Raw genomic sequence first — 54,329 nt, forward strand, 5'->3', positions numbered from 1 at the left:
CTTCGAACAGCTGTTTGCGTTCTTCAAGGAAAGCGGGCTGAAGACTGCAAAGCTGCTGGCCTTCTTCTCCATGGTGCAGGGGCGCAAGACCCTGCATGGCGAGACGATGGCGCGGCTGCGTGACAGCTATGGCAAACTGTTCCTGACCACGGAGCTGCCGTTTTCCACCGATGTGGAGAAGATGGGCGTGCATCGTGAGCCGGCGCTGTGCTTTGCAAAGACGCGCCCGGCGGGCAGGGCCTATCTGGCGCTGTTCGACGAGGTGAACGCCCATGTGTCGGTGGGGAAGACAGCTGTGAGAGCAAAGGGATCGCCATGAAAGAGATCGAACGGAAGTACCTGGTTGCGGAGCGCCCCGATCTGACCGCAGCCACGGCGACACCGGTCAAGCAAGGCTATCTGACAGCGTTGGAGGACAGCACCGAACTGCGCCTGCGCCAGAAGGGGGAACGGTTCTTCCTCACCCAGAAGGGCGGCGCGGGCCGGGTGCGCGAAGAGCGCGAGGCGGAGATCACCCGGACGGTCTATGAGACCTTCTGGCCCGGTACCGAGGGGCGGCGGCTGGAAAAGACCCGCTGGACCGGCGTGCTGGCGGATGGCTGGGGGTATGAGTTCGACATTTTCGAGGGCACACTGGCACCATTGCAGATGGTTGAGGTGGAGTTCGCCGATGAGGCTGCGGCGGAGGCCTTCGTGCCGCCCGAATGGTTCGGGCGCGAGGTGACTGAGGACAAGCGGTTCGGCAACAAGTCCCTCGCGGTGCATGGCCTGCCGGAGGGCGCTGTCTGAGCCGCGCCTGAGCCCGGGGGGGCGCGCCGAAATCAGACCGTTGGAGGTCGGGCAGGGGAAGCTCCCGCCCCCGCGCAGTCCCTTGCTGACGCAAGACCCCGCTTGGGGTTGGGCCGGGCAGCCTGTCCTGCGGACAGGCTGCGGCGCCGGACCGTCAGGTCCGGCGCCATGCCCAACGGGAGCGGTTGTGCCTCTGGCACGGCCAGCGACGGGCGGGAGGCCCCCGCTGATGAGGACACGCGTCGCGGCCAGGCCGAGCGAGCGGTCAGGTCAGGTGATTAGGTCAGACGCTTTAACAGGTAGATATCCATGATCCAGCCGTGATCGGCGCGGGCGCTGGCGCGTGTGGCGAGGATCTCCGCCTGCACCTCGGACAGGCGCCCGGCAATGTTGATCTCATTCTCCATGCCCGCATAGGCAGACCAATGGATCATCACCTCTTCGGGCACTTCAAGGCTTTGGAATGAGCAATCCCCGTCGAGCATGATCACCAGCGTGTCGCAGCCCTCGGGCCAGCCGTGATCGCGCAGGCGTCGCCCGGTGGTGATCTGCACCGGCGCGCCAATGCCGTTCAGCGGCACGCCGTGGGCGGCCGTCAGTGCCTGGATCGAGGTGATGCCCGGTATCACCTGCATTTGCATCCCCACCCGCGCGCGCAGACGCTCGGCAATTCGCATGGTGCTGTCATAGAGCGACGGATCCCCCCAGACCAGAAACCCCACGCGTCCCCCCTTCGGCAGATGCGCCGCCATGGTCGCCTGCCAGACCTCGGCAATCGCGTCATGCCAGTCATCCACTCGCTGGCGATAATCGGCGGTGGCTGGATCTCGCACCGGCAGGTCGAATTCGACGATCTTCGGCGGCTGCGCGACCCCCGCCAGCACCTCGGCGCAGATCGCCTGACGCAGCCCGGCAAGGTCATCCTTACCTGCACCCTTGTTGGGGATCAGGATCAGATCCTGCGCGCCGAGCGCTTCCACCGCCTGCAACGTCAGATGCTTGGGGTTGCCGGTGCCGATACCGATCAGGCTGAGGTGGAGCATGGGGCGCAATCTCTCAAGAATAAATGGGCGGACAGATCTGCCCCGGTCTTGGTGCCGTGTCCGGTGCAGGTCAAGGGCATGGTCTCAGGAGCGCATCATCAGCGCGTGTCCACGGTCACCGCAGCCTCGACCGGGCTGCCGTCAACCGCGATAACCCCGTGGCTGTTGGAGTTCAACGAGACCTTCACTTCCACCTCACCCTCGGGCAGCGTGCCGATATGCATCCAGCGGCCATAGAGCCGCCCGATCTTTTCGCCGTTGACATAGACATGGGCGTGGCCTTCGCCCTCCAAATCAGCGCCGGAGGCGTTTTCGGGCGCAAAGCGGAAGTTCTGCGGCATCGCGTGCAGGTTCCAGCCCGACATCGGATCGGGGGTCAGTGCGATTTCCAGCGCCGGGGCCTCCGGGCCAGCGGCGATATCGACCATGGCGGAGTGATCATGTGCGGCCATCTCGGCCTGACCGCCGCCGCCGTGATGGGCGGGGTCGCCGTGGTCGTGGCCATCAAAGGTCACGCCATTTCCGGCGGCGGTGACAAAGCCGATGCCGCCGCCAAAGACAAGACCGATGGCAAACAGGGCGAGCGAACGGGACATGGGGTCTTCCTTCAATATGGAAATCCCCGCCGGGCGCGATGTGCGCGGCGGGGATCATCAGGCGTTCTGGGTCACGCTGCAGCTGCGTCGCGGGCGGACTCGGTCTGCCAGAAATAGGCGGCAAAGGCGCCCAGCAGCACCCAGGCGGCCATGCCGATGCCAAAGGCCCGCGCGGCAAACAGCGCCCCGATCTCGGTCGGCACCGGGCCGGTGAACGTATCGGGCTCCGGCGCGCCGATCACATGCGGGGCGATCAACAGCAGCGCCGGCACCACGTAGGAGACCAGATTGCCGCCAAAGGCGATCAGCCACATGGCAATGCCGGCGGTCGCAACGGTGGCTACCCACCAGATCTGACGCGCGCCCACATCGGCGGCGGCGACGCCGGGCACTTCGGGGGCCAGGGTGAAGCCGGGCGCGAAGTGAAAGGCGACAAAGCCTGCAATCCCCCAGATGATGCCGTGGCGTGCGGTGACCACATGGCCCTGACGCTCCGCCTGCGACATCAGCGCCACCAGAACCAGCGCGTAGCCGGTGTAGGTCAGCATGGTGAAGAGGATGCTCAGCAGGTTGCGCATTGGCTCGTCGAACAGGCCCGGCAGTTCGGGATGGGCACTGACGGGATCACCGCCGAAATGCACCAGCGCGCCGGTCTCATAAAGTTCGGCATGCAACAGCACCGGCTGCACGAAGAAAAGCTGCAGCAGGGCGACGATCAGCCCCGCTGCAGCGCCAGCGAACAACGCGCTGGTCAGAATACGTGTGAGCATGGTCTTAGTGGCAGGGAAAGCCGGTGGCATGGCGCACGTCATGTGCCGCATCATGCAGGGTCGAGGCCTGCACATGGCCGGTCACGGTGATGATGCCGAGACCCAGAACCACGGCAAAAAGCGCCGGGATGATGCTGGAGACGGATGTGGTCGAGGTAAGCGTCTTGGTCGTCATGTGTGTGTCCTCCGTGCCGTCACACCCGACGGCAGACATAAAGTTCTCGTTCCATACGGCCGGTCTCCTGACTCGCGGGTCACGGCGATCATCCTCCTTCCCGGCACGCAGGCCAGTGGGTTCAGAATGTCGCTCGCCGCTCACAGTCGCGGGGGCGGTTGGGGCTTCGGCGCCGCGATTGGGTCCGCCGTTCCTCATTCCCGTTTCAGTCCCGATGCTTTGCATCATCAGACACCGTATGTATCTGTTGTGCCTTGCGCGCTTTGCTCCGGTCAAGCGTGAATACGCCACCGGAGGCGCTGTTCGCGGCAGTTCTGTGATCTTCAGGGGGCTTGCGGAGGGCGGATAGCCTCTGGTGATGCGGTCAGGGCAGCTCTGCGGGGATGCGGGCAATGGCCTTGAACCGCAGCTCACCCAGCGGCCTTGCATCCTCTAGCGTGCCATCGGCGCTGCTGGCATAGAGGCGCAGGAACGTCAGAATATCGGGCAGATCCGCTGATGTGATCTCGCCAAACAGATAGGCGGTCTTGCCGCTCTGGCGGATCGCCAGGGTCTGCGGGCGGTCGCAGCCCGACATGCAGTCGACCTGCTGTAGCGTCGCGCTCAGCCCCGCCGCCGTCAGCGCCGCCGAGATCTGCCTTGGCAGCTCCGGGTCGGCAGTGCTGCAGCTGCGGCAAAGCGTGAGCGTCGGCTGCGTCATGCGGGCGCGTCTTCATCCGCCAGCGGACCGTAAAGGATCAGCACCGGCGCGGCGCTGTCGATGCGCTCCAGCAGCTCAGGCAGCGCCTGCACCGTGGTGCGGTGCAGGCGCTGCGCCGGGGTGGAGACCCCGAGGGCCACCAGCGCCGGCGTGTCCTGCGGCAGGCCTTCGTCCAACAGCAGCGCCAGCATCGACGCAAAGGTGCGTTTGCCCATATAGACCACCGTGGTGGCCTCCGGATCGGCAAGGGCGGCGAGGTTCATGTGATCCGGCAGCCCGCCGGTCACGTCATGGCCGGTGATGAACTGCAACCGCCGTGCGGTCAGCCGCCGCGTCAGCGGAATGCCCGCCGCCGCTGCTGCGGCCGAGGCGGCGGTGACGCCAGGGATGATCTCGTATTTGATGCCAGCGGCGCGCAGGGCGGTCAGCTCTTCCTCCAAGCGGCCAAAGACGCCGCTGTCGCCGGATTTCAGCCGCACGACCTGGGCGCCGGATTGCGCATATTCCACCAGCAGTTTGCTGACGTGGTCCTGTTTCGGCGAGGGGCGTCCAGCGCGTTTCCCGACCCCCACCAGATCCGCATCCGCATGGGCGTGGTTCAGGATCGGCCCCGAGGACAGATCGTCAAACAGCACCGCATCCGCCGCCTCCAGCCGTTTTACGGCCTTCACCGTCAACAGCTCCGGATCACCGGGACCGGAGGAAACAAAGCTGACAAAGCCACTCATGCGCGCTCTCCCTCATGCTCTGCGGTGATCAGATGGAAGAAGGTGCCGGTGACGTTGCCATTGATCGAACCGGTCTCCGGCACCGGGTTGCCATCCGCATCCATCACCCGGGCCAGCGGTGCATCGGGTTCATCCAGAATGGTGGAGTAATGGAACTCATGCCCGCGCAGGAAATCCCCTGCGTCAAAGCCCGGCATGCCTGCCTGCAGCTCCGCCCGCCGATAGCCGAGGTGGAACTTGCGCTTCTCATAGGACGTCACCAACCCCAAGAGCCCGGCCATCTGGTGCCGGGTGCCCGCCTTGTCGATCAGCGCCGCGCCAAGCGCCATGTAGCCGCCGCATTCGCCATGCACCGGCTTGGTCTGCGCATGTTTCTGCAGGCCTGCGCGCCATGTCTCCGCTGCTGCCAGCGCCGCGCCGTGCAATTCTGGATAGCCGCCGGGCAGCCAGACCAGATCGGCGTCCGGGGCGGGGGGCTCGTTGTTCAGGGGCGAAAATGGCAGGATTTCGGCCCCGGCGGCGCGCCAGCCTTCCAGCAGATGCGGATAGGTAAAGGAAAACGCTGCATCCCGCGCCAGTGCGATCCGCTGTGCCGGCGGTTTTGGCAAGGCCCGCGGGGCAGGGGCCGCAGCTGTGCTGGCCACCGCGCGGATCGCGTCAAGGTCGACGTTGTCGCGCAGGAAGGCCGCATAGCCCGCAATCGCCGCCTCAAGATCGGGATGCTCCACCGCCTGAATGAGGCCAAGGTGTCGTTCGGGCAGCGTAAGATCGCCGCGCCGGGGCAGCGCGCCCAGCACCTTGACGCCCGCGCGCTCCATCCCCAGCCGGGTCAGCCGTTCGTGGCGCGGACTGGCCACCCGGTTCAGGATTACCCCGGCAAAGGGCAGGTCCGGGTTGTACATCTTGAACCCAAGCGCGGTGGCGGCAGCAGATTGCGCCTGCCCGCCCACGTCGATCACCAGCACCACCGGCCAGCCCATCCTGAGCGCGGTCTCGGCCGAGGAGCCAAAGCCCGATTGCCCGCGGGTGGCAACGCCGTCGAACAGCCCCATGGACCCTTCGCCGATGCAGATATCCGCGCCGGTGGCCTGGGTGGTGACGGCATCGAGCAGCCCGCTGTCCATCGCCCAGGTATCAAGGTTGAAGGACGCGCGCCCGGCGGCGGCGAGGTGAAAGGCCGGGTCGATATAGTCCGGTCCGCTCTTGAACGGCTGCACCGTGAGACCGTCCTCGGCCAATGCGCGCAACAGGCCCAGCATCACCGTGGTCTTGCCGGTGCCGGACGAGGGGGCAGAGATCATCAGGCCTTTGGGGAAATTGGTCATCGGGCTACCTCGTTTGCAGAGAACTCTTGTCCGGTCCGCGGACCGGACAGCGCCCGACCCTCCCCCCGGGAGGGCGCTTTCGCACCCACCCAGGCTCGGGCGCTGTCCTCGGTGTGATAGATCAAGCGATCACTCATCCGCTTCGCTCCACTCGGACCACGGGCTGTCGGCACTCTGCGGGCGGTAGCGGCGGTCATAGTCCGCACCATAAAGGCAGCTTTCGGCAAAATCCTCGGCGCGCAGGGCAGGGCCGACCAGGATCAGAGCGGTGCGCCCACGCGCACCTTCGGTGACCTCAATGACTGAACCCAGCGTCGCCTTGATGATCTTCTGATCCGGCCAGGTCGCCCGCCAGACGATCGCCACCGGACAGTCGGATCCATAGGCAGGCGATAGCCGCGCCACCACGTCATCCAGCACGTGGACGGAAAGGTGAATCGCCAATGTGGCGCCGGTAGCGGCAAAATTTTCCAGTGTCTCGCCCTCGGGCATAGCAGAGGCACGCCCGGAGGTGCGCGTCAGCACCAGCGATTGCGCCACGCCGGGCAGGGTCAGCTCGGTGCCTAGGGCGGCGGCTGCCGCGGCAAAGGCGGGCACGCCGGGGGTGATGTCATGCGGGATGCCCAGATCGCGCAGGCGGCGCAGCTGCTCGCCCATCGCCGACCAGACCGACAGATCCCCGGAATGCAGCCGCGCCACGTCTTGACCGGCTGCATGAGCGGTAGCGATTTCCGCCATGATCTCGTCCAGCGACAGCGGCGCGGTGTTGATGATCTTTGCGCCGTCTGGGCAATGTTGCAGCAGCGCCTCGGGCACGAGGGAGCCCGCATAGAGGCACACCGGGCAGGCGGCGATCAGGTCGCGTCCGCGCAGGGTGATCAGGTCCGCCGCGCCGGGGCCGGCGCCAATGAAGTGTACGGTCATCGCTCAATCGTCTCCGCAAGGGCCACGGTGGCAAGCCGGTCCGTGGTCACATATCTCGTCTGGATCAGCCGTGCGCCTGGGCCTGCCGCAACAAGTGCTGCGGCCTCTGCTACCGATCCGGTGTGGAACCGCGCAGCGATGCGCGGTGAATGGGTCGGGGTCTCAATACCCGAAATCTGAGCCTCGTCGAGGGGGATCACCGGCAGCCCATTTGCCGTTGCAAAGCCCCGGAACAGCGCTGTATCCGCCTTGGCGCGCAGGGTGGCGAGCCGGTCGGGGCGCGGGGACAGGGCGGCGAGCGCCTCAACAAGGCTCGCCGTGGTGGCCCGATCTGCAAAGCCAAAACCGGCGACGATCATCGGCTGACGCTCCATTGGATCACCGGACGCGCCCGCTCCCAGCCGCGCATGCTCCCAAGCGGCGCCGCTTCGGCAATCTCGGCCTTCAGCAGATGCCCGCCCCACTGCGCCTGCGCCTGCATCAGCAGGCTCTCGGTTTCCAGCGTCACGCCATTGGCGACGAGGCGGGTGCCCTGCGGCAGGATCTGCCAGAGTTGGTCCAGCAGCGCCTGCGTGCCGCCGCCGCCGATGAACACGCAGTCGGGCAGCGGCTGGCCCTGCAGCACCTCCGGTGCGCGGCCCTCGATGGCGGTAAGGCGATGCGCGAGGCCGAAATCGTCGGCGTTGCGGCGGATATTGACCAATCGGTCGGCGCGCGCCTCGAAAGTGGTGGCCGTGGCGCCGCGCGCGGCAAGGCACCATTCGACCGAGACCGACCCCGACCCGCCGCCAATGTCCCACAGATGCTCATCCGCGCGCGGTGCGAGGGCAGAAAGAGTGAGCGCGCGAATGGGCCGCTTGGTGATCTGACCGTCGCTGGCAAAGAGATCGTCCGGCAGCCCTGCGGCTTGCGGCAGGCCCTGGCCCACAGCCTCGATGGCGGCCACAACCGGCGCGTCCACATCCCCGAGATCAAAGGCCCCGGCGGTGGTCTCGCGGCGGCACTCCTTGGGCCCGCCAAGGCGTTCCAGCACAGTCAGGCGACTGTCGGCAAAGCCGATGTCGCAGAGGTACCCCGCCAGCTCTGCCGCCGCCGCGCCGTCGCGCAGGGTGCAGAGGATGCGGGTGCCACGCGCAAGGATTGCTCGCAGACGCGCAAGGGGCGCAGCATGCAGGCCGAGGCAGAGCGTGTCTTCCAACCGCCAGCCCAGCGCGTTTGCGGCCAGCGCGAAACAGGAGGGCGCGGGATGGGAGATCCATTCCTCGCGGCTCAGATCCCGCAGGAGGCTGCCACCGGCGCCATGCCAGAACGGATCACCGGAGGCCAGCACCACCGTGGCGCGCCCACGCGATGCCAGAACCGGCGCGGTGGAGAAGGGCACCGGCCAGCTATGACCACGCGCGCCTGCGTCGACCAGGTCCAGATGGCGGGGACCACCGATGATGATTTCTGCCGCCGCAAGTGCGGAGCGGCTTGCATCCGTCAGCCCATCAAGGCCATTTTCACCCAGCCCGATCAGGGTCAGCCACGGGCGCGCCGCGTCTTTTGTCAAAGGATCAGACATGACCAAACTCCTGCTTCTGGGCGGCACCACCGAGGCCTCGCAACTGGCGGCACATCTGGCGGAAGCGTGGACGGGAGCCGGGCGTCAGGCGGTGTTCTCCTACGCGGGCCGCACCGCGCGCCCGGCGCCGCAGCCGTTGCCCTGCCGGGTGGGCGGGTTTGGTGGCGTGGCCGGGCTGGCGGAGTATCTGCGCGCCGAAGCCATCACCCATGTGGTGGATGCAACACATCCCTTCGCCGCGCAGATGAGCACCAACGCGGTGCAAGCCTGCGCCGAGGTTGGGGTGGATCTGGTGGCGTTGGAGCGCCCGGCCTGGGTGGCACAGGCCGGCGACAGCTGGTGCCATGTGCCCGATATGGAGGGCGCGGTGGCGGCGCTGCCGCAGGCGGGCGCGCGGGTGTTCCTTGCCATCGGCAAGCAGCATGTGGCGGAGTTTGTGGCCAAACCGCAGAACCACTACCTGCTGCGGCTGGTCGACCGGCCTGATGCGCCGCTGGCCCTGCCCGAAGCCACCGTGGTTGTGGCCCGTGGGCCGTTTGAGGTCGCTGGCGACAAAACGCTGATGCAAACCCACGCCATCACCCATGTGGTCGCCAAGAACGCCGGTGGTGCCGGGGCGGAGGCGAAGCTGATCGCCGCCCGCGCGCTTGGCCTGCCGGTGGTCATGATCGACCGGCCCAAGATCCTGGCACGGCGGGTGCTGGGATCGGTGGCAGAGGTGAGGCGCTGGCTGGACCACGGGGCTTAGGTGTCCTTGCTGTCGGGATGCTGCCCCGTTTGATGGCCTGGCTGGTGACCGGCTGCAAACCGTGGCGTGTAGACATACGGCCCGACCCGCCGGGTCTCGCGGGTGCCGACGATCACCACGGTGCGCATGTCGGCCATTTCAGGCGTGGCCTCGCGCAGCGGCACCGTCAGCAGCTCCTGACCGGGTTTGGTCACGTCGCGGGCAAAGGTGATGAGGGTCTCCTCGCCGCAGGCCTCGCGCAGCACCTCCAGTGCGCGCGCGAACTGATGCGGGCGCGATTTGGAGCGCGGGTTGTAGAAGGCCATCGCCAGACCGGCCTCGCCCACCAGCTGCAGGCGGCGTTCGATCAGCGCCCAGGGCTTGAGATTGTCGCTGAGGTTGATGGCGGCAAAGTCATGCCCCAGCGGCGCACCGATGGCGGCAGCTGCGGCGAGCATGGCGGTGATGCCGGGCAGCACGCGGATTTCCAGCGCGCGCCAGGCCTCGGGAGCGGCCTCCAGCGCCTCGAACACCGCCGAGGCCATGGCGAAGACGCCCGGATCGCCGGAGGAGACCACCACCACGCGGCGACCCGCAGCGGCCATCTCCAAGGCATGACTGGCGCGATCCACTTCGACGCGATTGTCGCTGGCATGCAGTGTCAGACCGTCGCGCGGCGCGATCCGCTGCACATAAGGGATATAGCCCACAACATCGCTGGCCTCGGCCAGCGCATCATGCACCTCGGGGATCACCATGCTCTCGGACCCGGGACCGAGACCCGCGATCACCACCCAGCCTTTTTCTGCATCTGTCATGGCCGCCGTCCTTGCCCGTGCAGCAGCACGATGGAGAAATAGGGCACCTCGCCGGTCACATCCGTCAGCTTTTGCACGGTCTGGGTCGGCATGGTGCCGCGCTCGACCAGCCAGGCGTCCTCAAGCCGCCCGGCGGCCTCCAGCGCGCGGCGCAGCTTGGGCAGGTTGCGGCCGATCTTCATCACCACCAGCGCATCCGTTTCGGTGATGCGGCGGGTCAGCTCGTCCTCCGACAGGGTTGCCATCGCCACGGTCAGCACGTCATCGCCCCAGGTGATCGGTTGGCCCGTCGCGGTCCAGCAGCCCGACATGCCGGTGATGCCGGGGATGATCTCCACCTGCGCCCGGCCCTCAAGTCGCGTGTGCAGATGCATGAAGGAGCCATAGAGGAAGGGATCGCCCTCGCAGAGCACCACCACGGTGTCTGTCGCCGCGATCTCGGCCAGCATATCGGCCCAATGGTCATAGAAGGCGGCGAGCTGGCGGTTGTACTCGGGGTCGGAAAAATGGATTTCCGTGGTGACGGGATATTCCATCGGATATTCGGTGACGCCCTCGGGCAGGATGCCCTCGACGATGGCGCGGGCCTGTCCGGCGCGCCCGGCCTTGCGGAAATAGGCCACGTGGGAGGCGGCTTGCAGCGCGCGCCAGCTCTTGACGCTCATCAGTTCGGGGTCGCCGGGGCCGAGGCCTGCGCAGATGACTTTGCCTGTTGCGGGGGTGTCCATGGTCATTCCTTGCCCGTCATTCTTTCCAGGACGCCAGCGCGTTCACCGCGGCGACAGTGATCGCAGAGCCACCCAGACGCCCCTGCACGATCATCGACGGCACCGGCAGATCCTGCATCAGGGCCTCTTTTGATTCCCGCGCGCCGACAAAGCCCACCGGGCAGCCGATGATGGCGGCAGGGCGCGGGCAGTCCGGGTCCTTCAGCATGTTGAGCAGGTGAAACAGTGCGGTCGGGGCGTTGCCGATGGCGACCACGGCGCCGTCGAGCATGGGACGCCAGAGTTCGAGGGCGGCAGCGGAGCGGGTGTTGGCCATCTCGCGGGCCATCTCCGGCACCTTCGGGTCGCGCAGGGTGCAGATCACCTCGTTGTTCGCAGGCAGTCGCGGGCGGGTGATACCTTCGGAGACCATATAGGCATCACAGAGGATCGGTGCGCCCTTGGCAAGTGCCGCGCGGGCGGCCTCGGCCATGCCTTTGGAAAAGCTGATATGCTCTTCCAGCCCCACCATGCCGGCGGCGTGGATCATGCGCACGGCGACCACTTCCTCGTCCTTGGTGAACCGGTCGAGGCTGGCCTCGGCGCGGATGGTGGCAAAGCTCTCGGCATAGATCTTGGCGCCATCGGTTTCATAGGTGTGCAGCATGTCAGGGGTCTTTCGTCAGAACGTCTGGCGCGGCGCGCAGGGCGCGGGCGGTCAGGCAGGTCAGGGCGGGACGGGCCTCGGCGCGCCCGTTGCGAATGAGGTCGAATGTGTCGGGGCCGGTGGCCGTCAGGGTCACATCGGCGGGTCTGGGATGGGCGCAGCCCTTGGCGCAGCCGGAGACATGCAGGCGGATGCCCCCCGGCAGATGTGGCGCCAGATTGCGGGCCAGATCGCGGGTGGCCGCACGCGCCTGCAGGCAGCCGGGCGCGCCGGTGCAGGCGGTCACTTGCAGGCGCGGATCGGTTGCGTCCAGGATCAGCCCGGGCAGGGAGGCGATGTCGTGTGCATCTTCGATCAGCAGCATGCGCCATGGAGTCAGGCGCAGTGGCCCAGACTCGGCGAGGGCGGCAAATGTCGCAGCCGGGATCTGGCCGAATTCCAGCGCGACCAGCTGGCCGCAGGCGGTGAGCCCGGGCGTTGCGGTATAGGCGCCCCTTGCACCATTCGCGCCATGCGATGCCGGTGGGCCGCGGCGCGCAATCAGCCGGTGCATCCGGCCCCTCCCCTCGGGCGCGCCGCCTTGCTCCAGGAACCAGCGGGCGAGCGCAAGGGCCGCGTCGGCCGCGCTGTCCTCGGTCACCGGCAGGGCCACATCCGCGCCGTCTGCGCGCAGGCTCAGGTCGGCGTCCGTGCCTTCGATGCGAATGTCGGCGGCGATATCCTGTAAGACCGGGGTGTCACCAGCGTCCACCGCAAAGCCGAATTTACCGGGCAGGCGGAGGTCCGAGGCTGCCGCAAGCGCGTCACACAACGCCTGCGCGATGCTATGACTGCGGTCGCTGTCGCGCCAGAACGGCGTCAGCAGAATGTTGCGGCGCGCCTCAAGCGCGGGATCGCGGTCTACCAGACCGAGTTGTTGCAGCGCGGCGATCAGCTCTGCGTGGGCTTCGGGGCGGACACCGCGCATCTGCAGGTTGGCGCGGGCAGAGACATCCAGCACCCCATTGCCGAAACGCTCGGACAGTGCTGCCACTGCTCTGGCCTGCGCCGGTGACAGCCGACCGAGCGGCGCGCGGATGCGCACCACCAGACCGTCGCCGGACATCATCGGACGCAGGGCGCCGGGGCACCAGCCGTAGACCTTTGGCGTGGCGGCTGCGCTCATGCAGCACCCTCCAGCGTGGCGAGGATGAAGTTCCGCCGTGTCACCCAAAGACCGGCCTCGCGCAAAGCCCGGAACCTGTCCCACATGGCCTGCAACGCCGCCGGGTTCTCGCGTTCCAGAAACCCCACCAGATCCTCGCGGCCCAGCGTGGCCTCGAAATAGAGGTCGAACAGATGCGCCGGCACCACTTGGGCCAGATGCGCAAAGGCGGCCATGTGATCCAGCGTCGCCGCGATCTCGGCGCCGCCGCGAAAGCCGTGGTTCATCATCGAGGTGGCCCAATGCGGATCAGAGGCGCGGGCGCGGGTGACGCGGGCGATTTCCTCTTGCAGGCTGCGGGCCTGCGGCGTGTCGAGGCGCGTGGCGTCCATGTGGTAGAGCGACGGCGCCTCATGGCCCAGCCGGCTCATCGCGGCGGCAAATCCGGCCTCATGGGCGGCATAATCCGAGGCCACCAGCACGTCTGTCTCCGCCAGATCCTGCAGGTGCACGAAGCTGTCGGCGCTTTGCAGCCGGTCCTCCAGCGCGGCGCGGGCCTCATGGATTTCGCCTTTGGCGTCGATGGCATGCGAGGAGGCCTTGAGCCAGGCCTCACCCGCCGCCGCGCGGGCCTCGTCTGAGTAGTCATCCAGATGCGCGGTCATGTTGAGGCCGTATTGGCCGGGCTTGGGGCCAAAGACGCGCGGGATGGCGGTCAGATAGGGGTTGTCGCCGGGGTCTTCCTCGCGCGCGGCCAGCGCGGCGGCGGCGGCCTCGAACATCTGGGCCAGACCGGGAAAGACGTCGCGAAACAGGCCGGAGACCCGAAGGGTGACATCAATGCGGGGACGACCCAGCAGCGCCAGCGGAATGACCTCGAAGCCGGAGACCCGCTCGGAGCCCTCGTCCCAAAGCGGCGCCAGCCCGGCAAGATGCAGCGCCATGGCGAACTCCTCGCCCGCCGTGCGCATGGTGGCCGAGCCCCAGAGATCCACCACCAGCCCGCGTGGCCAGTCGCCATGGTCCTGCAGGTGGCGGCGCAGCAGCTCTTCCGCCAGTTTGACCCCTTGCGCCTGCGCCGCCCGCGACGGCACCGCGCGGGGGTCCGTGGTAAAGAGGTTGCGCCCCGTGGGCATCACGTCCGACCGGCCCCGATAGGGCGAGCCGGACGGGCCGGGGGCGATCATCCGGCCCGCCAGAGCCTCCAGCAGCCCGCGCATCTCAGCTGCGCCATGATCGCCGCTGCCAAAGATATGCAGCCCCTCGCCATATTGGCTTTCCTTGATGTCGCAGACAAAGCGGTCGATGCGGGTGATCGCCTCCGCCGCCGAGGCCTCGGCGGGGATGTTCAGGTCCGCTTCGACGCCGCTGCCCTGAGCCTCTGCCCGGATGTCGGCGATCAGCCGGTCGCGGCGGGACGGATCCAGACCATCGGCGGTGGAGTATTCATCCAGCAGGCTCTCGAGCCGCCCCATGCCCTCTGGCAAGGTGGTCTGGGCCAGCGGTGGTGGCATGTGACCAACTGTAATCGCAGCAATGCGGCGCTTGGCCTGGGCGGCCTCGCCGGGGTCGTTGACGATGAAGGGGTAGATCACCGGCATCGATGCGCAAAGCGCCTCGGGCCAGCAGGCCGCGGACAGCGCCACCGCCTTGCCCGGCAGCCATTCCAGCGTGCCATGGGCGCCCACATGCACCAGCGCGTCGGTCTGGGTTTGCAGCCAGAGGTAGAAGGCGACATAGCCATGCCGGGGCGTGCGGTCGAGGTCGTGGTAGTCGTCCTCGCGCAGGTGGACATCGCCGCGCTCGGGCTGCAGGGCGATGAGCGCCTTGCCCGCGCGCAGGGCGCGGAACTGCACCATGCCGTCGTGGATGGCCGGATCATCCTCCGGTGCCCCCCATGCCGCATGTAGGTCATTGCGGAGGCTTTCGGGGAGGGTCTCAAGTGCGGCGCGATAGTCGGCAATAGGCCAACTCAGCACCTCCTGCGAGAGGCGCGCACCGAGATCATCTTCCGGCGTGACATCATAGCCCTCTGCCGCGAGGGCAGAGAGGATCGCACTGGTCGAGGCCAGCGCATCCAGCCCCACCGCATGGGCGAGGTTGTAATCGCGGCCCGGATAGGTCGAGAGCACCAGCGCCAGATGTGTTTCCGCAGGTTTGGCCCGGCTGAGGCGCAGATGTGCCTCGACCCTGTCCAGCGCCGCCGCGATACGATCCGCATCGGCGCGATGGATGAAACGAGAGTATTGCAGATCCGGGTCGCGTTTGGTGGGGGATTTGAAGCTAACGACACCGGCAAACAGTCGCCCGTCCACCTCGGGCAGCACCACATGCATGGCGAGGTCGGCAGGCGATAGGCCGCGGTCGGCCAGATCCCAGTCCTTGCGCCGGGCGGTCGACAGCGCCACCTGAAACACCGGACAGCCGGTGAGGCTGAGTGGCGAGGCGCTGCCATCACGGCCCTGCGCGGAAAAGGCGGTGGCGTTGATGATCGCTGCCGGATCAAGCCGAGGCAGCTCGGCACGCAGCCAGTCTACCGCCTCGGGCGCTTTGAGGCTGGGGGCAAAGATGCCGAAGGCCGCATAACCCCGGTGGCGCAGCTGCGCGATCATCGCATCGATCGGTGCGGTGTCGGCAGAGGTCAGGTAGGAGCGATAGAAACTCAGCAGGACCAAAGGTCTGTCCTGTTGCGGCAGGTCGCTCAGCACGCCATGGTCGGGATCGTAGTAGCCAAAATCGGGCACGGTCTTCTTGCCGATCACCGGCCCGGCATAAAGCCCCGCCGCCAGCGCCAACTGCGCCAAAGCGGCCTGGGCTGCCACCGCACCGCCCGCATCACACAGGCTTTGCAACCGGCGCAGGGTGGAGACGGGCAGGGTGGAGAGTTCGTCCAGTCGCGGATCTTCCTGCCCGTCGGCGGGCAGGATCGCCAGCGCGATGCCCTTGCGCCGGGCCAAATCCTGCAGCGTGGCAAGCCCGTAGGACCAGTAGCTCTCGCCGCCGATCAGACGCACCAGAACGCCCTTTGCGCCCTCCAGCGTTTGTTCCGCATAGACATCGACCGAGAGCGGGTGTTTGAGCGCAACCAGATTGGCAAGCCGAGTGGAGGGGAGTTTGCCGTCCGCGCGGTGCCAGCCCGCCGCAAAGGCGCCGAGATCGCTGTCGGAAAAGGACAGCACCACCAGATCGCCGGGGGTCTGTCCGACGTCATAGGGGGTGTCTGTTTCTCCGAGCCCGTGGCTTTCGCGGAAGACGACGTGCATGAGGTTGGTCCGCTTCGTTCAAATCGGAAAGGGCAGCATCCGACCCTGGGTGGGTGCGAAGCGCCCTCCCGGGGGGAGGGTTGGGCGCTGCCCGGCGTGTCCGCCGGGCGGGACCTCATGGCGAGAGGTCAGCGCCCTTGGTGTTGAAACTCAGGCCCCGAGATCGGCGTGGATGCCTGCTGTGTCGATGTTATCATGCTCGGCGATTACCACCAGCTGGGTCTTACGCGGCTGCGTGCCCCAGGGTTGGTCATATTGCGCCCGCAGGCGTTCGCCCACGGCCTGTACCAGCATGCGCATCGGCTTTCCTTCCACGGCCACATAGCCCTTGACCCGCAGGATGTTGCGGGCGCGGGCCATCTCGATGATGCGAGTTTGCAGCGCTTCGGGATCGGATACTTCGCCCATTTCGACCACGATGGACTCAAAATCGTCATGTTCGTGGTCGTGGTGGCCGTCATGGTGGCTTGGGCGCGCGTCGAGATCGTCTTCGGCGGCAGCGCCAAGACCCAGGATCACGCGGGGATCGATCACCCCTTCGGTCATTGGCAGGATCGGCAGCTTGCGCGGGGCCTCGGCTTCGATCACCGCGCGGGCCTTCTCGACGCCCGCCTCGCCGGCCAGATCCGCCTTGGACAAGAGCACGATATCGGCGCAGGAGATCTGGTCCTCGAACACCTCGGACAGCGGTGTTTCGTGATCCAGGCTCTCGTCCGCCTCGCGCTGGGCCTGTACGGCATCCAGATCGGGAGCGAACTGGCCCTTGGCGACGGCCTCGGCATCGGCCAGGGCAATCACCCCGTCCACGGTGATGCGCGAACGGATCGCGGGCCAGTCAAAGGCTTTGAGCAACGGCTTCGGCAGCGCCAGACCGGAGGTTTCGATGACGATATGCTCGGGCGGTTCCGGCAGCGTCATGAGGCTCTCGATGGTGGGGATGAAATCATCCGCCACGGTGCAGCAGATGCAGCCATTGGCCAGTTCCATGATGTTTTCCGACGGGCAGCTCTCGTCAGCGCAGGATTTCAGGATGTCGCCATCGACACCGGCGGTGCCAAATTCATTCACCACCACGGCGAGGCGCTTGCCTTGCGGGTTCTGCATCAGGTGACGGATCAGCGTGGTCTTGCCGGCGCCGAGAAAGCCGGTGATGACGGTAACGGGGATCTTGTTCAATGTGCTCATGGTCGGCCTTTCAAGGTCAGTCCTGCGCCAGTTCGGCAGGGGGCATTTCTGTGGGGGCGTCGGAGCCCTCGGATGAGGCGTTTGATGCCGCCGCCGGGGTCAGCTCGACCCCGGGCATGGAGACCGGCGGGATGCGGGCGATCGACTGCTTGCGGAACACCACGGGGCGTTCGCGCCAGGGCACAAATCCGGTGTCGGTGGCGGCATAAGCGGCAGCGCCTGCGAGGATGTCGTCCAGATGGGTGTCGGGGTCGAGATCGCCGTAGATATAGCTCCAACGCTCCGGCCCGCCGGAGAGATGCAGCGTGCAGCTGCGGCTACAAGCGGAGAGGCATTCGACGCCGCGCACGGTAACGCCCTCGGGCAGGGGCGCGCCTGCAAGGCGATCCGCAAGGATGCGTCCCGGGCGGATGGCCTCCGGGTCGGCGCCTTCGGGACGGCAGGTGGTGCAAACGGTCAGGACAACCGGCTCCGGGCTCTGGCTGGGGGTGTCTCCCATGCGGCCTTGTCTCCTCCTTCTGGGCGGAAGCGGGGCCGGGCCAGCAAGGGGCACCGACGCCATGGAGTGACGGCAAGCCCTCGACCGGTCGCGGAACACCCCGTCCGCCGGTTCAAAACGCGTGTTGGCAGGTCTCCCGGCTTGCGGATGCCAGGGCGGATCTGCCCTGACGGTCATCCCGCCTTCCCGGTGCGACCCCATCGGGGTATGCGCCAGTGGCGTCGGGAGACCTCTCCGGTCACGGTCGCGGGGGCGGCTGTGCTTGAGGGCGCGCGGGACGCCCGTGTCACATTCCCTCTTCGCCCGAAGGGTGTCATCTTCGGGAACCAACGAAATTCCCTTGCGCCATGGCGGCACTCTTTGTCAAGACATGGGGTCAGACAGCAGGAGTGACCCCCGTGAGCGACGAGACCACCGCAAAGACCGAAAACGACATCTCTGAGGAGGAAGCGGCGCGCCACGCCTCCAAAATGGCGAAGAAGAAGGCCGCCCGCGACCGGATGATGAAAACCAAGGATGGCGAAAAAGGCCTGATTATCGTCCACACCGGCCCCGGCAAGGGCAAATCCTCCTCGGGATTCGGCATGGTGATGCGCTGCATCGCCCATGGCATGCCCTCGGCGGTAGTGCAGTTCATCAAGGGCGCGTGGCAGACCGGCGAGCGCACGCTGATCGAGGAGAATTTCGCCGACCTGTGCCAATTCTACGCCATGGGCGAGGGCTTCACTTGGGAAACACAGGACAAGGCCCGCGATATCGCTGCCGCTCGCGCCGGTTGGGAGAAGGCAAAGGAGATGATCCTGGACGAGCGCAACACCATGGTGCTGCTCGACGAGATCAACATCGCGCTGCGCTACGAGTATCTGGATTTGCAGGAGGTTCTGGAGTTCCTGGTGGAGCGCAAGCCGCCGATGACCCATGTGGTGCTGACTGGGCGCAACGCCAAGGAAGAGCTGATTGAGATCGCCGATCTGGTGACCGAGATGACGCAGGTGAAGCATCCGTTCCGCGCTGGGATCAAGGCGCAGAAGGGTGTGGAATTCTGAAGCTTCGGGCCTTGTGGCTGGTTTTGGGATGCGAGGCTCTGCCTCGCGCTCCGAGGTATTTGGAAAAAGATGAAGGGGTTGTTGCGCCCTTTGGTTCTGCTGTGCAGGTCAGGAGGGCTGACCTATTGTTTCGTGCGCGAAACAACGGGGCAGTCTTGCTGATACTTTTTATGCGCTTTGCAAGAGTTGCGCGCGCATCAATCTGGGGCGCGCGCAACAGGGGGCATCAGGGGTAGACCTGTCAGGCCGCCAGTCGTGCGGCTCTGTCGCGGATATAGGTGTCGACGGCGGCGCGCTCTGCCTCGTTCAAGCGCAGGCCCAGTTTCGTGCGCCGCCAGAGATAATCCTCGCCCGAGCGCACCCATTCACGGGTGATCGCCCAATCGAGTTCCCGGGCGGTGATCGTCGCGCCAAAGCTTTGGCCCAGATCAGCCTCTTCCTTGGCGTCAGCCAGTAGGTCCCAGGCCTCGGTGCCATAAGCGCGCAGCAGGCGGCGCACGGCATAGGGCGTCAGGAACGGGTAGTCGCGGGCGAGCCTGTCGCGCAGCTTTGCCACATCCTCCACCGGGAAGTCGCCGCCGGGCAGCGACACGCCGGCGGTCCAATTGTCGGAGAGGTCGGGAAAGGCCTCGCCGATCTTGGCCAGTGCGGCCTCGGCCAGTTTGCGGTAGGTGGTGATCTTGCCGCCGAACACGTTCAAGAGCGGCGCCTGGGTCTGATCCAGGGTCAGCACATATTCGCGCGTTGCGGCGGAGGCGGAGCTGGCGCCGTCGTCATAGAGCGGTCGCACGCCGGAATAGGTCCAGACGATCTGATCGCGGGAAACGGGTTTTTCGAAGTAGTTCGACGCAAAATCAACCAGATAGTCCTGTTCCTCCTCGGTGCAGACCGGCTTGGTCTCTGGGTCGGGATGGTCCGCATCAGTGGTGCCGATGAGGGTGAAATCCTCCTCGTAGGGGATGGCGAAAATGATGCGCCCGTCCTGACCCTGGAAGAAATAGCAGCGCCCGTGATCGTAGAGTTTCGGCACGACGATATGGCTGCCGCGCACCAGTCGCACGCTCTCTCGGCTGTTTTGGCCCAGCTTTTGACGCAGCACATCCGCCACCCAGGGACCGCCCGCGTTCACGAGCATCTTGGCGCGGCGCGTGGTCTCTTCGCCGGTGGCGAGATCCTTCAGACGGATCTCCCAGTGGTCGGCGTGGCGGGTGGCGTTGACCACTTCGGTGCGGGTCAGGATTTCCGCCCCTCGGGTCTCGGCATCACGGGCGTTGAGCACCACGAGCCGGGCGTCCTCGACCCAGCAGTCGGAATACTCAAACGCCTTTTTGAACTTTGAGTTCAGGGGCTTGCCTGCCTCATCCGTGGTCAGATCAACGGTTGAGGTGCCGGGCAGGATGCCGCGTTTGCCAAGCGTGTCATACATGAACAGACCCAAGCGGATCAGCCAGGCCGGGCGGCGGCCCCTCATCCACGGCATGAAAGTGGTCAGCAGCTTGGATGTCGGCGTGGTGTTATCGAACCGCATGTCCTTGTGGAAGGGCAGCACAAAGCGCATCGGCCAGGAGATATGCGGCATGGCGCGCAGCAGCACCTCGCGTTCGATCAGCGCTTCCTGCACCAGCCGAAATTCGAAATACTCCAGATAGCGCAAGCCCCCGTGGAACAGTTTGGTGGAGGCCGAGGAGGTGGCGGAGGCGAGATCGTTCTTCTCGGCCAATGCGACCGACAGGCCACGACCGGCGGCGTCGCGGGCGATGCCGCAGCCGTTGATGCCGCCGCCAATGACAAAAAGATCGGTGATGTCGGAGGTGTGAGCTGTATCAGTCATTTTCGCTGCTTTCGGTTTCCGGGTTGCCGTCCGCAATGAGGATTCGGGTGCCGGAGGCGGCTGCGGCCTCGGCGAATTCCGGCGGTACGGGGCGGTCGGTGATGACAATATCCAGCTCCGCCAGCGCGCAGATGCGCACCGGAGCGGAGCGGTCGAATTTGCTGCCGTCGCAGATCAGGATGCGGGTGCGAGCGTTTTGCAGGATGGCGCGGGCGACGGAGACTTCGCGGGCGTCATGGTCGAGGATGGCACCGTCCGCATCGAGGGCAGAGGCACCGATCACGGCATAGTCGACCTTGTAGCGGTTGATGAAGGCCACCGCCTCTTCGCCGACAATGGCGCCATCGCTTTGGCGGATAGAGCCGCCGACAAGGATCAGATCGCGTGTTTCCTTGTCCATCATCATATTGATAATATTGATATTGTTGGACAGGAGGGTGAGCCCGGCATGGCCAGAGAGTGCGCGTGCCACCTGTTCGGTGGAGGTGCCTATATTCAGCGCGATGGAGCAATTCTCCGGGATCACATCGGCAGCCAGCACCGCCATGGCGCGTTTGCCGGCGGCATTCAGGCTGCGCCGTTCCCCGTAGCCGCGATTGGCGGCAGAGGCGATGCGCACCGCGCCACCATGCACCCGGCTGAGTTGGCCACGCGCCGACAGGTCGCGCAGGTCGGTGCGCACGGTCTGCAAAGACACACCAAAGCGGCGCGCGAGGTCTTCGACCTCGACGCGATCCTGCGCTGTGAGCAGGGAGAGGATTTCGTTTTGGCGGTCGCTTGCGTCCATCGGCTTTCCTTTTCGTGGTCAGGCATAGCGAATGGCACGCGTTTTGTCACGTGCGGATTTCGTTGTGATGTGTCGAGGGTGTAAAGCGAAAGCCCTTTGCGCAAATGCGCAAAGGGCTTTCGCTTCGCATTTGGATTGAGGTTCGCCCGGACAAGGGCCGGGCAGCCCCCGACCTCCCCCACGGGAGGGGGCTTCACCCCCACCCGAGGTCGGGGGTCGCCCTTCGTGCTCTCAAACCAGCGGGATCAGATGGTTGTCCCAGGCCAGGGGGGCGGTGGCGAGAGTTTCGACCTGCGTGCCGATACGGGCCACGGCGCCGGTGCCGGTGCTCGCGAGAAAGCCCGCGCGGGTGGTGGCCAGGCCGCAGACGTCTGCCAGCGCGTGTTCTGCCACCAGCGCGCCGCTGGCACAGTCCATCACTTGCACCACACCGCCACGCGGCGAGGTCACTGCGACCTGCGTCTCATCGCCGGAAAATGCAATGGAGCCGCCATAGCCACTGAGATTGCGCAGGCGCGGGTCGTCCTCCCCCATCAGTCGGTGCGTTTCGCCGGGGAAATGCAGGCCCACAATGGGCACATCGGCGCCCAGATCGCCCTGCCACTGCATCGCAAAGCCCACGGTGCCATCGCTGCGCACGGCGATATGGCGGATGGAGTTCTTGTGCAGATCAGCGGGCAGTTCCATCTGCTCCTGTATCTCGCCAGACAGGCTCAGATAGCTGAGGTTGGGTCGCATGAACGGGATGTTCAGTTTGGCGCGGCCCGAATCCGGGTGGGTCTCGATGCCGCCATTGGCAACCACAAGGCCGGGGGCGTCACGGCGCAAACGCATTTCATGCGGGCCGATGCCGCCGGAGGGAAACTGGCCGATGCGGCGGTAATCGCGGGCGTTCCAGACCCCGATCATGCCTTCGCCGTTTTCATAAGCGTTTTCAGTTGTGTACATCACCTCGCCTTCCGGAGAGAACACGCCGTGGCCATAGAAATGGTGGCCCTCCGGTGGCTCCAGTCGCGCCAGTTGGGCACCAGTGCGGCAGTCAATCACATCGGCAAAGCGGCCCGGACGGCGGGCAAAGGCCACCGCCTCGGGGCGGGTGGGATGAGCGCTGGCGGCATGGCCCCGGTCGGGCAGGGAATGGCGAAACAGCACCTCGCCCGCCGCAGACAGACCCGCAACCACAAACAGCCCCAACTCGTCCTTGCCCGCAGACAGATAGGCGGGCGCGCCCGCGTCGGCCCAGGTGGCGGAAGGGGCCATGCTGCTGGCCATGAGGCCTGCAATGAAGCCGCGTCGAGAGGGCATTTGAAAACTCCTGTCCGTGATCGAAAAAAAGGGGCGTGAGGGCGTCGGGTCAGTCGCCATCCAGCGCGTTGAACCCGGCCTCCACCCCCAATCGGGGGCCAAGGTCCAACGCCGCGATGTCTTTGATCGCGCGCACATCCTGTTGCAGTGTCTCCAGCAGGAAGCGGTGTTGCGGATCACTGACCCCGGCAAAGCTCGGGTCATCCGCGAGGTTTGCAGCGTGGCGGTCGGCCTTGTCGAAAACTTGGGTCAGATGTTGCGACAGCTCCGCGTCCCCATCCGACAGAAGCAGCGCCAGCTGGCGCAGGCTGTCGAGCTGGAGTTCCAAATGGCGCAGGGAGCGGCCAGAACGGCGCACCTCGGCGCGGTTGGGGCGCGGATTGTCAAACGTGCCAAGCGGGCGACCAATGCGCATATCGCCAAGGATTTCCAGCCCGGTATTCAGCGCCTTGAACAGCTCCTGATGCGCCTCTTCATCGCTGCGGTAGCGCTCATCCGGATGGCGGAGTTTTTCGGCGTACTCCTCTTGCCAGTCGGTCAGGATGGCGGCGCTGTTTTGCGACAGATCCTGGGCGACGGCCTTCACCACGGCGCAGGCGTAATCCGGGGAGGCCAGATCTGCATAGGCAGGGTCGTAAAACAGATACTCCAGCGCATAAAACCCGCGTACCGCGACCGAGGCGGTGGCGAAATCCTCAGGCGTGTTGACCACCGGGTCGCTGTCCAACAGCAGGCCGCGCAGGGCCTTTGGGGTCTTGGAGCGGCTGTCAGGCCAGAACGCGATGGCAAAGGCGCGGTTGTCGGCCTCCGAGGGGCCAAAGCGCAGATGGCTGGCCGCCACCCATGCATCAAAGGCCTCACCCCAGGCTGTGCGCACGGCCTCGGATGTGGGGGCGCAGTCGCTTTCCGTGAGGGTCGCAAATTCCGCAGTCTCGGTGGCCAGACGCTCGTAGGTCGGCAAGATATGCTGGTCGACCACCGCATCCGTCAGTGCATCGGCGCGGGCCAGTCCGGTGAGGGCGACAAGGGCGCAGGCGGTCGAGGTCAGGCGAGACAAGACAGACATTAAAGAGACTCCAGAAAGGTGATGAGGGCGGCGCGATCAGCGGGGGGCAGGGCGACGACGGTGTCGCGGGCGGCTTGTGCCTCGCCGCCGTGCCAGAGGATCGCTTCCAGTAGGGTGCGGGCGCGGCCATCGTGCAGGAATCTGGCGCGGTCCGAGACCTGCTGCGTCAAGCCAATCCCCCACAGCGGTGCGGTGCGCCATTCGCGCCCGGTTGCGCGCGCTTCGGGTCGGTTGTCAGCAAGGCCATCGCCCATGTCGTGCAATAGCAGGTCGGAATAGGGCCAGATCAGCTGAAAGCTCTGCTCGGGGCGGTCCGGCAGGCGGTGCGTGACGAATTTGGGCTGGTGGCAACTGGCACAGCCGCTGTCATAGAACACGGATTTGCCGCGCAGCACCTCGGGGGCGTTCAGATCGCGGCGGGCAGGCACCGAGACATTGCGGCTGTAGAAGGTGACCAGATCCATATTGGGCTGGTCGATCTCGGTGACGCGCACGTCGCCATCGCCGTGTGGCCCGCTGCGGCAGGCGTCCTGCAGGGCAGTGCAATCGCCATAGGGCTGCGGAAACAGCGGTGTCGAGATGCCGATATCGCCGGAAAACGCCGCAGCGGATTGTTCGTGTATGGTGGCGGTGCCGGCCTTGAGGCCAAAACGCCCCAGCATGACCTGATCAAATTCCTTGGACCAGACGAGGTTTGCACGCCCCGAAATCCCGTCACTGTCGAGATCGTCCGGATCGGCAAGGGCGAGGATATCGGCGGCGGGGATCGCTTCCAGCAGGCCAAGGCCGATCATCGGCGGGGCCACGCGGGGCGAGAGCATCGCCTTGGCATGCAGGGGGCCGTATTTCAGCGCGGTGGCTTCAAACGAGGGCTTGCGCAGGCGGACGACCTCACCGACATTTAGGGGGATCTCCTCCTCGGTGTAGGTCACAGACAGGCGGTATTCGGGCTTGATACCGGGGGCAGAGAAGTCCTGCAGTTGCCAGCCATAGGTCGGGTCTGGCGACATGCCGATATAGTCGGGAACGGCGCGCAACGCAGGGGGCACCGGGCCTGGAATGGAGACCCGAAGAAAGGCCGATGCAGACCGATAGTCGGGCCCCTCGGGCAGATGGCCGCGCCCGTCTCGAATGTGGCAGCGCTGGCAGGCGCGGGCGTTATAGACCGGACCAAGCCCGTCTGAGGCAAGGGTGGAGGCGGGCGAAAACACCCAGAGTTTGTCAAACAAGGCCTCGCCCAGACGGAACTCAAGCCCTTGTTCAAACGTCAGGTTTACCGGCGGTGTGCTGAAGGCCTCGCGGTCGTCGCGATGGGGCAGGGTGGCGGCCCCGGCGGGATTTTCCTCAAACGGCTCAGGCGCGGTGAAGTCGCGCGCAGGTGCGGTGACGCGCGCAATGCGGCTGGCTTCGTCTTTGGTGCGAGGCAGGAAAGAGAGATGCGGCTCCGCAAGGCCATCGGGAACGGCAACGCGGTCGGTCGCATGGAGCGGTGCGGCCAGCACCAAAATGAGGGCCGCACCCAGAACAGGGGTCGAGTTACTCGGTTTCGTCCATCTTGGAGGCGTTGAGATGCGCGTAGTTTTCGGCGCCAACGCGGTCGTGCAGTTCAAGCTGTGTCTCCAAGAAATCGATATGGCCTTCTTCGTCCGCCAGAAGCTCCTTGAACAGGTCTTCAGAGACGAAATCACCATTGGTCCTACAGTACTCGGCCGCTTCCTTGTAGAGGGCGCGGGCCTCTTGTTCTGCGGCCAAATCGCACTCCAGGGTTTCCTTGGGCGACTGGCCGATGCGCAGCGGATCAAGCGTTTGCAGGTTGGGGTGACCTTCGAGGAAGATGATCCGGTCGATCAACTTGTCCGCGTGGTTCATCTCTTCGATGCTTTCCTCGCGGCTCTTCTTGGCCATGTGACCAAGGCCCCAGTCCTCCTGCAGGCGATAATGCAGCCAGTACTGGCTGACGGCTGTCAGCTCGCTCCTAAGTGCCTTGTTGAGATATTCGATGACTTTGGGGTCGCCCTTCATAATTGCTCTCCGGAGAAATGGCTGTTCGTAGGGACTGCAGATGCGCAGGTACACTTACCTTAGCGTTGGCGCGCATGGTGTCCAGAAAGAGCGACATGCAGCCGCCACAATCCGCCTTCTTGCCGAGTGCGCGGTAGATTTTTCCAGGCGTTATAATGGTTTGCGGGTCAGACGCCCGCATCCAGTCAATGGCTGCATGGATGTCGTGATCCGAGATTGATGTGCAGTGGCAGATGATCATGACGGGGCGCCGATCCTAAGAGATTCTGTAGGCTACTTGCTCGTGATAATATCTGACTAAAAGAATTAGTTTTCAAGATCAAACAAGACTGAAACGCTCAGGAAATCGTGAAGAGGCGTGTCACCGCGCATGCGAGAGGGTCAAAGCACAACAGGAGCCGGGCGCGGGGCGCGGCTCCTGTTTCGATCTAGATGATCGGTTTACGATTTACTGAAAAACCGCCGTCGGGTTGTCGAGCGAGTCGGATCCTTCGATCGCCACATCGCTCAGGTCCAGCACGGCCACGGCACGTTCGATCGAACGGGTCTGGTCCACCAGCGCATCGACGCCACCCATGACCAGTGCTTCGCCCGCTTCACTGCCTTGCGCCAGCATCTGGTCGTAGGAGAAGCCAGCCTCGGCAGCCGTCTTGATGCGGCCCAGCTTCATCATGGTGGTGGAGAGCTTGCCGGTCAGTTCTGCGTTCAGCTCTGCGTCAGCCGCTTCGACCAGATCGGCCAGCGCCGGACCGGACACAACTTCGCCGTTCACCCGCACATATTCGCCAAGGTAGACGTTCTGGATGCCCAGACCATCATAGTAGTGGCTGTTGTGGGTGTTGTCGGAGAAGCAGTCGTGCTCTTCCTCGGGATCGTTCAGCATCAGGCCAAGGCGCATCCGCTCGCCCGCCTGTTCGCCGTAGGACAGCGAGCCCATGCCGGTCAGGATGGTGGTGATGCCTGCATTCTCGTCCGAAAGTACGGTTTCGCGCGCTTCGCCGTCTTCGGCCCATTGTGCGGTGATCCACTCAAGATCGGACACCAGCAGGTCGGTTGCGGCCTTCAGGTAGGCGCCACGGCGGTCACAATTGCCGTTGGTGCAGTCGTCACCGGCGGCATAGTCGGTCCAGGCGCGGTCGCCAGCGCCATGCTCGGTACCGTTCAGATCCTGACCCCAGAGCAGGAATTCGATGGCGTGGTAGCCAGTGGCCACATTCGCTTCGACACCGTCGGCCTCATGCAGGGTTTCGCCAAGCAGTTCCGGCGTGATGTCAGAGGCATCAATGGCCTTGCCAGAAAGGCTGAACTCGGGGTTCGCAATCACGTTCAGTGCGGCTGCGGCGTTCTCGTCGGTGGCACCGCCGTAAGAGGCATCCACATAGTCGATCAGCCCTTCGTCCAGCGGCCACGCGTTCACTTTGCCTTCCCAGTCGTCCACGATGGCGTTGCCAAAACGATAGACTTCGGTCTGCTGGTAGGGGACGCGCGCCGCCAGCCAGGCGTGTTTCGCGGCCTCGAGGTTTTCTGCAGACGGCTCGGCAACCAGCGCATCAACCGCAGCTTGAAGGGCCTTGGCGGTGATCAGGCTGTCTTCATACTTGGCTTCGGCGATATTGGCATAGTTGGTCAGAACCTCAGCCTTGGAAGCGGCGAAAGCAGCCGTTGTGCCTGCGGTCAAAGCCAGAAGGGCGGCACCGGTGAGAAGCGGCGTTTTCATGAATGGGATCCTCGTTGGACGGAAGTGAGTTGTCGGCGCAAAATGGGCCGGGGTGAATATTATTTGGTCAGGATCAGCTTGCCCGCGCGGGTGATGCGCAGGGAATAGATCTGACCGTTCAGAAGAATGCGCGCCTGTACACCGCCGCGGGTCAGGTCCTCGGCGTGGTAGGTCGGGTAGGTTTCAGGCTGTGCGGCGGCTGCCATGTCTGCTTGGGAAATCGGTTTCAAGTTACTCATCGGGCAAGCCTCTGTTTCTGTTCCGCCGTGTCGAACAGCCATTCAAGGCAGAAAACCTGCGCAGGGAGGGCGTCAGAAAGGACGTCGGACCACAGCTCTGGCAGCGGCAGTCGATCTGCTTCGTGGTCGGTATGCGACGGAATGTGGCCAGGTAGATTCAACATGTGCGGGACGCAGTGTTCGGGTTGTCGGCTGGCCTGTGTCAGGAACAGGTTGGCTGGATTGGCTTATTCCTGATTTATTTGGTCAGATATGTCAATCTGATAATTTTGCTAAGGAAAAGGAAAGCCGGCGTCCGCAAGCCGGGTGTCCAACCGAGGAGAACGGATGCATTTTGACGCGCATGACCGACGGCTAGGCAACAGCAGCGGAAAACGCCTCGATCAGCGCATCCATCACCAGACGCACCCGTTGCGGCACGTGGCGCCGGTCCTGATACACGAGGTAGAGGCCCAGCTGGGCCTCGACACCTGCGGGCGGTGGCCCGAGGTCCAGTGCGCCGGTTTTGCCGTCCTCTTCACAGAGTGACAGCGGCAAACACGCCCGCGCCATGCCAGCCAACGCCAGATGGCGGGCAAGGCTAAACGATTCGCAATAGGCCCGTCCGGCACGGCGCGGCATTGGCAGGTGGCGGCTGAGTGGGCCGAGCACCGGCAGAGTCTCGTCCTGCAACCGCCCCGGCGGCGCAACCAGACGCACGGGCATTTGCGACAGCAGCCGCGCAATCAAATTGGCGCTGCCCGGCCGGTTGCCCCGCAGTGCGATATCAACGCCATCCTGCACAAAATCGGTAGGGCGATCCTCTACCGTGATGTCGATGTGAATGTTTGGGTGACGGTCCAGAACCCGCGCGGTCACCTGCGCCAGCCGGTCCATGGGCAGGGCGGTGGGCACGGACAGGCGCACCGGGCCGCTGGCGCTCTGGGTGGATGATACCAGCGCGCGGGCGGTTTCGATTTCCGACAGGGCGAGGCGACACCGGTCGAGGAACAGCGCGCCCTCTGCAGTGAGCGCGGTGCTGCGGGTGGTGCGGTCCAGAAGCCGCACGCCGAGGCTCTGCTCCAGCGCGCGGATGCGGCTGGTGACGGTGGAAGGGGGCAGTCCGAGCCGCCGGGCCGCCGCCGCAAAGCTCAACTGGGTCGCCACTTCGGCAAAAGTCTCGATGTTCTGAAGATCATTCATTGCGCGATAATCTCGTTTAAGCTGTCCGATATTATTCCGATTATTCGCTCAAGTGCGAGGAGGTATGTGCAGATCATCAGATTTTGGAGGACCAGATGAACAGACGTACACTTCTAAAAACCTCTGCTGCTGCGGCCATGGCGACCGGACTGCTGCCTGCCACGGTGCGCGGCGCGGCCCCGTTGATCTCGGTGCGGTGGCTGGGCGGCGCGATGATGGAGATCGACGCGGCGGGCCTGCGTATCCTGACCGATCCCTGCTTGGGCGAGGGGGTGGCGGCTTTTGTCATGGGCGATCCGAACGAGATGTTTGACCTGACCAAAGGGCCCAACATCAAGTCCCATGCGCGGCTGACGCCCTTTCCGGGGCTGGCGCGGCAAACCTATGATCTGGTGTTGCTGAGCCATGCCCATGAGGACCACTTTGACCAGAAGGCGCAGGCCTGGCTGGATCGGAGCCTGCCGCTGCTGGCGCCCGAACATGACACGGCCGCACTGCGTGACAAGGGCTTTGCCGCGCAGGCCCTGCGCCATGGCAGCACCCGGCACTTCAACGCGCCTGATGGTGAGGTCCGGGTGACCGCGCTGCCAGCCATCCATTCGCAGAACCCGCAGGTCGCGGATATGCTGGGTCTGGGCAATGGCTACATGATCGAGGTGCGCCGGTCTGGCCGCGTGCAGAGGATCTACTGGGCGGGCGATACCTTCCTGGTCGATCCGGTCGCACAGGCCCTGTCGCAGCAGGAGACCCCGGATCTGTTCATCCCCCATATCGGCGCGGTTGGCGGCACCGGCGCGCTGGGGCAGCTGTCCCTGGATGGTGGGCAGGCGATGGAATTTGCCGCGCAGGTCGGCGCGAAGGCGATGCTGCCGGTGCATCACTCCACCTATGCGCTCTATCAGGAGGGGCCGGAGGTGCTGCAGGCGCACCATGCAGCAGCGGGCCCGCACTGGAGCCTGCTCATGCCCGGTGAAGGTGCGACGGTCACGCTCTGAGCGTCGCTCCGGCCCGGCGTGGCGTGATCCCTGAAACGAAAAAGACCGCCCCAATGGGCGGTCTTTGTATGTCTTCGATCCGGTTGATCAGTCCTTGCGGACCCCGGCAAAGCGGTCCTGCCACTCTTCGCGCTGCTCGTCGGTGATCTTGGCAAAGAGCACCTCTGGCACGGTGAAGGCGTGGCCTTCGGGCAGGGCCGCCAGCGCGGCGGCGACGTCCTCGGGCCAGCTGCGATCCTCGGTGCCGAGGGCTGCAAACAGGCGGTCAGAGGCTTCGGGAATGAAGGGCGCCGACAGCACAGCATAAAGACGGATCAGGTTGAGGCCGAGACGCACCTGCGCGGCGGCGCGCTCGGGATCGGTCTTGAACATCGACCAAGGCGCGGCGGACTGCAGGTATTCGTTGCCCGCGACCCAGATCGCGCGCAATTCCTGCGCCGATTTGCGCACTTCCATCGCTTCCATGTGGCGCTCATAGGCGCCGATGCGGGTGGTCAGCTCGTCGATCAGCGCCTGTTCCTGCTCGCCCCATGCGCCGCCTGCGGGCACCTCTTCGCCAAACTTGGACCGGCAGAATTTGGTGATGCGCGAGACGAAGTTGCCCAGAACATCGGCCAGATCCTTGTTCACCGATTGCTGGAAGTTTTCCCAGGTGAATTCGGAATCAGAGCTTTCGGGCGCATGGCTCAGCAGCCACCAGCGCCAATAGTCCGCCGGCAACAGCTCCAGCGCCTGATCCATGAACACGCCGCGTCCCTGCGAGGTGGAGAACTGGCCGCCGTCATAGTTCAGGTAGTTGAAGGACTTCAGGTGGTCGACCATCTTCCACGGCTCGCCGGAGCCGAGAATGGTCGCCGGGAAGGACAGCGTATGGAAGGGGACGTTGTCCTTGCCCATGAACTGGACGTATTTCACATCCTCCGCGCCCTTGTCCGTGCGCCACCAGCGCTGCCATGCGTCGTCGCCCAGACCCTTGGCCTCGGCCCATTCGCCGGCGGCTGCGATATATTCGATCGGCGCGTCGAACCAAACGTAAAAGACCTTGCCCTCCATGCCCGGCCAGTCCTGATCGCCGTTTTTCACCGGCACGCCCCAGTCGAGGTCACGGGTGATGCCACGGTCCTGCAGGCCGTCGCCGTCATGCAGCCATTTCTTGGCGATCGAGGTGGTCAGGATCGGCCAGTCTTTCTTGCTGTCAATCCATTGGTCGAGCTGGTCGCGCATCGCCGACTGGCGCAGGAACAGGTGCTTGGTCTCGCGCACTTCCAGATCGGTGGAGCCGGATATTGCCGAGCGCGGATTGATCAGGTCGGTTGGGTCCAGCTGCTTGGTGCATTCCTCGCATTGGTCGCCGCGCGCTTTCTCAAAGCCACAGTTGGGGCAGGTGCCCTCGATGTAGCGATCTGGCAGGAAGCGGCCATCGGTGTTGGAATAGACCTGTTTTTCAGACACTTCGGTAATCAGCCCGGCCTCGGCCAGCTTGCCCGCGAAATGCTGGGTCAGCGCGTGGTTCTGCGGGCTGGAGGAGCGCCCGTAGTGGTCAAACGACAGGCCAAAGCGGTTGGCGATGTCGGTCTGTACCGCGTGCATTTCGGCGCAATACTCCGCCACCGGCTTTTCCGCCTTGGCGGCAGCCAGTTCGGCGGGGGTGCCATGTTCGTCGGTGGCACAGAGGAACATAACCTCATGGCCGCGACCCCGGTTGTAGCGGGCATAGAGATCCGCCGGCAGTTGGCTTCCCACAAGGTTGCCAAGGTGCTTGATCCCATTGATATAGGGCAGTGCAGAGGTGATCAGAATTCGGGCCATATCGTCCATCCACGTCGCTTGTCTGGCCGTCCGTCTATCCCATGCGGCATTGTACGAAAACCCCATGTTATGAGGCGATGTGAAGAAAGCGTTGAATCTGCCGCAAGTTGGGGCGGCGCTCTGGCATCGCGGCCCGCCGCACGCGCGGGATCAACACCCGAGACATGCCCGCATATTCCTGGGAGCTACGAGACATCGCAACAGGCACACGCGGCCCCTGTTGGCGGCGTACATGCGTGACGGCGCGGCTATTGCCGTCCTTCGCGGGCGCGCTTCAGCATCTTGCCGATGGTGAAAGAGGTGCGCGGCGCATAGACATAACGGGTGCGTTCCTCGGGCGCGGCGCGGGCGCGCATCCGTGCCAGACCAAAGGCGATCAAGCCCGCATGCCCCACTGCAACAAAGGCAAACAGCGCTCCGGGGCCGAAGGCTTCGATCAGCGCCGAGGCAACCAGCGGCGCGGCAATGGCGCCAGTGGCGTAGAAAAACATCAAGGCCGCCGACAGCTCCACCCGCTCCTCCGAGGTGGCAAAGTCATTGGCGTGCGCGGCAGAGACCGAGAAGATCGGCACGGTCGTCAGGCCAAACAGCATGGCCGACAGCATGATGGCCCCGGTGCCGCCGCTGCTGGCCGGTAGGGTGATGGCGCAGGAGATGATCGATACCCCCGACAGCCAAATCAGGACCCAGCGCCGGTCGAATTTATCCGCGAGCCAGCCCATCGGATATTGTGCCAGCGCGCCGCCCAGAACAAAGGCGGCCAGGAAAAATGCGATCTGGTCCACCGCGAGCCCGACCTCCTGGCCATAGATCGGCCCAACCATGCGGAAGGAGGCACCGCTGAGCGCGGCGACAAGCACCCCGGCCACACCAAGCGGAGAACACCGCCAGGCCAGGCGCGGCCGCAAGCGCGCAGCCGCGGGCATCTTGGGCTGGCTGGCGCGGGTCATCATCAGCGGCAGCAATGTTGCACAGCACAGGATCGCCAGCAGATTGTAGGACACATAATGCGCCGGAGGCAGCACGGCGATCAGCAGCTGCGCGGCAAGCGAAGCGCCGGTATCGGCAATCCGGTAGAGGCCTGAGGTCCGGCCGCGGTTCTCATTGGTGACCTTGGCGTTGATCCAGGCCTCGATCACCGTGTAGCAGCCCGCCACACAGAGGCCGGAGGCGATGCGCATGGCTGCCCAGGCATAGGGGTTTTCGGTCAGCGTATGCGCCAGCAACCCCATCGCGCCCAATGCGGTGCAGACCGCAAAGGCACGCGAATGGCCGACCCGGCCCATCAGCCGCGGCGTCCACCAGCAACCGATAAAAAATCCAAGGAAATGCGCCGAGCCCAAAAGGCCGATCTGGCGGTTGTCAAACCCCAGCGCAGCGCCGGACAATGCGTCCAGCGGGCCAACCCCGCCCGTAGAGAGCTGCAGCAGGATGACGGACAGGAAGAGGGCGGCGAAGGATAGGATCGTGCGCATGACAGACCCGACCATAGGGGCCTGTCCCGCGGCTGCAGTTGTGTTTTCGACAGCGACTGTCGTTTTTCTTGCAATGTGGCCGATGCGGCGCGGTTTTGTCCGACGTCTGGATGCCCGACAGCCGAAGACTGGGTGTGACTTGCGGGTGTTTAAGGCAGGCTGTCATGCCGCCGATCACAGGGCATCGGCCTTCATGACGGCGGGAAAACCGCATTCCTTACAGGATCTAAGGGCGCGCCGGGTCTACCAGTGATAGGGCGTCATCGGGCCCTGTGCGTCCATCCAGGCGTCAAGACCGAGCCGCAGACAGAGCACGTTCTGCAACCCCATGTCGGCGGCGATGCGGGTGCTCAGCGCCGAGCGCCAGCCATTGTCGCAATAGAAGATGAACACCGCCTCTCGGGAGAAAACATCGCGGGCAAAGGGGCTGTCCTGATCAAGCCAGAATTCCAACAGGCCGCGCGGGCAGGAATGTGCGCCCGGGATTACGCCGGTCTTCTCCAGCTCGCGAAAAACCCGAAGATCGATGAACTCGGCATTCTTGCTGTCGTGCATCGCCAGGGCGTCCTCGACCGACACAAAGGAAATATCCGCCTCTGCTTCGGCCACGAGATCCTGGTAGCTCTTGGTGGAAATAAACGTCATCAGTGTCCTCCTATGGTTCGGGAGTTGCCTAGACAGTATACCACTGCGTACAATCTTGAGGTGTCAAAATCCTAAGCGATGGTTAACGACAGGCGTCCTCTCGGGCATGCAGTTGCTTGCATTGCCGTCTGGTCCGACTAGGGTCCGCACCGAACAGGACTGCAGGAGACCATGCAATGAAGATGAACCAGCTTGGCCGTACAGAGATGAAGGTATCGGAGCTGTGCCTCGGAACCATGACGTATGGGACCCAGACCGAGGAAGCGGATGCCCATGCCCAGATCGACATGGCGCTGGCGGCGGGGATCAATTTCCTCGACACCGCAGAGATGTATCCGGTGAACCCGATCCGGCTGGAGACGCTGGGCCGCAGTGAGGAGATCCTCGGCACTTGGAATGAAAAGACCGGGCGGCGGGGTGACTATATCCTGGCCACCAAACATTCGGGCGAAGGTTCGGTCGCGCGCGACGGGGCGCCGATCACGGCACAGACCATCGGGGCAACGGTCGAGGCGTCCTTGAGGCGGTTGAAGACCGACTATATCGATCTCTACCAGTTCCACTGGCCCAACCGCGGCAGCTATATGTTCCGCAAGAACTGGACCTACGACCCGACCGTCTCAAGCTATGATCGCGCACAGGTCATTGCGGATATGGAAGACTGCCTTGGCGCGCTGCAAGCGCAGGTGGACAAGGGTAATATCCGCGCCTTTGGCCTCTCGAACGAAAGCGCCTGGGGCACGGCGCAATGGCTGCGGCTGGCGGAACAGGGTAAAGGGCCGCGCGTGGCGTCGATCCAGAACGAATACTCGCTGTTGTGCCGCCTCTATGACACTGATCTGGCAGAGCTGAGCCATTACGAGGATGTGGGGCTGTTGTCCTTCTCTCCCTTGGCGGCGGGTTATCTGACCGGGAAATATCAGGGCGGCGCGGTGCCTGCAGGCTCTCGCAAGTCGATCAACGAGACCATGGGGGGGCGTCAGTCCGACCGGGTCGAGGCGGCGGTTGCGGCCTATCTTCGGATAGCGGCAGATCACGGGCTGGACCCGGTACATATGGCGCTGGCCTGGTGCCGGAGGCGGCCGTTCATGGCGTCCGTGATCTTTGGCGCGACCGATCTGGATCAGCTGGCACATATTCTGGAGGGGGCGGATCTGGAGCTGAGCGCGGAGGTGCTGGAGGCGATCGATTTGGCGCATCGCGCGCATCCGATGCCGTATTGAGCGAGGGGAGGGGGCGCTGCCCCCTCTTGCCCCTTTGGGGGCAATTCACCCCCGAGATATTTTTGAAAAGATGAAGAGCGGGGGAGGCTCTAGTTGGTGCTGTGGCTGGCGTGGCTGTTGGCCTGCATCACGGGATAACCTGCAAAGGCTGTCTCGGTTCCGCTTTGACGTAGCTCTCGCGCTGACAGACCATGGGCGGTGCGGAAGGCGCGCGCGAAGGTGGATTGCGAGGTGAAGCCGGTGGCCACCGCGATCTCCATCAGGGGCAGGTTGGTGTCGGTGACCAGTCGGCGGGCCTCGGCCAGACGCAATTGCAGGTAGTGGTCCTGCGGCGTCGTGTTCAGGCGCAGGCGGAATTGCTGCTGCAGGCTGCGCGGGCTGGTGCCCAGCACCTCGGCGATTTCCGCCAGGGGTTTGGGATCATCCAGCGCCGATTCCATGATCGCATTGGCCTTGGCGGTGAGCGCATTGTGCTTGTGATGGCCCAGACGGCTCTGGCTGCGCTGGGGCGAGGCGATGCCGTCATAGAGGAACAGGCCTGCCACGCGAGATGCAAAGCCGTGGCCGTGGCGGGCGCTGATGATATGCAGCATCATCTCGATCGCCGGCGTGGCCCCACCGGAGGTCAGCCGTGCATCCGAGACGGTGAAGCGATCCGTGCGGCAGTGGATGTCGGGAAAGCGGGCGGAGAAATTCTCCAGGTCTTCCCAATGGGTGGTGGCTGCGTGGCCATCCAGCAATCCGGCCTCTGCCAGCAACCATGGCCCGCCGTCGATCCCTGCGATGGTGGCGCCGGTGCCGGCAATGCGGCGCAGACCGGCCAGCAGGCTCGGGGTGGCGTGGCGGGCCAGCTGGAACCCGGCCACGACGATGAGCAGATCGCAGCCATCGAGCCGCGCCAGCGGCGTTGTCGGCACCGTGAGGCCCGAGGTCAGCATCGGTGGCTCGGATGTGGCGCTGATGTAGTCCCAATCGAAGGCCGCGCGTCCGGCCAGCCGATTGGCCGCGCGCATCGGGTCAACCGCGGCGGCAAAGGAGAGCGTATTGCACTCGTCCATCACCAGAACGGCGGTCTTGAGCGGGCGGTTCTCCGGCTGGAGTATGTTTTTTGCGGATTTCATCAACTTCGATTCGCTTAAGGTAAACTCTTGCGGCCAAGGCTGAGCGAGAGTCAGGATCAGCGCAAATTGGAATCCGGGGAGAAGCCTGGGGATAACCCGTGGCACAACCCTGTACATCAGAGGGAAAATCAAAAATGCCGCTTTCGATGAACCGCGAGGTCTTTATCACCTGCGCCGTGACCGGCTCCGGAGGCACCCAGGATCGCAGCCCGCATGTGCCCCGCTCGCCGAAAGAAATCGCCGACAGCGCCATCGCTGCGGCCAAGGCCGGGGCGGCGATCGTGCATTGCCATGTGCGCGATCCTGAAACCGGCGCGCCCTCGCGCGACCTTGGACTCTATCGCGAGGTCACCGACCGGATCCGCGACAGCGACACCGATGTGGTACTGAACCTCACCGCCGGAATGGGCGGCGATATCACCTTTGGCGGCGTCGAGAAGCCGCTGCCGGTCAAGGCCGAGGGCACCGACATGATTGGTGCCACCGAAAGGGTGGCCCATGTGGCCGAGTGCCTGCCGGAGATCTGCACGCTGGATTGCGGCACCATGAACTTTGCCGAGGCCGACTATGTGATGACCAACACGCCCGGCATGTTGCAGGCGATGGGCAAGATGATGACGGATCTGGGCGTGAAGCCGGAGATCGAGGCCTTTGACACCGGCCACCTTTGGTATGCCAAGCAGCTGGTGAAGGATGGCGTCCTTGAGGCGAACGCGCTGGTGCAGCTCTGCATGGGGGTGCCGTGGGGCGCGCCGAATGACCTCAACACCTTTATGGCGATGGTCAACAATGTACCCGACGACTGGAACTGGTCGGCGTTCTCCCTGGGGCGCGATCAGATGGCCTATGTGGCCGCCTCGGTGCTGGCGGGCGGCAATGTGCGGGTCGGGCTGGAGGACAATCTCTACCTCGACAAGGGCGTGCTGGCGGAGAACTGGCAGCTGGTGGAGCGTGCTGGCACCATCATCTCCAACCTCGGTGCGCGGGTGATCACCCCGGCAGAGGTGCGTACGCGGCTTGGTCTGACCAAACAGGCGCCTGTGGCGAAGTAAGCAGCGACGACATGGGAACTCTCTCCGGGGCATGGGCGTTTCGGTCTTGATACCAAACTCAAACCCAGATCCCCGGAGGTCCCGTTCATGAACATCCGTCATCAGATCCGCACCCTGCTTGCCACTGCCTGTTGCCTGACTGTCGTCAGCACCGCAGCGGTGGCGGATGGATATCGCGACACGTCCGTCGTGATGACTGTGGAAGAAGACCTTGACCTCTCGCAGTACTTGGGCACCTGGTATGAGATTGCCCGTTTCCCCAACAACTTCGAGATGGGGTGCGAGGGCGTCACCGCGCAGTACTCTGCGCGCGACGATGACCGGATCGACGTGGTGAACCGCTGTTACCGAGAAGGGCTCAATGGTCCGCTTGATACGGCAGAAGGGGTCGCCCGCGTCGCGGGACCGGGACGGCTGGAGGTGAACTTCGTGTCCTGGCTCCGGCTGTTGCCCTTCACCTGGGGCGACTACTGGGTGCTGGATGTGGATGCGGAGTATGAGGTCGCCGTGGTTGGAACTCCGAACGGCAAGCAGGGCTGGATTCTGGCCCGCGCGCCCGAGATCAGCGCAGACAAACTGACCGAGGCGAAATCGGTCCTGCGCAAGAATGGCTATGACATTGGCGCCCTTGAAATGGTGCCGCAGAACTAAGGACCAACGGAATGACAAAAACGGCTGCAATCATTGGCGGTGGTGTGATCGGCGGCGGCTGGGCCGCGCGCTTCTTGCTGAACGGCTGGGACGTGCGGGTCTTTGATCCCGACCCGGAGGCCGCGCGCAAGATCGCGGAGGTGATGGACAACGCGCGCCGCGCTTTGCCGGGTTTGGGCAATGTCGCCCTGCCGGCTGAGGGTGCGATGACGTTTCACGACACCATCGAGGCAGCCGTTCAGGGCGTCGACTGGGTGCAGGAAAGCGTGCCGGAGCGGCTTGACCTGAAGCAGAAGGTATATGGCGAATTGCAGGCGCATGTTCCGCTGGATGCGGTGATCGGGTCGTCGACCTCCGGCTACAAGCCGTCTCAGCTGCAGGAGGGGTTCACCAACGCCGCGCAGATCGTCGTCGCGCATCCCTTCAACCCGGTCTACCTGATGCCGCTGGTTGAGGTGGTCACCACCGAGGCGAACAGCCCGGAGATTATCGCCAAGGCCAAGGAGATCGTCAGCGCCATCGGCATGTATTCTTTGCACCTGAAGAAGGAAATCGACGCCCATGTGGCAGATCGCTTCCTCGAGGCGGTCTGGCGCGAGGCGCTCTGGCTGGTCAAGGACGGTATCGCCACCACCGAGGAGATCGACAACGCCATCCGCTATGGCTTTGGCATCCGCTGGGCGCAGATGGGCCTGTTTGAGACCTACCGGGTTGCGGGCGGCGAAGCGGGGATGAAGCATTTCCTGGAACAGTTCGGCCCCTGTCTCAGTTGGCCCTGGACCAAGCTGATGAATGTGCCGGAATACAACGACGAGCTGGTGGACCTCATCGCCGGTCAGTCCGATGCGCAGTCCGGCCATCACTCGATCCGTGAGCTGGAGCGCATCCGCGACGACAACCTCGTGGGGATGATGCGCGCATTGGGCGCCAATGACTGGGGCGCGGGTGCCCTGCAGAACGCTCATGACAGCGCGCGCATGCAGGCGGCGGGGCTGGCCCGCAGCATCGACGACGTGGCAGATATCACCCAGCCGATCCTGACCCAGAGCCGCACGGTGCCGCTCGACTGGACCGACTACAACGGCCACATGACCGAGAGCCGCTATCTCGACGCCTTTGCTCAGGCCACCGACCGGCTGATGGAGATCATCGGCTGCGACGCCGAGTATATCGCCTCGGGCGGCAGCTATTTCACTGCCGAGACCCACATCCGCCATATCGACGAGGTGCACGCGGGCCATCCCATTCAGGTCAGAACGCAGGTCATCATGGGCGCAGACAAGAAGATGCACATCTGGCACGAGATGTTCGAGGGCGACCGCCTGCTGGCGACCGGGGAGCATATGCTGTTGCACGTGGACCTCAAGACCCGTCGCTCCGCACCGCCCGCCGCGCATATCGAGGCCAATCTGGTCAGGATTGCGGCGGCGCATGCGGCCTTGCCCGCGCCCGACGGGCTGGGCCGCGCCATCGGCGCGCCGCGCTAATACGTGTTTTTGTGACTGCAGGCGCGTCCGGGATCGGGCGCGCCATTGCGGCGGGCCCTGCTGCCACCGGGGCCGAGGTCTGGGTGACGGATGCCGATGCCGCGAGTGGCATGCCCGGCTGAGGGCTGCATAGCCCGGCCAACAGGACGATAAGGCGCGCGCTTAGGTCTTTTCGTCTATTTGTGCCCGCAATGCGCCCACCCGGCGTGGCATCTGCCGCGCGGTGATCGACGCCTCGCGCACCAGCCGATCAAAATGGCCGGTGTAGGTCTCCACCCGCTCTCGGTCGCGAAACGCCATGTAATGGCTGCCGGCGTAGAAGACACAAAGCAACGGGCCAAAGATGGTCAGCGGCGAGGAGTACAGCCGCTTGGCATCATAGAGATAAATCCGCAAACGCGGATAGAGCTGCGTCGTCAATTGCTCCAGATGCTCCAGCTGTTCGATCCGTATCTCGGCAGAGAGACCCTCGTAGTATCCTACCCCTTTGGCAAAACTGTCGATTTCATAGATCGGCATCGCGATCTCATAGTCGGAGCCCGCCTGCCGCATCCATGTCAGCCGATCCTGCGAGGCGCCGATCGCCTGATCTGCGGTGCGGCCCAGATGCGGCGCGTATTCCCATTCCAGCACCGCGCGGGTCTTCAGCATGTCGGGCAGGGTCGCGGGCACATGGCGGATCTTGTAGCCTGCCGCCTCGCGGTGCCACTCGTAGATGCGTTCATCCACCAGCGCCCGGGGCGCTTCGGTCATCGACATCGAAGAGGCCAGCAGCTCGGCCGCACTCTCGGGCCGATCCGATAGGCTCAACAGCCAGTCCGCCGACACGCCAAGGGCCGTCGCGCAGGCGCCGACCACATGGGCGTTGGGCAATCGCGCGCCCGCATCTGTCAGCAGCTGCGAAATAGTGGAGCGATCCACATCAGTGGCCCGGGCCAATGCGCTCTGACTGAGATTGCTCTCCCGCAGGGCGCGGTTCAGGCGCTCTCGGAACTGTGCGGCACGCAAACGTTTGTCGATATTTTCTCTCATGTGGTGACATATATCACCGTTGATGGATTTTGTTAATCACATACGGAATTCTACACAGCCTGCCGTTGATCTAACCTGACCCCAGATCAAAAAAATCGGAGGCAGTATGGAAACGCGTGGGCGCTCCCTCGTGAAGGCGATTGTGTGGAACGTCATCGGGCTCATCTCGATGACGCTGGTGGGATTTCTGGCGACCGGCTCGGCCACCGCCGGTGGGGTGATGGCGGCGATCAACACCGCCATCGGCTTTACCTGCTATCTGATCTACGAGCGGGTCTGGGCGCGGATTTCCTGGGGCCGGGTCGGCGGGCGGCGTCATGCGTGATCTGACCGAAGAGGAACAGATCGCTGCGGCTCAGGCTGTCGCGGATGTGTCGGACCGGATCGAAACACCGCTGGAGGTGGCATTGACACCGGACGCGGCCGAGGCCCATGCGGCGCTGCCGCGTCACCCGGAATGGGGCACGTTTGCGCTGATCCTGGCCTGCTACCTGGTCTGGGGCGGGGCGCTCTTTGGCCTGGCGCAGGTCTCGCATCTGCTGGCGGTGCTGCTGGCGGGGGGGATGGTGGCGCTGCATTCCTCGCTTTGTCACGAGGTGCTGCATGGCCACCCGTTCCGCAGCCGCCGCCTGAACGAGGCGCTGGTGGTTCTGCCGCTCAATCTTGCGGTGCCTTATGGCCGCTTTCGCGACACCCACCTGCAGCACCATCAGGACGAAGACCTCACCGATCCCTATGATGACCCGGAAAGCAATTTTCACGACCCCGCGGTCTGGGCCCGGCTGCCCGCCTGGCGCCAGCGTCTGCTACGGGTCAACAACACGCTTCTGGGGCGCATGGTGATCGGGCCGGTGATCGGACAGATCTCCTTCATGCAGGAGGATTGGACGCTGGTGCGCCGGGGGCAGCGCGGGATCCTGCGCGACTGGGGGCTGCATGCGCTGGGCACGGCGCTGGTCCTGTGGATCGTGTCGCTGTCGGCGCTGCCGGTGCTGGCCTATCTCTGCGCGGCCTACCTCGGCCTCTCGGTGCTGAAGATCCGTACCTATCTGGAGCACCGCGCCCATGAGGACATGCATGGCCGCACGGCAATTGTTGAGTCCCGTGGCCTGATGGGCGCAGTGCTGGGGTTTCTGTTCCTCAACAACAACCTGCACATTGTGCATCACCTCTACCCCGGCGTAGCCTGGCACCAGCTGCCGGCGCTCTACAAACGCCATCAGGCGCGGTTTCAGGCGCGCAATGACGGCTATGTGCTGGCCAGCTATGCCAGCGTGTTCCGCCAGTTCGCCGTCCGCGCCAAGGATCCGGTGCCACATCCGCTCTGGAAATCTCCGGAGTAAGGGCGCATAGGGTCGGTATGCGATAGTATACCTTAAAGGTCATTCAATGCCGCTCTGGATTCCCGTCACCCTCGCCGCCGCCACATTCCAGACCCTGCGCTTCATGCTGCAGAAGGTCCTGAGCGCGGTCACACTGAGCGCAGCGGGGGCGACGTTCTCGCGTTTTGTCTACTCCGCGCCGGTGATCCTGCTGCTGCTCTGGGCCTATGTGGCGGCCACAGATGCGGCGCTGCCGGCCCTCTCGCGGCCGTTCTGGGGCTTTGCCATCGTCGGGGGACTGTCGCAGATCCTTGCCACGGTCTGCGTTGTGGCGCTGTTCAAGGCGCGTAACTTTGCCGTCGGCATTACCTTCAAGAAGACCGAAGTGATCCAGACCGCCATCGTCGGCCTGGTGGTGCTCGGCGATGAGGTCTCTACGCTGGGCTGGGTGGCGATCCTGATTGGCCTGGCGGCGGTGCTGGTGCTGTCCAAGACCAAGGATGGCCCCAAGGGCCTGTGGCGGCAGCTGACCGGACGGGCGCCGCTGCTGGGGCTTGGCTCGGGCGTGCTGTTTGCCTTCTCCGCGGTCAGCTACCGGGGCGCGTCGCTGCAATTGCAGGAGCCCGACGCGGTGCTGCGCGCGGCCGTGACGCTGGCGGTGGTGGTCTGCTTGCAGACGGCGATGATGCTGGCCTGGCTAGGCGTCCGCGACCCCGGCGAGATCGCCCGGGTCTGGGCGGCACGCCGGGTGGCGGTCTGGGTGGGGCTGACCAGCATGGGCGGCTCGTTTTGCTGGTTTCTCGCCTTCACCCTGCAGAACGCGGCCTATGTGAAGGCCTTGGGGCAGGTGGAGCTGCTGCTGTCCCTGCTGGCCTCGCTGGTGGTGTTCAAGGAGGTGGTGACTCGGCGTGAGATCTTCGGCATGGCACTGCTGGTGCTGTCGATTCTGGCCCTGATCCTGGCGCTTTGATCCGGACACGAAGGTCCGGACACGAAGGTCCGGATACGACACGCCTCTGATGCGAAAATCCGATCCCAACCAAGCAGACCCGATGGAACATGGGGCAGGTGGGGCTCCCGCCCGTCGCCGCAGCCCCCTTTTTTTGCAAAAGGGGCACAGCGCTCCCGTTGGGCATGGCACCGCGCGGGACGCGCGGTGCCGCAGCCTGCCCCCTTAGGGGGCAGGCTGCCCGGCCCAAGGCCGATGGGCTGTGGTCCCTGACAAGGGACCGCAGCGCCGGGGGCGGGAGCGCACCCGGTTTGACGAAAAAGGACCGGTGGACAGAGGAGGCGGGGGCCGGGGCGCGTGGTCGAGGCCTATTGAGCCTGCGACATCGGACGGCCATGCAGGCGCAGGAACAGGCTTTCCTCATCGTCATTGCGAAAGAATGGCGTGCTGTCCGTGCGGGTGCCGCTGCGCAGGTTGGCGGTGACCTCGGCCAGAACCACTTCGGTGATGAAGGGCAGATCGAAGCTGCGCACCTGGCTGAGCGGGATCCACTGCAGATGTGACAGCTCGTCCGAGGCGCGGGAGAAATCATCCAGATCGCCCACCAAGGCGTCGGCGTCCGCCAGAAAGAACCGCGCATCAAACCGGCGTGGGCGACCCGGCGGTGTCAGAGCGCGAAAGACAAACGTCAGCCCGGAGGCATCTGGCACATGGCCGGTGGCAGCAAAGCTCTGCCAATCTGTCGGAACATTGTCCTGCCAGGAGCCGGGGCGCCCGAGGATCAGCCCGGTCTCCTCCCACAGCTCTCGAGTGGCGGCGACGCATAACGCCTGCCAGACGTCGTCCGCAGCATCCTCACCAAGGCGATTGCGGCAGGGCTGCGAAATCTCCGCAGCCAGTGCGATGTCCCGGTCGCCAGCATCGACGGCGCCGCCCGGAAAGACGAATTTGTTTGGCATGAACGCGGCTTTGGCACCGCGCTGTCCCATCAGGACGCGCGGGTCGTCGCTGTCGCCGTCGCGCACAACGATCACCGTGGCCGCATCGCGGATTGCGGTCTTGTCGCGTGTGGCAGTCGTGCCTGTCATCTCCGTCTCCTTCTTCTCGCGTCCCACGACCAATGCCGCCCGCCCCGGCGCCATATGCGCACCGGTGGCAGTGTCACGTCTTTGCGCCAGAAAGGAAAGAGAAGACCCGGCGTCGCATCGGCCTGGGCGGGCTGGGGCGGTCTGAGGCAGACCGGGATCCGACTGGCCCGGGCGCTGGCTCAGCTGGCCTTGTCGAACCCGTGCATGCGCCGCGCCCATTGATAGGCGACGACAACGCCCTTCAGTCTCGGCAGCAGATAGAGCGAGGCGGTCAGGCAGCCCACCGAGAAAACGGTGGCCATCACCCAAGGGGATGGGCGCCATTCGAAGGCGGTGTAGTGCATCAGGGGCGCCATCACGTGGCCGACCACCAGAATGGTCAGATAGGCCGGACCGTCATCCGCCCGGTGATGGCTGAAATCCTCGCCGCAGGAGGCGCAATGATCGTTCACCTTGAGATAGCTGTGCAGCAGTTTGCCTTCGCCACATTTCGGGCAGCGGCGACGCCAACCCTTCCACAACGCGGGCTTTGTCGGGCGGTCGTCAGCCAGCGCTTGTTGCTGGGCGAGGCTTTGCGTCTGTGTCATCTGATGCTCCGTCACTGCGAGGGGGCCGCTCTGAAATGCGTCTTTGGCAATGCCCATCTTCAATACTTAGCCCCAAATATGCAAATCAGAGGTTGATTTCGCTGTGACCCGGTGACGCGGCGCTGTTTTTTCGGGGGATGGATTTTTTCTCCGCCTGTGGCGACGGAAACCCGGACCGCCGCCGTTTCATTTCTACATCGGGCAGCACAGTGCTGCTGAGGCTCACAAAAGGAACGATGTTATGACGAAACGGATTCTGATCGCCACACTCCTGTCGTTGACCACTGCAGCGGCAGGGACTCTTGCCGTCGCGAAGCCGGGTTTTGGTCCCGAGCGCCATAAGCCGACGTTCGAGCAGCTCGACGTGGATGGCAATGGCGCCTTGTCGAAGGCCGAAATCGCGGCGATGGGTCAGGCGCGTTTCGATGCGGCAGATACCAATGGCGATGGGCTGCTGAGCGCCGAAGAAATGACGGCCAAGGCGCAGCAAAGGATTGCCAAGCGGACCGCCGCCATGATCGAACGGTTTGACAAGGACGGCGATGGCGCCTTGAGCGCTGAGGAAATGCCGCAGCGCCGGGGCCCGCAGCAGCTTCTGGACAAGGCGGATACCGATGGCAACGGCTCGATTTCAAAGGCGGAGTTTGACACCGCGCAGGCCATTCTGGAGACCGTGATGAAGAAAAGACATCACCGTGGCGGCCCGGATCGGCAGGGCGACCAAATGGATGCGGAGTAAGTCGAATTCGCACTGAACACTGCATATGCCTGCGTTCAAACCTGCACCTCCCCATCCGGGGGAGGTGCCCGTGATCGGTCTGGGTCGCAGGGCCGCCGATGTGGCGGCTGCGCCGGAGGCGAGCGACGAGGCACTTCTGGTGTTGTTCGCCAATGGCGATCCGACCGCCGCCGCCGAGCTGACACGCCGCCTTGGCCCGCGTGTGCTGGGGGTGGCGATGCGGGTGCTCGGCAATCCTGCCGAGGCCGAGGATGTCACACAGGACGCGATGATCCGGCTGTGGAAGATCGCGCCCGACTGGCGCAGAGGCGAAGCGCAGGTCTCCACATGGCTCTACCGGGTGACGATGAACCTCTGTATCGATGTCAAGCGCAAGGCGCGGGGCGGTCATGTGGATCTGGACGCGATTCCCGAACCGCCGGATCCGGCGGCAGGGGCCGCGGAGGGGTTGCAGGACAACGCCCGGCGCGATGCCTTGCAAGAGGCGTTGATGACCCTGCCGGAACGCCAGAGGCAGGCTGTGGTGCTGCGCCACATCGAGGAATTGAACAACCCGGAGATTGCCGGGATCATGGAGATCAGCGTGGAGGCAGTAGAAAGCCTGACCGCGCGGGGCAAACGGATGCTGGCCAAGGCTCTGGCCGGGCGTCGTGAGGAATTGGGGTATCAGGATGGCTGATCATCAGAAATATCAGAACGGCGATACCGACCTCGACGCGCTCTTTGCCGAGGCCCGGCAGGCGCGCCCGGATCTGCCCGACAGGCTGATGTCCACGATCACGGCAGCGGCTGCGACAGAACAGGCGCGCTGGTCCGCGCCGGCACCCGCGCGCCGCCGTCCGCCCCTGGGCGTGCTGCTGGCCGCGCTTGGCGGCTGGCCCGCGGTGGGCGGGCTGGTGGCGGCGAGTTGTACCGGCCTCTGGATCGGTGTGGCGGGGCCGGAGGCGGTCTTTACCGCGCCGGGGGTCAGCGCGCTTGCCGCGACACCCACGGTCAGTTCGGAGTATGCCGCTTATGAAACTTTCGATCTGGCCACTGTCATGGCCGAGGATATGCAATGACCCAGACATCTGACACCGGACGCTCCTCTCGCATGCCGCGCTGGCTGAAGGCGGTGTTTGCGCTGTCGCTTGCGGCGAATTTGGCGGTGGTCGGCCTGGTAGCCGGGGCTGCGCTGCGCGACGATCGCTCAGGTCGGTCCCGCCACAAGGCCCCGCCGCCGCCCGCTGCGGCAGAGGCGATCGGCGCGGTGATGTACCGAAGCCTGGACCGCGACTCTCGTCGGGTCCTGCGGGATCTGGCGGACGGCCAATACGGCAACATCGTGGAGCGGCGCATCGCGGAGCTGAATGCGCTGCTGGAGGTCATCCGCAGCGAGCCGCTGGATGTGCCGGTATTGCGCGCGCGCATCGATGCGCAAACGGCCGCGATCAATGAGTTTCGGGAAGCGATGCTGGAGGTCTGGATCGCGGAGTTGCAGCAGATGTCGCCGGCTGAGCGTGCGGCCTTTGCCGACAAGGTGGAACGCCATGTGGCCCGGTTTCGCAAACCACCCCCGCGTGAGGGGCACAAGGGCGGTGCGCGCGACTGAGACGGCACAGGTGACGGATCGCGCGTCCTCTTCAGCGTGAGCGCTATGCCGAACTGGGGTGAAATCGGGGGCAGGGGCGTCGATTGTGATGCACGGCTGCGCGCCGCAAATCTCTGTCAGATCAGGCCGCCGCGCTGCGCTGAGGGCCTTTGACCAGCGCCTGGTTGCGTCCGGCATGTTTTGCATCATAGAGCGCGCGATCCGCGGCGGCGAACATGTCGTCACCGGATGCGACGTGTCCGTCAGGGGTGCTGACCACGGCGCCGACACTGACCGTGACCGCCAGCGGACTGTCACATCCGGGGGCGTCAAACGGCGTCGTGCTGATGGCGTTGCACAGCCGGGTGGCCGTGGTTGCGGCCTCTGAGGGGTGAATGCCGGGCATCACCACCATGAATTCCTCGCCGCCGATGCGGGCCAGCAGATCACAGCCGCGCAGCTGCGCTTTCAGGCGGCGGGCGGCCTCGACCAGTACTGCGTCCCCGACAGGATGGCCGTGTTGGTCGTTGATACGTTTGAAATGGTCCAGATCGGCGACCATGACCGCAAAGGTCTCGCCTGTGGTGCAGGCCTCGCGTGCCACCTGCTCTAGGAACGGGCGGGCATAGCGGCGGTTGTAGAGCCCGGTCATCGGGTCTTCCATCGCGGCGCGATAGCCATTGCGCAGGTTTGCGCGGATCATTTCGGCCCGCTGTCTGTGGTGCAACTGGGTGCTGATCCGCAACGCCAGCTCGTCCACCTGAAATCCGCAGTGCAGGACATCATGCGCGCCACGGTCCAGTGCCTCAGCGGCGATCGTGGCGTCTGCGGGGTTCGGTACCGCAATCACCACGCTGTCGCGGGTGCTGATGCGGGCACGCAGATCGGCCAGCAGACGCAGGGCCATGCCAGCGGATTGTTCGTTCAGCTCAATTACGATGACATCGGGGACCGGCGTGCGCATCAGGTCCTGAATGGCGTCCACGTTATAGGCGCGCAGGTTGTAGCCAACGCTACCAGCCAGCCGGGATTTCCACTTCTGTGCGGTGGGCAGGTCGTGGCATACCAGCGCCACGCTCGTGTCGGGGCGCGGCGCTGCGGTCACGGTGGCGCCGGTCATGGGCATGACGAACGAGGGCACGCCATCTTCTCGCATGTGCAGATCCTCATCCTGCATGCGCATGCGCAACAGGCTGCGAATCCGGGCCTGAAGGATCATGTCGTCCACCGGCTGCGGCAGGACCTCGTCGATGCCCGCCGACAGTGCCTTGATCCGGGTGCCGCGATCATTGGAGGTGCTGAGGGCGATCATTGGCACATCCGCCAGCTGCGGCATCCGCGACAGGGCTGCCTTGACGGCCCCGGCGTCCCCGTCCGGCAGGGTCATCGCAGTGAGGATCAGATCGGGGCGATTGCCCGCCATCAGCTCCATCGCTGCCGACATGCTGTCCGCCTGCAGCACCTGAAAACAGGCGGCGGTCAATTGCACCTTCAAAACGATGCGATTGGTGGATACCCCATCTATGACTAGGATCGTGCCTTGCACGGTGAAACACCTTCATTTCCGGCTATTGCTTAGGTTTGAGTGTTGATGAGACTGGTTAACAAACCCTTTCGGGGTTAGTGCAAATTGACGTAAAAGTGTCGACAAGGGGGCTGATATGCCATTTTCCGCCGATCGCGCCGAGGTTCTGGGCTTAAAGGCGCTGAGCTGGCTGGCGAGCAACGATGACCTGTTGCCAGTGTTTCTCGGATCCAGTGGCGCGTCGATCTCGGACCTGCGGGATCGGGTGGGGGATCCCGACTTTCTCGGGGCCGTGCTGGACTTTCTGCTGATGGATGATGCCTGGGTCGTGGCATTCTGCGACAGCGAGGATGTGGCCTATGCGTCGCTGGTCGAAGCGCGGGCGATGCTGCCCGGGGGTGAACAGGTCCATTGGACGTGATAAGCGCCGCGCTGACGTCTCTTCCAACCGAGGACCTTCCATGACCATCTCTGCGCTTCTCTTCGACAAGGACGGTACGCTGTTCGATTTTTCCCGCACTTGGAATGGCTGGTCGATGTCGATGCTGACCGATCTCGCGCAGGGCGATACCGCGCGTCTGGCGGCCATGGCCGAGGCCGTCAGCTATGATCTCGAAGCGCGCGCCTTTCGCCCGGACAGCCTGGTGATTGCCGGGACCAACGACGAGGTGGCAGAGGTTCTGTCGCCCCATGTGCCCGATATGGATGTCGCAGAGCTGGCGCAGTACCTGATCCGGACCGCGGCAGAAGCAGATCTGGCACAGGCGGTGCCGCTGGCCCCCTATCTGGAGGCGTTGCGCGATGCGGGGATGAAGCTTGGTGTGATGACCAATGACGGCGAACATTCCGCCCGCCGCCACCTGACCCGCTCCGGTGTGCTGGATCACTTCGACATGGTGATTGGCGCAGACAGCGGCTTTGGCGCCAAACCGGATCCCGATCCGCTGCTGGCCTTCTGCACGACGGTGGGCGTGGCCCCCGCGCAAACCGCGATGGTCGGTGACAGTCGCCATGACCTCATCGCCGGGCGCGCGGCGGGCATGCACACGGTGGGGGTGCTGACTGGCATGGCCACCAAAGAGGACCTCGCGCCGCTGGCGGATGTGGTGCTGCCGGATATCGGCCATATCCCGGCCTGGCTCGCCCGTTAACGCGGTCTTCATGCGCTGATGACCGGCATGTGCCGACCTGAATGCGACATGCTGTGTCGGTAATGGACAGGTGTGTCTGGTGCCTGCTGCGGCAGAGTGAATGGAGGGCGATATCCATTTCACCACAGGAGGCACCATGTCGGAGACAGTTGCGCGCAAACGTCGCGGTGGCGGCAGAGCAGGGGCCGCGGCCCGTCGCGGATCCGCCACGCTGGAGCAGATGCCGTGGAATCCTCCGACCAATATCGACCGCCCCACGGAGCCACTGACCGAGGAGGGCATTGCCGCGATCCACGATGGCGCCATGCGCATTCTCGAGGAGATCGGCGTGCAGTTCCTCAACGATGAGGCGCTGGAGATCTTCAAGCAGGCCGGCGTCAAGGTCGAGGGCGAGCTGGTCCGCATGGACCGCGACTTTGTGATGGAGATGGTGGCCAAGGCTCCGCGCGAGTTCACCCTGACGCCGCGCAACCCGGATCGTGCCATCCGCGTCGGCGGCAATACCATGCTGTTCGGCAATGTCTCCTCGCCGCCGAACTACTGGGATGTGGAGCTGAACAAGAAGATCCCCGGCACCCGCGAACACTGCCGCAACCTTTTGAAACTGACACAGTATTTCAACTGCATTCACTTTGCGGGAGGCTATCCGGTGGAACCTGTCGACCTGCATCCTTCGGTGCGCCACCTCGATGTGCTTTATGACAAGCTGACGCTCACCGACAAGGTGATGCATGCCTATTCACTGGGCAAGGAGCGGGTCGAGGACGTGATGGAGATGGTGCGCATCGCTGGCGGCCTCAGCCATGCGGAGTTCGATGCCAAGCCGCATATGTACACCAACATCAACTCCACTTCGCCGCTGAAGCATGACGAGCCGATGATCGACGGCTCGCTGCGGCTGATCCGGCGCGGCCAGCCGGTGATCGTGTCGCCTTTCACGCTGGCGGGCGCGATGGCGCCGGTGACCATGGCGGGCGCGGTGGCGCAGTCTCTGGCCGAATCGCTTTGTGCGATCGCCCTGTTCCAATACGTCGCCCCCGGCGTGCCCTGCGCCATCGGCACCTTTACCTCCAATGTGGACATGAAATCCGGCGCACCGGCCTTTGGCACCCCAGAATACATGCGCGCCACCCAGATGACCGGGCAGATGGCGCGATTCTACGGCCTGCCGATGCGCTCCTCCGGGGTCTGCGCCGCCAATGTGCCGGACGGCCAGGCGATGTGGGAGACCTCAAATTCGCTCTGGGCGGCGGTGCAGTCCGGCACCAATATGGTCTACCACGCCGCAGGCTGGCTGGAGGGCGGGCTGATCGCCAGCCCGGAGAAATTCATCATGGATTGCGAAGTGCTGCAGATGATCCAGCGCTACATGGACCCGGCAATCAACGCCACCGGCCCGGACGAGATTGCGCTGGAGGCGATCCGCGAGGTGGGTAACAACGGCCATTTCTTCGGCACACAGCACACCCAGGACCGCTACGCCACGGCCTTTTATCAGCCCTTCCTGAGCGATTGGCGCAACTATGAGGCCTGGGAGGCCGCTGGCGGTGTCTGGACTGCCGAGCGGGCACATACGATGTTCAAGGAGATCATCGCAGAGTTCGAGGAACCGCCGCTGGACCCCGCAATCCGCGAGGAGTTGGCGGCCTTTGTGGACCGTCGCAAGGCCGAGGGCGGCGCTCCGACCGATTTTTGACGGCCTGTCGCCTCCGGTTCGCGTTCAGCAACTTTAGCCGGTTTTCGGCCTCTCCTGGACAGTATTCCTTTGGAACGCCTGCGTGTTTTGGTATAATCAGCCATAACAAGCATGTTTTGGGATGGTCGAGGACGAGTTTAGAACGCGGTGTCGCGCATTGTTGCCAGGGCGAACCCAGAGTCGAACACAGCACTACCGATGACAGCTAGAAGACCGTAGGCGAGACCCTGCGGGTTTTTTATTTTGCGTTAGCTTTGCTGTGTGTCGGGAGGTTTCAAAGCTGGGAAAACCCTTTATCAGAAAACAGCGATAGAAGAATATTCGGTCTTTCTTAAGCATGTAGGCGGTAGAAAAGGCTGAGGTGAATTAGGGAACGGCCGTATGCACGGTTTGATCAACAGGGCAGTTCAGGCTTTTGTCATCAGCACCTACGGTGACAAACGCTGGGGCGAAATCATGGACGACAGCGAGCTCGGATTTTCCGAGTTCGAGGCTATGCTTGTGTATCCCGAAGACCAATCCTCGCGCATGCTGCGCGCGCTCGAACGCAACCTGCAACGCCCGCTTGCTGAAATTCTGGAGGACGTCGGCACGTTTCTGGTGTCCAATCCGCAGGTGGAAGCGTTGAGACGTCTGCTGCGCTTTGGCGGCGTGAATTATGTCGAGTTCCTGCATTCGCTCGATGATCTGCCGGACCGCGCTCGGCTGGCGGTGTCCGACCTGCATTTGCCGGGGCTGGAGTTGATTGAACAGGCGCCCGGCCAGTTCGATCTGCTGTGTCAGCCGGGGGTGCAGGGGTATGCGCAGGTGATGACCGGCGTATTGCGCGCCATGGCGGATGACTATGGGGCCTTGGTGATTCTCGACCAGTCCGGCACGCGGGATGGTGCGGATGTGATCTCCATCACGCTGATCGAAAGCGAGTTCGCCGAGGGGCGGGCCTTTGACCTGGGGGCGCATTCACTATGATGACCTTTGACGATCTGGCAGCGCTCGCCAGCCAGGTGTGCCCGATGCATGTGATGATCGATGCCGAGGGCACGGTGACCAGCCATGGCCCGACCTTGCTTAAACTGTGTGATGGCGACGACTGGAAAGGAAAGTCTTTCTTCGACGTTCTCGACCTGCAGCGCCCGCGCTGGGTCAAGACCATTTCCGACCTCCTCGAAACGGCTGGCTGCAAACTGCATTTCCAGCTGCGGGAGGCGCCGCACACCCGCATGAAGGGCGTATTGGTGCCGCTGCCAGACGGGCAGGGCGCATTTATCAACCTGTCATTCGGGATCTCGGTTCTGGATGCGGTGCGCGATTTCAACCTGACCAGCCAGGATTTCTCCCCCACCGATCTGACCATCGAGATGCTCTATCTGGTGGAGGCGAAATCCGCCGCGATGGAGGCCTCGCGCCAGCTGAACCTGCGCCTGCAGGGCGCCAAGATCGCGGCCGAGGAACAGGCCTTTACCGATACGCTGACAGGGTTGAAAAACCGCCGCGCCATGGATCACGTCTTGAACCGCCTGATCAGTGGCGGGCGCGATTTTGCGCTGATGCATGTGGATCTGGATTTCTTCAAGTCGGTGAACGACACCTTTGGTCACGCTGCAGGCGACACGGTGCTGCAGCGGGTCGCGGCCATCATGGTCGATTGCACCCGCAAGTTTGATACGGTCGCGCGGATTGGCGGCGATGAATTCGTCCTGGTGTTTGAAGGGCTTATGGATCGCAACCGCCTGCAAGATCTGGCACGCCGCCTGATCACGCGTCTCGAAGAGCCGATCATGTATGGCGTGGACGAATGCCGGATCTCCGCATCGGCCGGAACGACCCTCTCCACAGAGCTTGCGAGTCCTGATCCCGCGGCATTGCTGCATCAGGCGGATGTGGCACTCTATGCCGCCAAACGGGCCGGGCGCGCGCAGCACATGTTCTATGCTCCGGGGCTTGAGGCTGAGATGGTCGAGCACGACACCAAATCGGCCTGAACAAACTACAGGCGTGACGCAGGAGACACCCCGGTTGCCGTCCCGGCACCAGTGGATCGGTTCTGTGTGTGCTGAGCCGTGAGAATTGGACTGGTCAAAGTGCCCTATATTGGAGCTTTTCTATGGGCTGCCCTTCGGTAGGCTGTTGAAAACCCTCAGCCAATGCGGAGCACAGCCATGTCCAGCCAACATCCTGAAGCCGAAGCCTCGCGCATCTTGCCCAGCGTCTGCCCGCTGGATTGTCCCGACACCTGCAGCCTCAGCGTCGAGGTCACGGGCGATCAGATCACCGCCGTGCGGGGCTCCGAGGCCAATCCCTTTACCGCCGGGGTGGTCTGCAACAAGGTCACCCGCGCCTATCCGGATTTCGTGCACGGCTCCGCCCGTCTGACCCATCCGCTGCGCCGTGTTGGCCCGCGCGGATCGGATCAGTTCGAGCGGATCAGCTGGGACGCGGCGCTGGATCTGGTGGCAGAGGGCTTTGGCGCTGCCATCAACGCGCATGGGCCCCAATCTATCCTGCCGCTGAACTACGCCGGCCCGCATGGCGAGCTGGCCGGGGGCTCGCTGGATCGGCGGTTCTTTTATCGCCTTGGGGCCACACGCATGAACCGCGGCCCGCTCTGTGGCGGGGTGCGCGGCCTTGCCTATGAGAGCCTCTATGGCAACGCGCCAGGCATGCCGCCGGAACAGGCCGCACATTCCGACCTGATCGTGGTCTGGGGCAACAACGTCACCGTCTCCAACCTGCATCTCACCCGCGTGGTCAAAGCCGCCCGTGCCAAGGGCGCCCGGCTGGTGGTGATCGACCCCAAGCGGATCAAGCTCGCACAGCAGGCGGATCTCTACCTGCAGGTCAGACCCGGCACCGATGTGGTTTTGGCCCATGGTATCGCCGCCGAACTGGAGCGGCGCGGCGCCTTCGACAACGGCTTTATCGGGCAGTGGGTGCAGGGCGCGGAGGCCTATATGGCGGAGGCGCGCAGATATACCATCGCCGAAACCGCCCGGATCTGTGGCCTTGATGAGGGTGACATCCTGCAACTGGCGGACTGGATGCAGGTGGCCGATCGCATGGCCACCTCCACCGGCAACGGGATGGAGCGCGGACGCTCCGGCGGCTCTGGCCTGCGCGCGGCGATGGCGCTCAATGCGCTGCTGGGCCAGCACGGGCGGCTTGGGGCCGGGGTGGTGGCAAAGTCCGGTCTCGCCTCGCCCAAGACCCGGGCGCGGCTGCAAGGTGACCACCTGATCGACCCGGCCACACGCGTGGTCAACATCCTTGATGTGGCGCGGCTGATGCTGGACCGGGACCAGCCCACGCCGATCAACGCGGTGATGATCTACAACCACAACCCGGTCGCCACCCATCCCGATCAGGCCCGCATGATCGCGGCGCTGAGCCAGCCGG

Annotated in this window: 57 protein-coding genes and 2 riboswitches (2 of these 59 cut by a window edge); of the genes, 22 read left to right on the plus strand and 35 right to left on the minus strand. The window is 64.5% G+C overall.

All coding sequences use genetic code 11. The features are described from left to right. Positions 1-319: the final stretch of a ParA family protein gene (locus CLV89_RS03185; RefSeq protein ID WP_106162159.1), read on the plus strand. Its footprint begins 464 nt before the window's first position; 319 of the gene's 783 nt are visible here — the last part of the coding sequence; its start codon lies beyond the left edge, outside the window; the stop codon is at positions 317-319. Further along, positions 316-789 (plus strand): CYTH domain-containing protein, encoded by a 474-nt coding sequence (locus CLV89_RS03190; protein ID WP_106162160.1) that lies wholly within the window; start codon positions 316-318, stop codon positions 787-789. Before CLV89_RS03185 ends, CLV89_RS03190 begins: the two co-directional genes overlap by 4 nt. Before the next feature lie 278 nt (positions 790-1,067). Here CLV89_RS03190 and cobF read toward each other — a convergent pair whose 3' ends face one another. From cobF to cbiE, 10 genes are all read right to left on the minus strand, one after another. Next, a complete protein-coding gene (cobF, locus tag CLV89_RS03195; RefSeq protein WP_106162161.1) occupies positions 1,068-1,832 on the minus strand; it encodes a precorrin-6A synthase (deacetylating) in 765 nt (254 codons plus the stop codon). 98 nt (positions 1,833-1,930) lie between these two features. Then, positions 1,931-2,428, minus strand: coding sequence for a hypothetical protein (locus CLV89_RS03200; protein WP_106162162.1), 498 nt, complete (start codon positions 2,426-2,428; stop codon positions 1,931-1,933). Positions 2,429-2,499: 71 nt separating this feature from the next. Next, positions 2,500-3,198, minus strand: coding sequence for a CbtA family protein (locus tag CLV89_RS03205; RefSeq protein WP_106162163.1), 699 nt, complete (start codon positions 3,196-3,198; stop codon positions 2,500-2,502). A gap of 4 nt (positions 3,199-3,202) precedes the next feature. Continuing rightward, on the minus strand, positions 3,203-3,373 hold the full coding sequence (locus tag CLV89_RS03210) for a CbtB domain-containing protein (protein WP_106162164.1): 171 nt from the start codon (positions 3,371-3,373) through the stop codon (positions 3,203-3,205). Positions 3,374-3,413: 40 nt separating this feature from the next. Continuing rightward, positions 3,414-3,627: riboswitch (cobalamin riboswitch) on the minus strand. Positions 3,628-3,737: 110 nt separating this feature from the next. Beyond that, a complete protein-coding gene (locus CLV89_RS03215; RefSeq protein WP_106162165.1) occupies positions 3,738-4,073 on the minus strand; it encodes a DUF1636 family protein in 336 nt (111 codons plus the stop codon). Beyond that, positions 4,070-4,801 carry a uroporphyrinogen-III C-methyltransferase gene (gene cobA, locus CLV89_RS03220; protein WP_106162166.1) on the minus strand — a complete coding sequence of 244 codons (732 nt, stop codon included), beginning with the start codon at positions 4,799-4,801 and terminating at the stop codon, positions 4,070-4,072. Before cobA ends, CLV89_RS03215 begins: the two co-directional genes overlap by 4 nt. Beyond that, positions 4,798-6,126, minus strand: a complete 1,329-nt coding sequence (locus tag CLV89_RS03225) for a cobyrinic acid a,c-diamide synthase CobB (RefSeq protein ID WP_106162167.1) — start codon at positions 6,124-6,126, stop codon at positions 4,798-4,800. The genes cobA and CLV89_RS03225 overlap by 4 nt, the downstream gene beginning before the upstream one ends. Positions 6,127-6,255: 129 nt before the next feature. Beyond that, the gene (gene cobM, locus CLV89_RS03230; RefSeq protein ID WP_106162168.1) at positions 6,256-7,050 is read right to left on the minus strand and encodes a precorrin-4 C(11)-methyltransferase; all 795 of its coding nucleotides are present in this window, start codon (positions 7,048-7,050) and stop codon (positions 6,256-6,258) included. Continuing rightward, a complete protein-coding gene (locus CLV89_RS03235; protein ID WP_106162169.1) occupies positions 7,047-7,409 on the minus strand; it encodes a cobalamin biosynthesis protein in 363 nt (120 codons plus the stop codon). Before CLV89_RS03235 ends, cobM begins: the two co-directional genes overlap by 4 nt. Then, the gene (gene cbiE, locus CLV89_RS03240) at positions 7,406-8,614 is read right to left on the minus strand and encodes a precorrin-6y C5,15-methyltransferase (decarboxylating) subunit CbiE (RefSeq protein ID WP_106162170.1); all 1,209 of its coding nucleotides are present in this window, start codon (positions 8,612-8,614) and stop codon (positions 7,406-7,408) included. Before cbiE ends, CLV89_RS03235 begins: the two co-directional genes overlap by 4 nt. Between cbiE and CLV89_RS03245 the strand changes: the two genes are divergently transcribed. Then, positions 8,613-9,362 (plus strand): cobalt-precorrin-6A reductase, encoded by a 750-nt coding sequence (locus tag CLV89_RS03245; RefSeq protein WP_106162171.1) that lies wholly within the window; start codon positions 8,613-8,615, stop codon positions 9,360-9,362. The genes cbiE and CLV89_RS03245 overlap by 2 nt on opposite strands. Here the strand turns inward: CLV89_RS03245 and cobJ are convergent. The 7 genes from cobJ to CLV89_RS03280 all read right to left on the minus strand — a co-directional run bounded on the left by cobJ (position 9,359) and on the right by CLV89_RS03280 (position 17,624). After that, complete coding sequence (gene cobJ / locus CLV89_RS03250) at positions 9,359-10,159, minus strand: precorrin-3B C(17)-methyltransferase (protein ID WP_106162172.1); 801 nt, start codon at positions 10,157-10,159, stop codon at positions 9,359-9,361. The two genes, CLV89_RS03245 and cobJ, sit on opposite strands and share 4 nt — an antisense overlap. Beyond that, entirely contained in the window at positions 10,156-10,887 is a 732-nt protein-coding gene (locus tag CLV89_RS03255) for a precorrin-2 C(20)-methyltransferase (protein ID WP_423837292.1), read from the minus strand. Before CLV89_RS03255 ends, cobJ begins: the two co-directional genes overlap by 4 nt. 16 nt (positions 10,888-10,903) lie before the next feature. Beyond that, a complete protein-coding gene (locus CLV89_RS03260) occupies positions 10,904-11,533 on the minus strand; it encodes a precorrin-8X methylmutase (RefSeq protein ID WP_106162174.1) in 630 nt (209 codons plus the stop codon). 1 nt (position 11,534) lies between these two features. Beyond that, a complete protein-coding gene (cobG, locus tag CLV89_RS03265; RefSeq protein ID WP_106162175.1) occupies positions 11,535-12,698 on the minus strand; it encodes a precorrin-3B synthase in 1,164 nt (387 codons plus the stop codon). After that, a complete protein-coding gene (cobN, locus tag CLV89_RS03270) occupies positions 12,695-15,940 on the minus strand; it encodes a cobaltochelatase subunit CobN (protein WP_106162176.1) in 3,246 nt (1,081 codons plus the stop codon). Before cobN ends, cobG begins: the two co-directional genes overlap by 4 nt. Positions 15,941-16,090: 150 nt before the next feature. Continuing rightward, positions 16,091-17,125 (minus strand): cobalamin biosynthesis protein CobW, encoded by a 1,035-nt coding sequence (gene cobW, locus CLV89_RS03275; RefSeq protein WP_106162177.1) that lies wholly within the window; start codon positions 17,123-17,125, stop codon positions 16,091-16,093. A 16-nt stretch (positions 17,126-17,141) separates the two neighbouring features. Further along, positions 17,142-17,624, minus strand: a complete 483-nt coding sequence (locus CLV89_RS03280; RefSeq protein ID WP_106162178.1) for a DUF1636 family protein — start codon at positions 17,622-17,624, stop codon at positions 17,142-17,144. A 109-nt stretch (positions 17,625-17,733) separates the two neighbouring features. Beyond that, a riboswitch (cobalamin riboswitch) is annotated at positions 17,734-17,970 on the minus strand. Positions 17,971-18,022: 52 nt separating this feature from the next. Between CLV89_RS03280 and cobO the strand changes: the two genes are divergently transcribed. Beyond that, positions 18,023-18,670 (plus strand): cob(I)yrinic acid a,c-diamide adenosyltransferase, encoded by a 648-nt coding sequence (gene cobO / locus CLV89_RS03285; protein ID WP_106162331.1) that lies wholly within the window; start codon positions 18,023-18,025, stop codon positions 18,668-18,670. Between the two features lie 241 nt (positions 18,671-18,911). Here the strand turns inward: cobO and glpD are convergent, their stop codons facing one another. The 10 genes from glpD to CLV89_RS03335 all read right to left on the minus strand — a co-directional run bounded on the left by glpD (position 18,912) and on the right by CLV89_RS03335 (position 28,819). Continuing rightward, positions 18,912-20,501: a glycerol-3-phosphate dehydrogenase gene (glpD, locus tag CLV89_RS03290; RefSeq protein ID WP_106162179.1), complete on the minus strand. Its 1,590-nt coding sequence runs from the start codon at positions 20,499-20,501 to the stop codon at positions 18,912-18,914. After that, positions 20,494-21,288, minus strand: coding sequence for a DeoR/GlpR family DNA-binding transcription regulator (locus CLV89_RS03295; RefSeq protein ID WP_106162180.1), 795 nt, complete (start codon positions 21,286-21,288; stop codon positions 20,494-20,496). Before CLV89_RS03295 ends, glpD begins: the two co-directional genes overlap by 8 nt. A gap of 231 nt (positions 21,289-21,519) precedes the next feature. Continuing rightward, positions 21,520-22,593, minus strand: coding sequence for a DUF1513 domain-containing protein (locus CLV89_RS03300; RefSeq protein ID WP_106162181.1), 1,074 nt, complete (start codon positions 22,591-22,593; stop codon positions 21,520-21,522). 49 nt (positions 22,594-22,642) lie between these two features. Beyond that, the gene (locus CLV89_RS03305) at positions 22,643-23,659 is read right to left on the minus strand and encodes an imelysin family protein (RefSeq protein WP_106162182.1); all 1,017 of its coding nucleotides are present in this window, start codon (positions 23,657-23,659) and stop codon (positions 22,643-22,645) included. Then, a complete protein-coding gene (locus CLV89_RS03310) occupies positions 23,659-25,161 on the minus strand; it encodes a di-heme oxidoreductase family protein (RefSeq protein WP_106162332.1) in 1,503 nt (500 codons plus the stop codon). The genes CLV89_RS03305 and CLV89_RS03310 overlap by 1 nt, the downstream gene beginning before the upstream one ends. A gap of 34 nt (positions 25,162-25,195) precedes the next feature. Beyond that, entirely contained in the window at positions 25,196-25,681 is a 486-nt protein-coding gene (bfr, locus tag CLV89_RS03315; RefSeq protein WP_106162183.1) for a bacterioferritin, read from the minus strand. Beyond that, complete coding sequence (locus tag CLV89_RS03320; RefSeq protein ID WP_106162184.1) at positions 25,635-25,922, minus strand: (2Fe-2S)-binding protein; 288 nt, start codon at positions 25,920-25,922, stop codon at positions 25,635-25,637. Before CLV89_RS03320 ends, bfr begins: the two co-directional genes overlap by 47 nt. A 207-nt stretch (positions 25,923-26,129) precedes the next feature. Beyond that, the gene (locus CLV89_RS03325) at positions 26,130-27,398 is read right to left on the minus strand and encodes an imelysin family protein (protein WP_106162185.1); all 1,269 of its coding nucleotides are present in this window, start codon (positions 27,396-27,398) and stop codon (positions 26,130-26,132) included. A gap of 59 nt (positions 27,399-27,457) precedes the next feature. Then, positions 27,458-27,604: a hemin uptake protein HemP gene (hemP, locus tag CLV89_RS03330; protein WP_243394926.1), complete on the minus strand. Its 147-nt coding sequence runs from the start codon at positions 27,602-27,604 to the stop codon at positions 27,458-27,460. A 387-nt stretch (positions 27,605-27,991) separates the two neighbouring features. Beyond that, the gene (locus CLV89_RS03335; protein ID WP_106162187.1) at positions 27,992-28,819 is read right to left on the minus strand and encodes a LysR family transcriptional regulator; all 828 of its coding nucleotides are present in this window, start codon (positions 28,817-28,819) and stop codon (positions 27,992-27,994) included. Between the two features lie 95 nt (positions 28,820-28,914). Between CLV89_RS03335 and CLV89_RS03340 the strand changes: the two genes are divergently transcribed. Continuing rightward, positions 28,915-29,814 (plus strand): MBL fold metallo-hydrolase, encoded by a 900-nt coding sequence (locus CLV89_RS03340; RefSeq protein WP_106162188.1) that lies wholly within the window; start codon positions 28,915-28,917, stop codon positions 29,812-29,814. An 87-nt stretch (positions 29,815-29,901) separates the two neighbouring features. Here CLV89_RS03340 and metG read toward each other — a convergent pair whose 3' ends face one another. The 3 genes from metG to CLV89_RS03355 form a co-directional block, all read right to left on the minus strand. Then, entirely contained in the window at positions 29,902-31,623 is a 1,722-nt protein-coding gene (metG, locus tag CLV89_RS03345) for a methionine--tRNA ligase (RefSeq protein ID WP_106162333.1), read from the minus strand. Positions 31,624-31,871: 248 nt separating this feature from the next. Beyond that, positions 31,872-33,098: an MFS transporter gene (locus tag CLV89_RS03350; RefSeq protein WP_106162334.1), complete on the minus strand. Its 1,227-nt coding sequence runs from the start codon at positions 33,096-33,098 to the stop codon at positions 31,872-31,874. A 243-nt stretch (positions 33,099-33,341) separates the two neighbouring features. Further along, positions 33,342-33,743 (minus strand): rhodanese-like domain-containing protein, encoded by a 402-nt coding sequence (locus tag CLV89_RS03355; protein WP_106162189.1) that lies wholly within the window; start codon positions 33,741-33,743, stop codon positions 33,342-33,344. A 176-nt stretch (positions 33,744-33,919) separates the two neighbouring features. On the opposite strand from CLV89_RS03355, the gene CLV89_RS03360 reads away from it, so the two are divergent. Then, positions 33,920-34,966: an aldo/keto reductase gene (locus CLV89_RS03360; protein ID WP_106162190.1), complete on the plus strand. Its 1,047-nt coding sequence runs from the start codon at positions 33,920-33,922 to the stop codon at positions 34,964-34,966. An 89-nt stretch (positions 34,967-35,055) separates the two neighbouring features. Here the strand turns inward: CLV89_RS03360 and CLV89_RS03365 are convergent, their stop codons facing one another. Beyond that, complete coding sequence (locus CLV89_RS03365; RefSeq protein WP_106162191.1) at positions 35,056-36,087, minus strand: GlxA family transcriptional regulator; 1,032 nt, start codon at positions 36,085-36,087, stop codon at positions 35,056-35,058. A gap of 134 nt (positions 36,088-36,221) precedes the next feature. Between CLV89_RS03365 and bcoG the strand changes: the two genes are divergently transcribed. From bcoG to CLV89_RS03380, 3 genes are all read left to right on the plus strand, one after another. Next, positions 36,222-37,139, plus strand: coding sequence for a 3-dehydrocarnitine:acetyl-CoA trimethylamine transferase BcoG (gene bcoG, locus CLV89_RS03370; protein WP_106162192.1), 918 nt, complete (start codon positions 36,222-36,224; stop codon positions 37,137-37,139). Positions 37,140-37,226: 87 nt separating this feature from the next. Further along, positions 37,227-37,790 carry a lipocalin family protein gene (locus CLV89_RS03375; RefSeq protein ID WP_106162193.1) on the plus strand — a complete coding sequence of 188 codons (564 nt, stop codon included), beginning with the start codon at positions 37,227-37,229 and terminating at the stop codon, positions 37,788-37,790. An 11-nt stretch (positions 37,791-37,801) separates the two neighbouring features. Beyond that, positions 37,802-39,277, plus strand: a complete 1,476-nt coding sequence (locus CLV89_RS03380) for a carnitine 3-dehydrogenase (RefSeq protein ID WP_106162194.1) — start codon at positions 37,802-37,804, stop codon at positions 39,275-39,277. Positions 39,278-39,439: 162 nt separating this feature from the next. Here the strand turns inward: CLV89_RS03380 and CLV89_RS03390 are convergent, their stop codons facing one another. Further along, a complete protein-coding gene (locus CLV89_RS03390) occupies positions 39,440-40,309 on the minus strand; it encodes a helix-turn-helix domain-containing protein (protein ID WP_106162195.1) in 870 nt (289 codons plus the stop codon). Positions 40,310-40,415: 106 nt separating this feature from the next. Between CLV89_RS03390 and CLV89_RS03395 the strand changes: the two genes are divergently transcribed. The 3 genes from CLV89_RS03395 to CLV89_RS03405 are packed head-to-tail and all read left to right on the plus strand — an operon-like array spanning position 40,416 to position 42,601. Beyond that, positions 40,416-40,634, plus strand: coding sequence for a DUF2061 domain-containing protein (locus CLV89_RS03395; RefSeq protein ID WP_106162196.1), 219 nt, complete (start codon positions 40,416-40,418; stop codon positions 40,632-40,634). After that, entirely contained in the window at positions 40,627-41,652 is a 1,026-nt protein-coding gene (locus CLV89_RS03400; RefSeq protein WP_106162197.1) for a fatty acid desaturase, read from the plus strand. The genes CLV89_RS03395 and CLV89_RS03400 overlap by 8 nt, the downstream gene beginning before the upstream one ends. 46 nt (positions 41,653-41,698) lie before the next feature. Next, positions 41,699-42,601, plus strand: coding sequence for a DMT family transporter (locus tag CLV89_RS03405; RefSeq protein WP_106162198.1), 903 nt, complete (start codon positions 41,699-41,701; stop codon positions 42,599-42,601). Positions 42,602-42,948: 347 nt separating this feature from the next. On the opposite strand, the gene CLV89_RS03410 is transcribed toward CLV89_RS03405, so the two are convergent. Beyond that, the gene (locus CLV89_RS03410; protein WP_106162335.1) at positions 42,949-43,668 is read right to left on the minus strand and encodes an NUDIX hydrolase; all 720 of its coding nucleotides are present in this window, start codon (positions 43,666-43,668) and stop codon (positions 42,949-42,951) included. Between the two features lie 179 nt (positions 43,669-43,847). Beyond that, positions 43,848-44,255, minus strand: coding sequence for a DUF983 domain-containing protein (locus CLV89_RS03415; protein ID WP_106162336.1), 408 nt, complete (start codon positions 44,253-44,255; stop codon positions 43,848-43,850). A 241-nt stretch (positions 44,256-44,496) separates the two neighbouring features. Here CLV89_RS03415 and CLV89_RS03420 point away from each other — a divergent pair, with 241 nt between their 5' ends. The 4 genes from CLV89_RS03420 (at position 44,497) to CLV89_RS03435 (ending at position 46,585) form a co-directional block, all read left to right on the plus strand. Continuing rightward, positions 44,497-44,994: an EF-hand domain-containing protein gene (locus tag CLV89_RS03420; RefSeq protein WP_106162199.1), complete on the plus strand. Its 498-nt coding sequence runs from the start codon at positions 44,497-44,499 to the stop codon at positions 44,992-44,994. A 70-nt stretch (positions 44,995-45,064) separates the two neighbouring features. Next, the gene (locus CLV89_RS03425) at positions 45,065-45,673 is read left to right on the plus strand and encodes an RNA polymerase sigma factor (protein WP_243394916.1); all 609 of its coding nucleotides are present in this window, start codon (positions 45,065-45,067) and stop codon (positions 45,671-45,673) included. After that, positions 45,666-46,055, plus strand: a complete 390-nt coding sequence (locus CLV89_RS03430) for a hypothetical protein (RefSeq protein ID WP_106162201.1) — start codon at positions 45,666-45,668, stop codon at positions 46,053-46,055. Before CLV89_RS03425 ends, CLV89_RS03430 begins: the two co-directional genes overlap by 8 nt. Then, positions 46,052-46,585, plus strand: coding sequence for a periplasmic heavy metal sensor (locus CLV89_RS03435; RefSeq protein ID WP_106162202.1), 534 nt, complete (start codon positions 46,052-46,054; stop codon positions 46,583-46,585). The genes CLV89_RS03430 and CLV89_RS03435 overlap by 4 nt, the downstream gene beginning before the upstream one ends. Positions 46,586-46,706: 121 nt before the next feature. On the opposite strand, the gene CLV89_RS03440 is transcribed toward CLV89_RS03435, so the two are convergent. Next, entirely contained in the window at positions 46,707-48,110 is a 1,404-nt protein-coding gene (locus tag CLV89_RS03440) for a diguanylate cyclase (protein WP_106162203.1), read from the minus strand. 115 nt (positions 48,111-48,225) lie between these two features. On the opposite strand from CLV89_RS03440, the gene CLV89_RS03445 reads away from it, so the two are divergent. The 6 genes from CLV89_RS03445 to CLV89_RS03470 form a co-directional block, all read left to right on the plus strand. After that, entirely contained in the window at positions 48,226-48,510 is a 285-nt protein-coding gene (locus tag CLV89_RS03445; RefSeq protein WP_106162204.1) for a DUF3572 domain-containing protein, read from the plus strand. A gap of 40 nt (positions 48,511-48,550) precedes the next feature. Then, positions 48,551-49,240, plus strand: coding sequence for an HAD family hydrolase (locus CLV89_RS03450; protein ID WP_106162205.1), 690 nt, complete (start codon positions 48,551-48,553; stop codon positions 49,238-49,240). Between the two features lie 136 nt (positions 49,241-49,376). Beyond that, entirely contained in the window at positions 49,377-50,936 is a 1,560-nt protein-coding gene (locus CLV89_RS03455) for a trimethylamine methyltransferase family protein (RefSeq protein WP_106162337.1), read from the plus strand. A 381-nt stretch (positions 50,937-51,317) separates the two neighbouring features. After that, a complete protein-coding gene (locus tag CLV89_RS03460; protein WP_106162206.1) occupies positions 51,318-51,905 on the plus strand; it encodes a heme NO-binding domain-containing protein in 588 nt (195 codons plus the stop codon). Beyond that, a complete protein-coding gene (locus tag CLV89_RS03465; RefSeq protein ID WP_106162207.1) occupies positions 51,902-52,918 on the plus strand; it encodes a GGDEF domain-containing protein in 1,017 nt (338 codons plus the stop codon). Before CLV89_RS03460 ends, CLV89_RS03465 begins: the two co-directional genes overlap by 4 nt. A 177-nt stretch (positions 52,919-53,095) precedes the next feature. Then, on the plus strand, positions 53,096-54,329 hold the 5' portion of the coding sequence (locus CLV89_RS03470; protein WP_106162208.1) for a molybdopterin-containing oxidoreductase family protein. The gene runs 848 nt beyond the window's last position; only the first 1,234 of its 2,082 coding nucleotides appear in the window; it begins with the start codon at positions 53,096-53,098; its stop codon lies beyond the right edge, outside the window.

Source organism: Tritonibacter scottomollicae, from assembly GCF_003003215.1.
In the GTDB taxonomy this organism is placed as follows: Bacteria; Pseudomonadota; Alphaproteobacteria; order Rhodobacterales; family Rhodobacteraceae; genus Epibacterium; species Epibacterium scottomollicae.

What these genes read in the sequence shown, in the direction of transcription:
- CLV89_RS03190 (WP_106162160.1), top strand. Translation starts at nt 316, where the DNA reads ATGAAAGAGATCGAACGGAAGTACCTGGTTGCGGAGCGCCCCGATCTG.
- cobF (WP_106162161.1), bottom strand. Translation starts at nt 1,832, where the DNA reads ATGCTCCACCTCAGCCTGATCGGTATCGGCACCGGCAACCCCAAGCAT.
- CLV89_RS03200 (WP_106162162.1), bottom strand. Translation starts at nt 2,428, where the DNA reads ATGTCCCGTTCGCTCGCCCTGTTTGCCATCGGTCTTGTCTTTGGCGGC.
- CLV89_RS03205 (WP_106162163.1), bottom strand. Translation starts at nt 3,198, where the DNA reads ATGCTCACACGTATTCTGACCAGCGCGTTGTTCGCTGGCGCTGCAGCG.
- CLV89_RS03210 (WP_106162164.1), bottom strand. Translation starts at nt 3,373, where the DNA reads ATGACGACCAAGACGCTTACCTCGACCACATCCGTCTCCAGCATCATC.
- CLV89_RS03215 (WP_106162165.1), bottom strand. Translation starts at nt 4,073, where the DNA reads ATGACGCAGCCGACGCTCACGCTTTGCCGCAGCTGCAGCACTGCCGAC.
- cobA (WP_106162166.1), bottom strand. Translation starts at nt 4,801, where the DNA reads ATGAGTGGCTTTGTCAGCTTTGTTTCCTCCGGTCCCGGTGATCCGGAG.
- CLV89_RS03225 (WP_106162167.1), bottom strand. Translation starts at nt 6,126, where the DNA reads ATGACCAATTTCCCCAAAGGCCTGATGATCTCTGCCCCCTCGTCCGGC.
- cobM (WP_106162168.1), bottom strand. Translation starts at nt 7,050, where the DNA reads ATGACCGTACACTTCATTGGCGCCGGCCCCGGCGCGGCGGACCTGATC.
- CLV89_RS03235 (WP_106162169.1), bottom strand. Translation starts at nt 7,409, where the DNA reads ATGATCGTCGCCGGTTTTGGCTTTGCAGATCGGGCCACCACGGCGAGC.
- CLV89_RS03245 (WP_106162171.1), top strand. Translation starts at nt 8,613, where the DNA reads ATGACCAAACTCCTGCTTCTGGGCGGCACCACCGAGGCCTCGCAACTG.
- cbiE (WP_106162170.1), bottom strand. Translation starts at nt 8,614, where the DNA reads ATGTCTGATCCTTTGACAAAAGACGCGGCGCGCCCGTGGCTGACCCTG.
- cobJ (WP_106162172.1), bottom strand. Translation starts at nt 10,159, where the DNA reads ATGACAGATGCAGAAAAAGGCTGGGTGGTGATCGCGGGTCTCGGTCCC.
- CLV89_RS03255 (WP_423837292.1), bottom strand. Translation starts at nt 10,887, where the DNA reads ATGGACACCCCCGCAACAGGCAAAGTCATCTGCGCAGGCCTCGGCCCC.
- CLV89_RS03260 (WP_106162174.1), bottom strand. Translation starts at nt 11,533, where the DNA reads ATGCTGCACACCTATGAAACCGATGGCGCCAAGATCTATGCCGAGAGC.
- cobG (WP_106162175.1), bottom strand. Translation starts at nt 12,698, where the DNA reads ATGAGCGCAGCCGCCACGCCAAAGGTCTACGGCTGGTGCCCCGGCGCC.
- cobN (WP_106162176.1), bottom strand. Translation starts at nt 15,940, where the DNA reads ATGCACGTCGTCTTCCGCGAAAGCCACGGGCTCGGAGAAACAGACACC.
- cobW (WP_106162177.1), bottom strand. Translation starts at nt 17,125, where the DNA reads ATGAGCACATTGAACAAGATCCCCGTTACCGTCATCACCGGCTTTCTC.
- CLV89_RS03280 (WP_106162178.1), bottom strand. Translation starts at nt 17,624, where the DNA reads ATGGGAGACACCCCCAGCCAGAGCCCGGAGCCGGTTGTCCTGACCGTT.
- glpD (WP_106162179.1), bottom strand. Translation starts at nt 20,501, where the DNA reads ATGACTGATACAGCTCACACCTCCGACATCACCGATCTTTTTGTCATT.
- CLV89_RS03295 (WP_106162180.1), bottom strand. Translation starts at nt 21,288, where the DNA reads ATGGACGCAAGCGACCGCCAAAACGAAATCCTCTCCCTGCTCACAGCG.
- CLV89_RS03300 (WP_106162181.1), bottom strand. Translation starts at nt 22,593, where the DNA reads ATGCCCTCTCGACGCGGCTTCATTGCAGGCCTCATGGCCAGCAGCATG.
- CLV89_RS03305 (WP_106162182.1), bottom strand. Translation starts at nt 23,659, where the DNA reads ATGTCTGTCTTGTCTCGCCTGACCTCGACCGCCTGCGCCCTTGTCGCC.
- bfr (WP_106162183.1), bottom strand. Translation starts at nt 25,681, where the DNA reads ATGAAGGGCGACCCCAAAGTCATCGAATATCTCAACAAGGCACTTAGG.
- CLV89_RS03320 (WP_106162184.1), bottom strand. Translation starts at nt 25,922, where the DNA reads ATGATCATCTGCCACTGCACATCAATCTCGGATCACGACATCCATGCA.
- CLV89_RS03325 (WP_106162185.1), bottom strand. Translation starts at nt 27,398, where the DNA reads ATGAAAACGCCGCTTCTCACCGGTGCCGCCCTTCTGGCTTTGACCGCA.
- hemP (WP_243394926.1), bottom strand. Translation starts at nt 27,604, where the DNA reads ATGGCAGCCGCCGCACAGCCTGAAACCTACCCGACCTACCACGCCGAG.
- CLV89_RS03335 (WP_106162187.1), bottom strand. Translation starts at nt 28,819, where the DNA reads ATGAATGATCTTCAGAACATCGAGACTTTTGCCGAAGTGGCGACCCAG.
- CLV89_RS03340 (WP_106162188.1), top strand. Translation starts at nt 28,915, where the DNA reads ATGAACAGACGTACACTTCTAAAAACCTCTGCTGCTGCGGCCATGGCG.
- metG (WP_106162333.1), bottom strand. Translation starts at nt 31,623, where the DNA reads ATGGCCCGAATTCTGATCACCTCTGCACTGCCCTATATCAATGGGATC.
- CLV89_RS03350 (WP_106162334.1), bottom strand. Translation starts at nt 33,098, where the DNA reads ATGCGCACGATCCTATCCTTCGCCGCCCTCTTCCTGTCCGTCATCCTG.
- CLV89_RS03355 (WP_106162189.1), bottom strand. Translation starts at nt 33,743, where the DNA reads ATGACGTTTATTTCCACCAAGAGCTACCAGGATCTCGTGGCCGAAGCA.
- CLV89_RS03360 (WP_106162190.1), top strand. Translation starts at nt 33,920, where the DNA reads ATGAAGATGAACCAGCTTGGCCGTACAGAGATGAAGGTATCGGAGCTG.
- CLV89_RS03365 (WP_106162191.1), bottom strand. Translation starts at nt 36,087, where the DNA reads ATGAAATCCGCAAAAAACATACTCCAGCCGGAGAACCGCCCGCTCAAG.
- bcoG (WP_106162192.1), top strand. Translation starts at nt 36,222, where the DNA reads ATGCCGCTTTCGATGAACCGCGAGGTCTTTATCACCTGCGCCGTGACC.
- CLV89_RS03375 (WP_106162193.1), top strand. Translation starts at nt 37,227, where the DNA reads ATGAACATCCGTCATCAGATCCGCACCCTGCTTGCCACTGCCTGTTGC.
- CLV89_RS03380 (WP_106162194.1), top strand. Translation starts at nt 37,802, where the DNA reads ATGACAAAAACGGCTGCAATCATTGGCGGTGGTGTGATCGGCGGCGGC.
- CLV89_RS03390 (WP_106162195.1), bottom strand. Translation starts at nt 40,309, where the DNA reads ATGAGAGAAAATATCGACAAACGTTTGCGTGCCGCACAGTTCCGAGAG.
- CLV89_RS03395 (WP_106162196.1), top strand. Translation starts at nt 40,416, where the DNA reads ATGGAAACGCGTGGGCGCTCCCTCGTGAAGGCGATTGTGTGGAACGTC.
- CLV89_RS03400 (WP_106162197.1), top strand. Translation starts at nt 40,627, where the DNA reads ATGCGTGATCTGACCGAAGAGGAACAGATCGCTGCGGCTCAGGCTGTC.
- CLV89_RS03405 (WP_106162198.1), top strand. Translation starts at nt 41,699, where the DNA reads ATGCCGCTCTGGATTCCCGTCACCCTCGCCGCCGCCACATTCCAGACC.
- CLV89_RS03410 (WP_106162335.1), bottom strand. Translation starts at nt 43,668, where the DNA reads ATGACAGGCACGACTGCCACACGCGACAAGACCGCAATCCGCGATGCG.
- CLV89_RS03415 (WP_106162336.1), bottom strand. Translation starts at nt 44,255, where the DNA reads ATGACACAGACGCAAAGCCTCGCCCAGCAACAAGCGCTGGCTGACGAC.
- CLV89_RS03420 (WP_106162199.1), top strand. Translation starts at nt 44,497, where the DNA reads ATGACGAAACGGATTCTGATCGCCACACTCCTGTCGTTGACCACTGCA.
- CLV89_RS03430 (WP_106162201.1), top strand. Translation starts at nt 45,666, where the DNA reads ATGGCTGATCATCAGAAATATCAGAACGGCGATACCGACCTCGACGCG.
- CLV89_RS03435 (WP_106162202.1), top strand. Translation starts at nt 46,052, where the DNA reads ATGACCCAGACATCTGACACCGGACGCTCCTCTCGCATGCCGCGCTGG.
- CLV89_RS03445 (WP_106162204.1), top strand. Translation starts at nt 48,226, where the DNA reads ATGCCATTTTCCGCCGATCGCGCCGAGGTTCTGGGCTTAAAGGCGCTG.
- CLV89_RS03450 (WP_106162205.1), top strand. Translation starts at nt 48,551, where the DNA reads ATGACCATCTCTGCGCTTCTCTTCGACAAGGACGGTACGCTGTTCGAT.
- CLV89_RS03455 (WP_106162337.1), top strand. Translation starts at nt 49,377, where the DNA reads ATGTCGGAGACAGTTGCGCGCAAACGTCGCGGTGGCGGCAGAGCAGGG.
- CLV89_RS03460 (WP_106162206.1), top strand. Translation starts at nt 51,318, where the DNA reads ATGCACGGTTTGATCAACAGGGCAGTTCAGGCTTTTGTCATCAGCACC.
- CLV89_RS03465 (WP_106162207.1), top strand. Translation starts at nt 51,902, where the DNA reads ATGATGACCTTTGACGATCTGGCAGCGCTCGCCAGCCAGGTGTGCCCG.